This window comes from Noviherbaspirillum sp. UKPF54, from assembly GCF_007874125.1.
Taxonomy (GTDB): Bacteria; Pseudomonadota; Gammaproteobacteria; order Burkholderiales; family Burkholderiaceae_D; genus Noviherbaspirillum.
The window spans coordinates 3,588,727-3,644,510 of record NZ_CP040128.1 but is presented as its reverse complement, the minus strand read 5'-3'; the positions used below and the strand labels follow the sequence as shown (position 1 = coordinate 3,644,510).

Sequence of the window (55,784 nt, the reverse complement as noted above, 5' to 3'; positions counted from 1 at the left end):
CCAGCGCCGGAAACAGCTTCATCCACGCCGCCACCACCAGCAGCGTGCCGGCGCCGCCGATGATCACCGACGGCACGGTGCCGAACCAGGCGGCGGTCAGGCCGGATTCGAATTCGCCGAGCTGGTTGGAGGCGCCGATGAAGATCGAGTTGACCGCGCTGACGCGCCCGCGCATGTCGTTGGGCGTGTCGAGCTGCACCAGCGACTGGCGGATCACCACCGACACCATGTCGAAGGCGCCGCTGGCGGCCAGCGCGGCCAGCGACAGCAGGAACGAGCCGGACAAGGCGAATGCCAGCGTGGCCACGCCATACAGCGCGACCGAGCCGAACATGATTTTTCCCGCGCGGCGCTGGATCGGATGTCGCGCCAGGTAGAGCGACACGGCCAGCGCGCCGATGGCCGGCGCCGAGCGCAGTAGCCCCAGTCCCCACGGGCCTACGTGCAGGATGTCGCGCGCGAAAATCGGCAGCAGCGCGGTGGCGCCGCCCAGCAGCACCGCGAACAGGTCGAGCGAAATCGCCCCGAGCACTTCCTTGCGCCGCCAGATGAAGGCGATGCCGGCAAACAGGCTTTGCAGGCTGACCGCCTCGCGCTTGACCGGCGCATGATCGAGACGGATCGCCAGCGCCATGCCGACGGCGGCTGCAAACAGCGCGGCGCTGGTTCCGTATACCGCCTGCGGCCCGGCCACGTACAGGAAACCGCCCACGGCGGGACCGACGATGATCGCGAACTGCGAGCCGGCCGCGCTGACCGAAATCGCGCGCGGCAGCACCGGCGCCGGCACCAGCAGCGGGCCGAGCGATTGCTGCGTGGGCATCTGGAACGCCTTGGCCGCGCCCAGCGCGACGGCGGCGGCCAGGATTGCCTCCCTGTTCAGCCAGCCGCCCCAGGTGCCGGCGATCAGCAGCAGCGCGACCAGCAGCTGGCCGCACAGGCACCAGGCGAGTACGCGGCGCCGGTCGAAGCGGTCGGCTACCTGGCCGACCACCAGCGTCAATGCCAGCGACGGCAGGAACTGCGCCAGGCCGACCATGCCGAGATCGTAGGCACTGTGGGTGAGATCGTACATTTGCCAGCCGATGACGACCATCATCATCTGGTTGGCCATGGTGGTCGCGATGCGACTGAGGAAGAAGTGGCGGAAAGAGCGGTATTCGCGCAGCGGATTGATCATTGCTTCACAGGCAGGCGCACGCGCCGCCCATGCGGCGCGTGCCGGAATGCCCGAGATTAGCAGATCGCGGCGGAAACTTCAGGGGTGATCAATGCTCTTCCTGAGGCGCATGCTCCGGCTGCGCCGCATGGGTGGTCCGGGTGCGCTTGCGCAGGCGGATATTGAGCATTTCCACCACCACCGAAAATGCCATCGCGCTGTAGATGTATCCCTTCGGCACGTGGTTGCCGAAGCCTTCGGCGATCAGCACGACCGCGACCACCACCAGGAAGGACAGGGCCAGCATCTTGATGGTCGGGTGTTCCGACACGAAATGGCCGATCGGGCGCGCGAAGAACATCATCAGGCCGACCGACATGATCACGGCGGCGATCATCACCGGCAGCTGGTCGACCATGCCGACGGCGGTGATGATGGAGTCGAGCGAGAACACCAGGTCGATCAGCATGATCTGCATGATGGCCGAGGCGAAGCTGAGCTTCTTGGCGGCGGTCACCGCGCCTTCCGCGCCTTCGAAGGTGTCGTGGATTTCGCCCACGCTCTTCCATAGCAGGAACAGGCCGCCGCCCACCAGCACCAGGTCGCGCCCGGAGAATTCCCATTGGCCGATGGAAAACAGCGGCGCGGTCAGGCCGACGATCCACGACAGCACCAGCAGCAGGGCGATGCGCATGAACATCGCCAGGAACAGGCCGAGCCGGCGCGCCAGCTCCTGCTGCGCGCGCGGCAGCTTGGCGACCAGGATCGAAATGAAGATGATGTTGTCGATGCCCAGCACCAGTTCCAGCGCGGTCAGGGTGAGCAGGGCGATCCAGGCTTGCGGGTCGAGCAGCAGTTCGAGCATGGTAGTTTTTTCGTTGATAAAAAAAAGGGCGCCGATGAAGACGCCCTTAAAGTGAGACAAGCAGGGTTATTCGTTGTTCGCGAAACCCAGCAGTTGCAGCAGGCTGGTGAACAGGTTGAAGATCGTCACGTACAGGCTCACCGTTGCCATCACGTAGTTGGTTTCGCCGCCGCGCACGATATTGCTGGTTTCAAACAGGATCATGCCGGACATGAGCAGCACGAAGATCGCGGACACGGCCAGCGACAGCGCCGGGATCTGGAACAGGATGGCCGCGAGCCCCGCCAGGAAGGCGACCAGCACGCCGACGAACAAGAAGCCGCCCATGAACGTGAAATCGCGCTTGGACACCAGTGCATACGCCGACAGGCCGAGGAAGATCGCGGCGGTGCCGCCCATGGCGGTCATCACGATCTGCGCGCCGTTGGGCATGTGCAGGTAATGGCTGATGATCGGCCCCAGCGTGTAACCCATGAAGCCGGTCAGCGCGAACACGAAGGCCACGCCCAGTCCCTGGTCTCGGAACTTGTTGACCAAAAACAGCAGGCCGAAATAGCCGGCCAGCGTGATCAGCATGCCAGGGCGCGGCAGGCCGAGTGCGGCGGACGCGCCGGCGGTCACGGCGGAAAAGGCCAGCGTGAGCGACAGCAGCATGTAGGTATTGCGCAGCACACGGTGCGCGGAAGCATCGATCACCGTGGTGGCCGAGCGGCTGCGCAGCGAACCGGCGCGCAGCGAAGTGTAGCGGTCATTCATGATTCATCCCTTTCGGAAAAATACAAACAGTCAGGCAATAGGCTTGGCAGGCGATGCGCAACTACATCGGACGCTCCCATCAACATCGACAGGCGTCATGTTATAACGCTTGCATCGCATAAAAAAGCGAAGATAATAGAAGTTTTATTTCGTAAAAACCGAAGTATGAAGAATGCCGCGCTGAACTACCGCCATCTCTACTATTTCTGGGTCGTCGCCAAGGAAGGAAGCGTGACGCGCGCCGCCGAGCGGCTCGATGTCGCGGTCCAGACCATCAGCGCGCAACTTGCCCTTCTGGAACAGGCGATCGGCAAGGCGCTGCTGGCGCCGCAGGGGCGCCGCCTGGTGCTGACCGAGGCCGGGCGCGTGGCGCTCGGCTACGCGGACCAGATTTTCCTGCTCGGCGAGCAGATGCAGGAAGTGCTGGCCGAAACCGATGTCGGCCGCACGATGCGGCTGGCGGTGGGGATTTCCGATTCCCTGCCGAAACTGATCGCGTCGCGCCTGCTGGATGCGGCATTGAAACTGCCGCAAAAGATCAAGCTGGTCTGCTACGAAGACGATTTCGAATCGCTGCTCGGCAATTTGTCGGTCCACAAGCTCGACGTCGTGCTGACCGACCGGCCGGTGCCGTCCGGCACGACCTTGCGCGTGTTTAGTCATTTACTTGGGGAAAGTGAAATCTCGCTGTTCGCCCTGCCAGAACTCGCCAAGCGCTACCGCCCGAAGTTCCCGGCCAGCCTGAATGGCGCGCCGCTGCTGCTGCCCACGCGCGGTAACGCCATCCGCGGCCGCCTCGATCATTGGTTCGAGAATCATGACGTGCGCCCGGACGTGGTCGGCGAGTTCGATGACAATGCGCTGCTGAACACCTTCGGACGCAACGGCGCCGGCCTGTTCCCCGCGCCGTCGGCGCTGGCCAAGGATGTACGCGAGCAGTTCGGCGCGGTGCCGGTGGGCGAACTGGCCCAGGTGCGCGAACAGTTCTACGCGATTTCGAACGAGCGCAAGATCAAGCATCCGGCCGTTGAGGCGATCCTGTCGGCGATCCACGGCAAGGAATTCATGAGCTAGGCGTCGCAGTCAGAATGACTCCCTGACCATGCGCAGCCGGATTTTCTCGATGGCGCGCGACGGCCGCAACCCCTTCGGGCAGACCTCGGAGCAATTCATGATGGTGCGGCAGCGAAACAGCCGGTAGGCGTCGTTCAGGTCGTCGAGCCGCTCCTGCGTGGCCTGGTCGCGGCTGTCGGAAATGAAGCGGCACGCCTGCAGCAGCCCGGCCGGCCCCACGAACTTGTCCGGGTTCCACCAGAACGACGGGCACTGGCTGGAGCAGCAGGCGCACAGGATGCACTCGTACAGTCCATCGAGTTCGTCGCGCTGCTGCGGCGATTGCAATCTCTCCTTCTCGGGCGGCGTGTCGTGGTTGATCAGGAACGGCTTGACCGAATGGTACTGCCTGAAAAACTGCGTCATGTCGACCACCAAGTCGCGGATCACTGGAAAGCTCGGCAGCGGCCGCAATTCGACCGGTTCCTTCAGGCCCCTGACCGGCGTGATGCAGGCCAGGCCGTTGCGGCCGTTGATGTTGATCGCGTCGGAGCCGCACACGCCTTCGCGGCAGGAGCGCCGGATGCTGAGCGAATCGTCCAGCATCTTGATGTGCAGGATCGCATCGAGCAGCATGTGGTCGGTCGGCGCCAGCGCGATATCGTAATCCTGCATGTAGGGGCGCGCATCGGCGTCCGGATCGTAGCGGTAAATGGAAAATTTCATGCGCGCTCCGTCTCGTTCAAGCCGCCGTCAGGCCGACGCCAGCAGCAGGATGCGGGCCACCCACAGCGCCATGCCGCCGAGTGCGAACGCCAGCAGTGCCAGCAGCGCCACGCGCAGCGCGAGCGGCTGCACGTAGTCCATCATCACGTCGCGCAACCCCACCCAGGCATGCAGCAGCAACGCGGCGAAGAACAGCGCGGTCGCGATGCGCGTCAGCGGCGCGGCCAGCCAGCCGCGCCATTCATCGTAGGAGTGCGGCCGCCCCAGAGCCAGGCGCAGCAGCGCGGCGACGCAAAACAGCAGCATGTAGACGGCGGTGACGCGCTGCACTAGCCAGGCGCGCAGTCCGGACAGCGCCTTTTTCAAAACAGCGCTCCGATACCCAGGAGCGCGATGACGGCCGCGCCGCAGTTGACGGCCCAGGCGCTGGCGCGCGCCGGGCGCAGCTCGGAACCGATGTCGATGTCGGTGAGCAGGTGGCGCAGTCCCGCCAGCAGGTGGTGCGCCAGCGCCCAGATGAACAGGAGCAGCAGGATCTTGATCGCCGTGCGGTCGAGCAGCGCGCCCGCCCGCGCATAGCCCTGCGGCCCGCGCAGCGACAGGTCCAGCAGGTAGATGCCGAACGGCGTGCCAACCGCCAGCAGCATGCCGCTGATGCGGTGTGCGATCGAGGTGCAGGCGCCGACCGGCAGCTGGATCTGCGTCAGGTTGAAGAACGTCGGCCGCGAGGCTTTCATGTTGTCCGCCGTATAAGAAGGACTGCCGGAACCGGCGCCGATCGGCCTGTTCCGCAGGTGGATGACTTTTTTATATCGGAGAAGTTCAAAGGCACGCCGCATTGCCACGGGGCTTGCAAAATCCTTTTAATAGGACTAAATTGGTACTGTTTAAAAATTACCCGCAACGACGATGCTAAGACTGAGCAAGATGGCTGACTACGGCACGGTGGTGCTGACCGCGATGATCCGCGAGCCGGAGCGCAGCCGCAGCGCCGCGGAGATCGCCGCCACGATTCATGTGCCGGTGCCTACCGTCAGCAAGATCCTCAAGATCCTGGGGCGCGGCGGCCTGGTGGCCTCGCTGCGCGGCGCGCACGGCGGCTATCTGCTGGCGCGGCCGGCCGAACAGATCACGCTGGCCGACATCATCGATGCCATGGACGGGCCGATCGGCATGACCGAATGCAGTGTCACGCCCGGCTTGTGCAGCCAGGAGGCGGCGTGCGCGGTGCGCGCCAACTGGCAGCGCATCAACCGCGCCGTGCTCGGCGTGCTGCGCGAGATCACGCTCGACCAGATGATCGCGCCGGTGCCGCAGACGGTCGACGCCAGCGCGCTCAGCCGCAAGCGCGCCCCCGCAACGAACAGGACACAGGAAACGACATCATGAGCAACGCGACGACTGCAATCGACGATGTCATCGGTAGCGAATACCGGCACGGCTTCGTCACCGATCTGGAAACCGATACGGTGCCGCGCGGCCTGAGCGAGGACACCATCCGCCTGATCTCGGCGCGCAAGAACGAGCCCGCGTTCATGCTGGAATGGCGTCTGAAGGCGTTCCGCCACTGGCTGACAATGAAGGAGCCGGATTGGGCGGCGGTCCATTATCCGAAGATCGACTACCAGGACATCATCTATTATTCGGCGCCCAAATCGCTCAAGGACCGGCCCAAGAGCCTCGACGAAGTCGACCCGGAGCTGCTGCGCACCTACGAAAAACTCGGCGTGCCGCTGCACGAGCGCGAGCGGCTGGCCGGCGTCGCGGTCGATGCGGTGTTCGACAGCGTATCGGTCGGCACCACCTACAAGGACAAGCTGGCCGAGCTCGGCATCATCTTTTGCTCGTTCTCGGAAGCGGTGCGGGAACACCCGGATCTGGTGCAGCAATACCTCGGCTCGGTGGTGCCGTATTCCGACAACTTCTTCGCCACGCTCAACTCGGCGGTGTTCTCGGACGGCTCGTTCTGCTACATCCCGCCCGGCGTGCGCTGCCCGATGGAGCTGTCCACCTATTTCCGCATCAACGCCAAGGACACCGGCCAGTTCGAGCGCACCCTGATCATTGCCGACGAAGGCGCCTACGTCAGCTATCTCGAAGGCTGCACCGCGCCGATGCGCGACGAAAACCAGCTGCATGCGGCGGTAGTGGAACTGGTGGCACTGGACAACGCGAAGATCAAGTACTCCACCGTGCAGAACTGGTACCCCGGCGACAAGAACGGGCAGGGCGGTATCTACAACTTCGTCACCAAGCGCGGCGACTGCCGCGGCGCGAATTCGCATATTTCATGGACCCAGGTCGAGACCGGCTCGGCCATCACCTGGAAGTATCCGAGCTGCCTGCTACGCGGCGACAACTCGACCGGCGAGTTCTATTCGGTGGCGCTGACCAACAACTACCAGCAAGCCGACACCGGCACCAAGATGATTCACCTCGGGCGCAACACGCGCAGCACCATCATCTCCAAGGGCATCTCGGCCGGGCACGGGCAGAACGCCTATCGCGGGCTGGTGAAGGTGATGAAGAACGCCGACGGCGCGCGCAACTACACCCAGTGCGATTCGCTGCTGCTGGGCGAACTGTGCGGCGCGCATACCTTCCCGTACATCGAGGTCAGGAATCCGACCGCCAGCGTCGAGCACGAGGCGTCGACCTCGCGCATCGGCGAGGACCAGCTGTTCTACTGCCGCCAGCGCGGGCTGTCTGCGGAGGACGCGGTGTCGATGATCGTCAACGGCTTTTGCAAGGAAGTGTTCAAGGAACTGCCGATGGAATTCGCGGTGGAAGCGCAAAAACTGCTGAGCGTGAGCCTGGAAGGCAGCGTCGGCTAACAAGGGAAAACGGATATGTTGAAAATCACCAATCTTCACGCAACGGTCGACGGCAACGAGATCCTGCGCGGCCTGAATCTCACCGTGAACCCCGGCGAAGTGCACGCCATCATGGGGCCGAACGGCTCCGGCAAGAGCACGCTGGCGCAGGTGCTGGCCGGACGCGAGAACTACCAGGTCACCGCCGGTGAAGTGCTGTACCAGGGGCGCGACCTGCTGCCGCTGGCGCCCGAGGAGCGCGCGCGAGAAGGCGTGTTCCTCGCCTTCCAGTATCCGGTCGAAATTCCCGGCGTGAGCAACGTCTATTTGCTCAAGGCAGCGGTCAACAACGTGCGCACGCATCGCGGGCTGCCGGAGCTCGACGCGATGGAATTTTTGAAGCTCATCAAGCAAAAGATGAATCAAATGCAGATGCGCGACGAGCTGCTGTACCGCTCGGTCAACGAAGGCTTTTCCGGCGGCGAGAAAAAGCGCAACGAAGTGCTGCAGATGGCGCTCTTGGAACCGAAGCTGGCGATCCTGGACGAAACCGATTCCGGCCTCGACATCGACGCGCTGCAGCTGGTCGCTCAGGGCATCAACGCATTGCGCAGCCCGGAGCGCGCCATGATCATGGTGACGCATTACCAGCGGCTGCTCGATTACGTGGTGCCGGACTTCGTGCACGTGCTGTCAAAGGGCCGCATCGTCAAGAGCGGAGGCAAGGAACTGGCGCTGGAGCTGGAAGAGCGCGGCTACGGCTGGCTCGACGAGGCGCCGGCGCGGCAAGCCAAACCGGTGCGCGCCGCGCGCGCGGGGGCATGACGATGAATGACGCCCGCGATCACTACCTGTCCGATTACCTGCGCGTGGCCGGCGCGCTGCCCGGCAGCCATCTGCCGTGGCTGGTGCGCCAGCGCGCCGCTGCGCTCGACCTGTTTGCGCAGCGCGGCTTTCCGACCCGGCACGACGAGGACTGGAAATACACCAGCGTGGCTGCGTTGCAGCAGCAGCCGTTCACGGCGACCTGCGGGGACGCCTCGGCCGACGACACGCAGGCCGCCGCCGCGATCCTGTCCTGCCTGGCGCTGCCGCAGGACGGCAGCCACCTGCTGGTCTTTCACAACGGCCGCTACCTGCCGGCGCTGTCGGCGCCGGGGAAGCTGCCGGCCGGGGCGCAGTTGCACAGCGTCGCGCACATGCTCGACGCCGACCCGGAAGCGCTGCAGCCCTACCTCGCAGGCGACAACCATGGCGAGCCGCAGGCCGCGTTCGACGCCCTGAACGCCGCCTTCATGGCCGACGGCGCATGGCTGCGCCTGGCGCGCGGCACCGTGCTGGAAGCGCCGCTGCACCTGCTGTTCATCGCCACCGAGGAAGGCGCCGCGCACCACCTGCGCAACTTCATCGTGGCCGAAGAAGGCGCGCAGGCGACCGTGATCGAACATTTTGTCGGCGCCGACGGCGCGTGTTACTTCAATAACGTCGTCACGCGCATCTTCGCCGCGCCCGGCGCCGCCGTCGAGCACCACAAGCTGCAGCAGGACGGCGCCGAGGCGTTTCACATCGCCGGCATCCATGCGCGCCAGCAGCGCGACAGCCGCATCGCCTCGCACGCATTCACGCTGGGCGGCGCGCTGACGCGCAACGACATCAGCACCGTGTTCGATGCCGCCGGCTGCGAGGCCACGCTCAACGGACTGTACCTGGTGGGCGGCAGCCAGCATGTCGACACCCACACCCGCATCGACCACCGCCAGCCCAACGGCACCAGCAGCGAGCACTATCGCGGCGTGCTCGACGGGCACGCGCACGCGGTCTTCAACGGCAAGGTGATCGTGCACCCGGGCGCGCAAAAGACCAATGCCTACCAGGCCAACCACAACCTGCTGCTCTCGCGCGAGGCCGAGGTCGACACCAAGCCGCAGCTGGAAATCTTCGCCGACGACGTCAAGTGCAACCATGGCGCCACGGTCGGCCAGCTCGACGAGACGCAGCTGTTTTACCTGCGCTCGCGCGGCATCGCCGAGGCGGCGGCGAGAAGCCTGCTGGTGCATGCGTTCGCCCATGACGTCATCGAGCGCATCCGGGTCGCCTCGCTGCGCGCGCGGCTCGAACAATTGCTGCTGGCGCGGCTGCCTCAGCAAGAACGAATCGGAGGACTGTGATGAAAATGGAATCGGAAGTGCTGCGATTGTCCCAGGACGACGCCGTCGCGCGCTGGCGCGCCGACTTTCCGGTGTTGCGCGAGAGCGTGCACGGCAAGCCGCTGGTATATCTCGACAATGCGGCCACCACCCACAAGCCGCAGGCCGTGATCGAGGCCGAGGCGGCGTTCTACCGCCACGATAACGCCAATGTGCACCGGGGCGTGCACGCGTTGAGCCAGCGCGCCACCGACCGCTACGAGGCGGCGCGCGAGAAGGTGCGGCGCTTCATCAACGCCGCGTCGGCGCAGGAAATCGTGTTCGTGCGCGGCACCACTGAGGCCATCAACCTGGTCGCGCAAAGCCATGCACGGGTGCGCCTGGGGCCGGACGACAACGTGCTCATCAGCGCGATGGAACACCATTCCAACATCGTGCCGTGGCAGATGGCGTGTGCGCAGACAGGCGCGGAGCTGCGGGTGGCGCCGATCAACGACGCCGGCGAGCTCGACCTCGACATGTTCGAGCGGCTGATCGGGCCGGGAACCCGGCTTGTCGCCGTCACCCACCTGTCCAACGCGCTGGGCACCATCACGCCGGTCGAGCGCATTATCGAGATCGCGCATGCGCACAAGGTTCCTGTGCTGCTCGACGGCGCGCAGGCGATCGCGCACCTGGGCGTGGACGTGCGCGCGCTTGACGTCGATTTCTATGCGTTTTCCGGGCACAAGATCTACGGCCCGACCGGCATCGGCGTGCTGTACGGGAAGGCGGCGCTGCTCGAAGCGATGCCGCCCTACCAGGTCGGCGGCGACATGATACGCTCGGTCACCTTCGGCCAGACCGAGTACAACGAGCTGCCCTACAAGTTCGAGGCCGGCACGCCCAACATTGCCGGCGCCATCGCGCTGGGCGAGGCGCTCGACTACGTGGCGGCGCTGGGCCTCGACGCCATCGCCGCGCATGAGCGGGCCTTGCTGAAGTACGCCACTGCGCAAGTGCGCGCGATTGCCGGGCTGAAAATCGTCGGCACCGCGCGCGAAAAGGCCAGCATCCTTTCCTTCACGCTGGACGGCGTGCACCCGCACGACATCGGCACCATCCTCGACCATGACGGCGTGGCGATCCGCGCCGGCCATCACTGCGCCATGCCGGTGATGCAGCGCTTCGGCATCGCCGGCACCGCGCGCGCCTCGTTCGCGCTGTACAACACGCGCGCCGAAGTCGATGCGCTGGCGGCGGCGCTGGTTCGGGTACAGGAGATGTTTCAGCGATGAGCGACTTGCGCGATCTCTACCAGGAAGTGATCTTCGACCACTACAAAAAGCCGCGCAACTTCCATGCGCTGGCCGGTGCCAACCATGTCGCGCACGGCCACAACCGGTTGTGCGGCGACCAGCTCACCGTCTACCTGCAGGTGGCCGGCGGCGTGATCGAGGATGTGAGCTTCGAGGGCGCCGGATGCGCCATCTCGACGGCGTCGGCGTCGCTGATGACCGATGCCCTGAAGGGCAAAACGCTCGACGAGGCCGAGCGCCTGTTCCAGCAGTTCCACCAGATGGTCACGCAGGATGACGCCGAGCCGGACCCGGCGCTGGGCAAGCTGGAAGTGCTGGCCGGCGTGCGCGAGTTCCCGGCGCGGGTCAAGTGCGCCACGCTGGCCTGGCACACGCTGCAGGCCGCGCTGAAGGAGCGCGCCGCGCAGGACAGCGCCGTGTCGGTGTCGACCGAATGAAAATGGAGAATGAACATGCAAGCGCCCGCTGAATCGCACGACGCCGAGGAAGAGCTGCGGCAGGATATCGTCACCGTGCTGCGCACGATCTACGATCCTGAAATCCACGTCAACATCCTCGACCTTGGCCTGATCTACGTGCTCGACATCGACCCGCAGGGGAACGTCGAGATCGAGATGACGCTGACCGCGCCGGCCTGCCCGGTGGCAGGCACCTTCCCCTCGGTAGTCGAGGCGCGCGTGGCCGAAGTGCCGGGCGTGCAGTCGGTGCACGTCGAACTGGTGTGGGAGCCGCCGTGGAGCATCGACTCGATGTCGGAAGAGACCCGCCTCGAACTCGGTTTGCTATAGACGCGGGCTTATTCCGCTGCGACCGGAATCGGCCCGCCGCCCGCCTGCTTCTTCTTCAGCAAGAACACCAGCGGCAGCATCGCCACGAAGCTCCAGGTAATGAGCTGGAACACGTCGATCATCGCCAGCATCTCGGCTTGCCGCGCCATCTGTTCGGCCATCAGGGCGGCGGCCTTCGGGCTGTCCGGCGCCAGGTGCAACCCCTGCAGGTAGTGCCGCACGGCCGGATTGAAGCGGGTCAGGCGGCCGCCGAGTTCGTTCCATAAGACCTGCCCCTGGCGCGACAGCAGCGTGGTGACGATCGAGATGCCGATGGCCGAGCCCATGGTGCGCACCAGGCTGTACAGGCCGGCGGCTTCGGCCATGCGCGCGCGCGGCAGCGTGGCGTAGGCGATCGTCGACAGCGGCACGAAGATCAGGCCCATGCCCAGGCCCTGCAGCATGGCTGGCCAGATGATCCAGAAGGCGTCGACGTCGAGCGAGTAATGCGTCATGAAGTGCGAGCCGACCGCGCTGATCGCCATGCCGGCGCCGACCAGCAGGCGCGCGTCGGTGCGGCCGACCAGGCGCCCGACGATCAGCATGCTGATGGCGGTGGCGATGCCGCGCGGCGCCATGATCATGCCGGTGGTCAGGATCGGGTAGTTCAGCAGCCGCTCCAGCAGGATCGGCTGGACCACGATGGTGCCGAACATGCCCAGGCCCAGGAGCGCGATGACCAGGCAGGCGGTGGCGAAGTTGCGGTCGGTGAAGATGCGGATGTCGAACAGCGCGCGCTCCTTGGCGCGCAGGCTGTACCAGGCGAAGCCGGCCAGGCCGACCACCCCGAGCAGGGCCGATACGCGGATGTCGGTGGCCGCCAGCCAGTCCTGCAAGTTGCCGCGGTCGAGCGCGTACTGCGAGCCGGCCACGCCGGCGGCCAATAGCGCCAGCCCCGGCCAGTCCATCTTGCGCGCCTTCCTTTGCGTCTCCGGCACGAACTGCGAGGCCAGGAAAAACGACAGTGCGCCCACCGGCACGTTGATGTAAAACGTCCAGCGCCAGCTCGCCACTTCGGTCAGCCACCCGCCCAGGGTCGGCCCCAGCACCGGCCCGACCATCACGCCCAGGCCCCACAGCGCCATCGCCTTGCCGCGCTCTTCGGGCGGGTAGGCGTCGCTCATGATGGCTTGCGACAGCGGCACCAGCGCCGCGCCGAACATGCCCTGCAACATGCGGTACAGCACGATCTGCACCACGTTGCCGGCGATGCCGCACAGGGCCGAGGCGCCGACGAAGCCGGCGATGCACACCAGCAGGTAGCGCTTGCGCCCGAGGATGTCGGAAAAATAGCCGGTCAGCGGCATGAAGATGGCGGCCGTCACCAGGTAGCTGGTCAAGACCCAGCTGATCTGGTCGGTGGTCGCGCCCAGCTCGCCCTGCATGTGCGGCAGTGCGACATTGACGATGGTGGTGTCGAGCACCTGGATCAGCGTGGCGGACATCACCGCCAGCGTGATCATCAGGCGCGCGGCCTTGTCGGTCTCCTGCGTCATATTATCGGCGGCGCCACCGCCACCAGGATGCTGCACGGCGCGCGCTCCAGCAGCGTCGCATCCTCGGCGTCGCTCCACCAGCGCGCCAGCCGGCTGCGGTGGCGGTGCCCGAGCACGATCAGGTCGACGCCAAGCGCGCGCGCGGCCGCGTCGATCTGCGCGATCGGGTCGCCGAAGGCGATATAGCCGTGCGCGTCGAGCCCGCGCTCCTTGAGCCAGGCGACGCCTTCCTTCAGGATGCGGGAGGCTTCGTCGTTTTCCTGCTCGATCGAGGTTGCGCTGACTCCCTCGGGGATGGTGCGCCCGGCCAGGGTGCGGATGATGGCCAGCAGGTGCGCCTCGGCCTGCATGCACAGCGCCACGTCGGCACCGTCCTTCAACGCATTGCGGCCTTCGACCGAGCCGTCGTAGCAAAGCAGGATCTTGCGGTACATGCGTCGTCCTCAGCGGTTGTCGCGAACCGCCACCTCGACGGTGGCCGTGGTGCCGATGCGCAGCGGGTAGGCAGGATCGGGATCGGTGATACGCACCCGCACCGGCACGCGCTGCGTGACCTTGACCCAGTTGCCGGTCGCATTCTGCGGCGGCAGCAGCGAGAAGGCCGTGCCGGCGCCGCCGCTGACGCTTTCCACCACGCCGTGGAACGGGTGGTCGGGATACATGTCGACGGTGACCGTGGCAGCTTCGCCGGGCCGGATGCGCTCCAGCTCGGTTTCCTTGAAATTGGCGTCGGCCCAGTATTCCTGGCTGGCGATGAGTGCGAACAGGGGCGCGCCGGGCTGCACGGTGTTGCCCGGACGCAGAGACAGGTTGGCGATGCTGCCGTCGGTGGGCGCCGCGACATGGGTGTGTTCCAGGTCGAGCCGGGCCTGGTCGACGGCGGCCTGCGCCGCCTGCACGGTCGCATTGCGTTCGCCGGTGGCGCCCAGCGTGCTGCGCGCCTGTTCCAGGTTGGCTTGCGCCGCGCGCAGCGCCGCTTCGGCCGTGGCGACCTGGGTACGGGCGGTTTCGGCGCCCTGTTTCGACAGGAAGCCTTGCCGCACCAGCTGTTGCTCGCGCCGGTTGTTCGATTGCGCAATCTGCAGTTCCGCCTTGCGCTGGTTGACCTGCGCCTCGGCGGCGGCCACCGCCGCGCTTTGCTGGCCGACCGCCTGTCCGGCCAGCTGCAGCTGCGCCTGCGCCTTTTCCAGCGCCAGCCGGTAGGGCTCGGGATCGATCTCGAACAGCGCCCCGCCGGCCTTCACCTTCTGGTTGTCGCGTACAAAGACTTGCGTGACCTTGCCGCCGACCTGGGCGGCGATTTCGACCGTGTTGGCATTGATGTAGGCATTGTCGGTGTCGGCGTACAGCTGGCCGTGGCGCCAGTAGCGGTAGCCGAAGATGGCGGCGAGGATCAGCAGCGCGGCGATCGCCACCCATTTGATGAGCTTTTTCCCGGAAAGTCTTTCCTTGCGTATCAACGGTTTTTCAGCGTGCACAGGTGCATCCATGGCAGGCCTGATTGTTCGGCGTATTGGCGATCGGTTACCGATGCAAGAAGCATGCGCGGATCGAAAATGATACGGACGGCCATGCGTTACACTACAAGACTCCACCAAAAAACATTCGCATGGACAACAAAGAACCCTGGCGCCTCGTCCGTCTCCTGGCGGTCACGCAAATCGTGTCCTGGGGTTCGCTGTACTACGCGTTTGCCATCGTCGCGCACGATATCCAGCGCGAGTTCGGCTGGTCCACCGGCGTGGTGTTCGGCGCCTATTCCTGGAGCCTGCTGGCAGCCGGCCTGGCGGCCACGCCGGTCGGCATGCTGATCGACCGCTTCGGCGGGCGTGCCGTGATGAGCTGCGGCTCACTGCTGGCCGGCGGCGGCATGGTCATGCTGGCCATGGCGCATTCGGTCGCACTGTACTTCGTTGCGTGGAGCATGGTCGGCGTCGCGATGGCGATGGTGCTGTACGAAGCGGCGTTCGCCACTATCAACCGCGAATTCCTGCTGCATTCGCGCAAGGCGATCTCGGTGCTGACGCTGTTCGGCGGACTGGCCAGCACCGTGTTCTGGCCGCTGACGCTGCAGTTGAACGGCGCGCTCGGCTGGCGCCATACCTTCCTGGTCTATGGTATCGCGCACCTGGCGCTGTGCGCGCCGCTGCATGCGCTGCTGGGCGCGGGCGGAGATGGACGAGCGCGCCGCGCTGCCGGGGACGGGCAGGCGGCGCGCAACTATACCCTGCATGAAGCCTTGCGCGACCCGGCGTTCTGGAAACTGGCGTTCGCCTTCGCCACCAACATGTTCATCTTTTCGGCGCTGTCGGTGCACCTGATTCCGCTGCTGCAGCGCTTCGGCCATCCGGCCGCCACCGCCGTGCTGGTGGCGGCCCTGATCGGGCCGATGCAGGTGGCCGGGCGCCTCGGCGAAATGGCGCTGGCCCACCGCGTGCTGCCGCAAACGGTGGGCCGGCTGACGTTTTCCTGCCTGCCGGCGGCCCTGCTGGCCTTGCTGGCATTCGGGGAGAACCGCTTCGCGGTCGCCGGGTTCTGCATGCTGTACGGGCTGGGCAACGGCATCCTGACGATCGTGCGCGGCACCGTACCGCAAAGCCTGTTCGGCCGCGAAAACTATGGCGCCATTTCCGGCGCGCTGGCCGGGCCGTCCCTGTTGGCCAAGGCCGCCGGGCCGCTGGCGATGGCCGCGTTTGTCGAAGCCAATCCGGCGCCGCGCTGGATGCTTTTCATCCTGCTGGCCGTCTCGCTGGTTTCGCTCGCATGCTTTCTGGCGGCGGTGAAGGCTAGGCGCGGCGCGATGGGCCTGGCGCTGAATTAAAATCCTCCTTTTATCAGCGGAGGCGCGGCATGGATCAGAACAACAAGGACCAGCAGTATCAGGACGGCTTGCAGATGCGCAAGAAGGTGATGGGCGAAGATTTCGTCGACAAGGCGTTCGCCAACGCAACCGACTTCACGATGCCGCTGCAGGACTTCGTCACGCGCAATGCCTGGGGCACGGTCTGGTGCCGCGACGGGCTCGACCTGAAAACCCGCAGCCTGATCACGGTATCGATGCTCACCGCGCCGCGCAGGAAGTGATACCCGGTGCCGCATAGTTGGGGGTAGCGCATGACCGGCGCGTGCGATTTGGCGTAGCATGAAGCAAGGTTCGAGGAGGACTTGTCATGCATTCTTTCGCTGTGCGCTTGCTCGCGCCGCTGGCGCTGACGTTGCCGCTGCTGGCGTCCTGCGGCGGCGGCCATGACGATGTGCCGTTCGCCTTCAGCACCACGCTGACCAGCGCGGAAGAGGTACCGCCGGTGTCCAGCGCCGGTACCGGCGCGGGCGTGGTGACGGTCGATTCGAGCGGCCGCACCTTGCGCGCCAGTATCGTGGTGACCGGCATCGGCGATACGCAGGCGTGGATCCAGGACGGTTTCGGCGGTGTGAACGGACCGGTCGTCTTTGCGCTCAACAAGGAAGCCGCCAGCGGCGCCTGGACCGTGCGCGCCGACATCAGCGATGCCCAGCTGCGCGCCCTGCGCGATGGCCGCTATTACTTCAACGTGGGCACCGTCGTGCATCCGGCCGGGGAGCTGCGCGGGCAATTGTTCGAACAGCTGCCGTCGTCCCAGCAATTCCAGCTGCTGGAGCAGGCGCGCGCGCAGTCGGTGCTCATCGAGCAGCAACTGCGGCAAATCCAGGAAATCGAGGATGCACAGGATTTCCCGCACTCCGGAGTGGGCATCGGGCTGACCGTCGGCTTCTGACCAGAGGGTGTTATGAACTAGGGAAGGGGGTGCGCAGCCCCGGAAGCCGGCAGAATGCAAGGCGCGGCGACGCGTCGTAGCGGTGCTACGGCAAGGAGCCGCAACACCGCAGGCGGCCGGCTCCCGGGGATGCCCGAAGGGTTCGAGCGAGAAGGGGCGCATTGCAGCGTTGCGCCGCTTGCGCAGGGGGCCACCCTGAGCGGCGCGTCGCGCCTTGCCCTGCGTCCCTTCTCGCTCGAACGCGCCCCCTTCCCTAGTTCATAACACCCTCTAGGCCGGCGTCGAGCGAGGCCGGTCGGGCTTTTTCCGGTCGTCGACCGATGGCGGCTCGCGCCTGATGCGCAAGGCAATGCCGGCGGTGACAACCAGCACGCCGAACAGCAGGAACCACAGCACGTCCCACCACGCAAAATCCGCCGCGTCCATCCGTACATGGTGCAGGCCCAGCAGCCAATTCGACAGAATGCCGTCCGCCACGTGCCAGACGCCAAAGCCGATCAGCACGTCGGCCGCCAGCACGCGGTCGAAGGCCCGGTCGATCAAGACATAGCGCGCCTGCAGCAGCTTGCGCATGCCGAGCGCCGCAATGACGCACATGCCGGCTTGAAACACGCCGTCGGCGAGGATCTGGACCTCGGCCTGGTCGAACGGGGCGCGCGTGATTCCGCTCAGTAAATGATGCCACTGGAGAATCTGGTGCAGCAGGATGCCGTCGAAAAAGCCGCCCAGCGCAAAGCCGAGCAGGTAGCCGGCCCAGTTGAAGCGCCGCTTCTGCGGCGGCAGGAAGGCGATGCGATTTCCCATGTTGCGCACGGGTGGAACTGGTCGGACAGGTTAAGCGGATCGAACAGGGAGTCGAAAAGAAGCAAACCGCGCAGTCGGGGAACGCCTGCGCGGTTTGCGTGATGCAGCATGCATGCCAGCGTCTGGCCCGGCAAAGGCCGCCGGCACGTCCTCCGTTGGCCGGTAAGCCTTACCGCGCCGCTGTAAAACTGCGCTACGGCGAGGGAAAAAGCTGGTACACCGCGCCGGCGAAATCGTCGGAAATCAGCAGGTTGCCGCGGCCATCGGCAATCACATCGACCGGGCGGCCCCACAGCGCGCGCGCGTCGGGATCGGTGACAAAGCCGGTGACCAGGTCGATTTCGGCGCCCGCATTGCCGGCGTCGTCGAACGGGAAAAACACGACCTTGTAGCCGGCGCGCAGGCTGGTGCAGTTCCAGCAGCCGTGCAGCGCGACCGCCGCACCCTTGCGGTACGCCGCCGGCACATTGCTGTCGTGCAGGAAGCTGAAGCCGAGCGGCGCGGCATGCGGACGGATGCCCTTGGAGGCGCGGGTGATGCCGCCACAGTCGAGGTTCGCGCCGTTGCGATTGAATTCGAAGTCGGCGGTCGCATCGAGGTTGGACATGCTGGCGTTCTGCTCCTGGTCGCAGAAGGGCCAGCCATAGTTGCCGCCATCGCGCACGACAGAGAAAATTTCCGCCGGATGCTCGTCGACATAGCTGGCGATGAGCTTGCCCAGGTCGCTGCTGCCGTCTCCATCGACATCGATGTCTTGCGGAACGCGGATCTCGTCGCGGCCGTTGACGGTCATCCACAACGCATTGGTGCCCGGAATGAAATCGAGGCCTTCCGCATTGCGTATGCCGCGCGCGAACAGCCGGCCTTGCTTGCCGTCGGCGGTATATTGGTAGATCGCGCCGCGCACCGGATCGCTGGTTGTGTCTTCGGTGCAGGCATTGCAGGTCGAGGCGATCGAGACATAGAGCTTGTCGTCCGGTCCGAGCGCAATGTTTTTCAGCTCATGCCCATATCTGCCGCGCAACTCCGGCGTGGAATCGTCGGGCAAGCCGTCGACCACCACTTCGCTGTCGGCGCGTTGCGTGTCGCCGCTGCGGTAGACGGAGCGGCTGATACGGTTCGATTCCGCGACATAGAGATAGGTTTGTCCCGCGATGGCATGGAACACCATGTCGTGCGGATTGTGCAGGCCGGTGGCGAAGTCCGACACTTGCGGCGTGTCGCCGGCGCGCTCGCGCAGCAGCACGATCTTGCCCTCGGACGGCACCGACACCAGCACGTCGCCATTGGGCGCGAGCGCCATGAAGCGCGCGCCGCCCACGCGCGCCCATACCCGGATCCCGAACCCCGGCGGCACCTGCAGGCTGCGTTTCGTGTCGAAGGGGGGCGACGCCAGCGCGTCGGGAACTTGCAGCGTGGCGCTGGCGGAAGCGCCGGCCGCAGGAGTCGCGGTCGCGCCGCTGGCGGGAGGAGTGGGCGCGCTCGCGGCCTCACCACCACTATTGCCGCTGCTGCTGCTGCCGTCCCCGCCGCCGCCACTGCAGGCCAGCACCAGGCAGGTCACACTGAGCGCCGCCAGAACCGACAGGGGATGTTTGGTCAGCCGGCGCGCTGCCATCGCGAACATGTTCATCGTTGTTGTCTTGCAGTATCCCTGCACATGCAGTCACGATGTGATGTCGGGATGTCATTTTGGTTCAAACTTGACGTTGCCCAAGGTTTGCGGCGCACCATACAGGAAAACATCAATGTTGCCGCTCAAAGTTCATGCCGCTTCGCAGATTTCGACGGGATCGGCAGGCAAGCGCCGCTTGTTGTCACAGCCAGTACGAGAACAATTGCACAGCCCATTCCTTGATGCGTTCCACCGGCCCGCGCCTGCTCCACTGCTCACGGGTAATTTCCGACGATTCCCGCAAGTCGCGCTGGAACAGGGCTTCCATGCGCCCGGCAAACTCCGCGTCGAGCACGACGGCATTGATTTCGTCGTTGTGCAGGAAGCTGCGCATATCCAGATTGGTGGAGCCGATGGTCGACCAGACGCCGTCGATCACCGCCGTCTTCGCATGCAGCATGGCATCCTTGCGTTCGTAGATCTTGATGCCCGCTTCCAGCAGTTCGTCGTAATAGGCGCGGCCGGCGTACAGGATCATGCCGACGTCGGTAAAGCTGGGAAAGACGATGCTCACGTCGACGCCGCGCCGCGCCGCGTCCTGCATGGCCCGCAGTATCTGCCGGTCCGGCACGAAGTAGGCCGTGGTCAGGTGCGCGGTCTTGTCGGCGTTGGCCAGCGCCGAGACATACGTCTTGTAGATCGTGTAGTCGGCGTGCTCGGGCGTGCTGCCGATGGCGCGCACCAGCGCCGTGCCTTGCGCCGTCAGCGGCGGGAAGTAGTGGGCATCGCCGGGCGGGCGGCCAGTCTTGCGGCGCCAGGTTTCGAGGAACAGCTTCTGGAACTCGGCGACGGCCGGACCCTCGATCTGCATGTGGGTGTCGCGCCAGGCAGCCTCCTTCGCATCCTTGGGCGGCGCCTGCCGCCGGCTCTTGAGGAAGGAACTCTTGCCGTACACCTTGCTGATGTTGACGCCGCCGGTGAAGGCGATGCGTCCGTCCACCACCAGCAGCTTGCGATGGTCGCGCTGGTTCAGTTCCCAGTCGCCGCCCGTGTGCAGCGGATTGACCGGATTGAATTCGAGCGTGCTGACGCCGGCCGCGCGCAGCCGCCCGAAAAATTCGCGCGCGGTGTCGATGGTGCCCGCGCTGTCGTAGATCAGGTTGACCCGCACGCCCGCCGCCTGCTTTTCGATCAGCAGGTCGGCCAGCGCGCGTCCGACTTCGTCGTCCTCGAAGATGTAGGTTTCGAGGTTGATATGGTCGCGCGCGGCGCGGATGGCGTTCATCATGGCGCGCATCGTGATCGGCCCGTCGTCGAGCAGCACGACCTTGTTGCCCGCCACCAGCGGCGCGCCGCTGATCGCTTCTTCGACCGCGACATGCTTGGTCAGGATGTCGGAGGCGCCGGTCTTGTCCTCCAGGTTGTTCAGCAATGCCTGCTTCTTGCCTTGCGCCAGTTCGCCGTGGGCATTGACAATGGTCGGGGCGGACGCCGGCGCCGCTTCGCGCGCTTGCAGATAGCCGACGTCGGGCAGGGTGGCGCAGGCGACGACAATGCCTACAATAAATACGATGATGCACCAGGTCAGGCGGTGAGAAAAACGAGGCGCGTGCGCCGCTATGTTCATCTGGCATCCTTTATGTCGGGAAGCTCCTGCCTGTTTGAATCTTTTTCCGTCTTTTAATTCCGTTAATTTGATTTCATGCACGTAGTCGGCGTCGATTTCACTTCCGTCCCGCGGCGAGCCAAGCCGATCACGGTCGCGCACGGCATGGCCGACGGCGCGCTGTTGCGCATTGAGCGCGTGGACGAGCATGGCGACTGGGCATCGTTTGAAGCATGGCTCGATCAACCCGGGTCATGGGTGGGCGCCTTCGATTTTCCGTTCGGGCTGCCGCGCGAATTGGTCGAGCACCTCGGCTGGCCGCAGAACTGGGCGGCGCTGGTGATGCATTGCGCAGCTTTGCCGCGCGCGCAATTGCGTGAGACGTTCAAGGCCTTCTGCGATGCCCGTCCCGTGGGCAACAAGTTCGCCCATCGCGCCACCGACCGCCCCGCCGGTTCCAGCCCGTCGATGAAATGGGTGAATCCGCCGGTCGCCTACATGTTCCATGAAGGCACGCAGCGTCTGCTGCGCGCCGGCGTGACGGTGTTCGGTCTGCACGACGGCGACCCGCGGCGCATTGCGCTGGAGGGATATCCGGGGCTGGTGGCGCGGGCAGTGACGCGCGCCTCCTACAAGAGCGACGAGCGCGCCAAGCAGACGCCGGCGCGGCGCGCCGCCCGCGTGCAAATCGTGCAGGTGCTGGAAAACGGCAACCACCCGCTCGGCATCCGGCTGCGACTGGCGCCTGCGTTGCGCCGCAAGCTGGTCGACGACGGCAGCGCCGACTGGCTCGACGCGGTGCTATGCGCGGTAGCGGCGGCATGGGCGGCGCAGCGCCCGCATTTCGGGTTGCCGCGCACGCTCGATCCGGTCGAAGGGTGGACCGCCGCGGCGCCGCATGGCGAACTGGAAATTCGAGAATGAACGGGTGCAACTGACCTCGCTCGCGAGGCCAGGTCATGGGAGGAGGGAGAATTAAATGCCCGGTCCGATCCGGATCTTGTTGTGCACGCTGGAGATCGCGTATCCCTTGTCGCTGATCTGCCGCAGCGCGTCGTCCGCCGTCAGGCCGAGCACCGGCTCGTTGTCCTGGTCCAGATCGACATTGTGTTCCGCCGTTTCCCAGTCGATGTTGGTCGCTTCCTCGGGAATCGGCCGGCCTTCCGGAACCGCCAGGTAGGAATACATACCGGCCTGTTCAGGGCGCTTGTACACGTCAACTTTCATGTTTCCATCCTCATCAAGTGCAGTGTCTGCTATTGACCGTTCATCATCTTAAAGGTTGCGGGCGATAGCGAAACCGCCACGCCGCCTGTCCGATTTTCATCCTCTCCATTTCTCCTGTCCTTGCGCGCGGACAGTATCCGTTCGTCCATCTTCCTCCCGCCTTCCTGTCTGCATAGCAACACCTCTTGCCGTGCTTTCAAGCATTTCCTTCGTATTCTTGTTGAATGTACAAGTTCCCTGAAACAAATCTTTACGAATTGCATGATTGAGTATTGAACCGCGGAAAATCGGTATTTAGAATGGGCAACGTTGAGCTGCGTCAAGATGAGTTTCTGCTCTGAAATTGCACGCAGTCACAGCTCCGCGTTACGGCATTTCTGCGGATCGCGCCCCGGGCGCATTCCGAAAAGTAATGAGTAGGCGAAGCCACGCGGCGGCTTGCGATGCGGGCCGGTTTGTTTTTTCCCTCGACGTGGATCAGATCAATGGCAGAAGCACTTGTACAGAATCGGAGCACCAACAACAAACGCTGGACTTTCTCGACCTTCATTGGCCTGGCCGCATTGGCCTTGGGCCTGATGAGCCATCCCTCGCCGGCGCCGGCCGTCACGCTCGACGCCGCCCTCAATGAACAGGTCGTGATGATCCCGGTGCAGTCCGGCGGCGCGCAGGTGCAGCTGGAAACCACCGTCTTCAAGCCGCCCGGCACCGGCCCGTTCCCGCTGGTGATCATGAATCACGGCAAGGCGCTCGGCAATCCGCATTCGCAAGGGCGCGACCGCTTCGTGGTGCTGAGCCGCGAATTCGTCCGACGCGGCTACGCGGTCGTGATCCCGATGCGCAAGGGTTTTTCCAAGTCCACCGGCGATTATGTCGACCAGGGCTGCAACATGACCGCGCACGGCCAGTCGCAGGCGGACGACCTGCAGGGCACGCTGGAATACCTCGACAAGCAGGAATGGGTCGACCGCGACCGCATCATCGTCGCCGGCCAGTCGTACGGCGGCCTGGCCACGCTCGCGTTCGGCACGCGCCATTTTCCCGGCGTGCGCGGCCTGATCAATTTCGCGGGCGGCCTCAAGATGCATGGCGGCGACTGCCACTGGCAGGATTCGCTGGTGCAGGCGGTTTCCAGCTATGGCGGCAAGACCGCGCTGCCGAGCATCTGGTTCTACGGTGCCAACGACCAGCACTTCGGCCCGGACCTGGCCAGCCGCATGCATGACGCCTACGTGCAGGCCGGCGGCCACGCCAAGCTGGTGGCCTACGGCGCGTTCAAGAAGGATGCGCACGGCATGAGCGGCAGCCGCGACGGCGTGAAGATCTGGTGGCCGGAGACCGAGAAGTTCTTGAAAGAGCTCGGCATGCCCACCGAGCCGGTGGTCGCGCTGTCCGATGAAATCAAGATTCCGAAGACTGAGTATGCCACCCTCGACAACATCGATGCCGTGCCTTACCTGAAGGGGGATGCGCGCGAGCACTACCGCGAATTCCTGACCAAGTCGACTCCGCGCGCCTTCGCGGTTTCCGCGTCGGGCGCCTGGAGCTGGGCCGAGGACGGCGACGATCCGGCCGAACAGGTATTGGCCGACTGCCAGAAGCACAGTTCCCAGCCATGCAAGCTGTACGCAGTCGACAACAACGTGGTGTGGGTCGACGACCAGCCGGTCAACGGCACCGCTACCGCGGCCGCGCCCAGCAAGGCCACGCAGGCGCTGACCGGTCCCTGAACGACACATGGAATGGATGCATCGGCATGAATAAGCAACCCGACGACAAGAAGCCCGGCCTGCTGGCCACTATGGGCAAGGCATACTCCGGCCCGCTCACCCACGTCGCCCTGTCGGCCGTGAGCGCCTGGATGATCGTCACCGGCATCAAGGGATTGCTCGGATTCACCGTCAACCAGCAGACCGCGGCGGCCGACCTGGCCGGCGTCGCGATCGTGATCGGCCTGCTGCGCTGGTCGAAGACCAGGCAAGGCTCGAAATAAACCCGCTGCGGTAGAATCGACGCCTGTCCTCCCGACGCGATCGATTCATGACCCCGACCCGCTGCGCCTGGGCCAATCCGGCCAACCCGCTGTACCTCGCCTATCACGATGAAGAGTGGGGCGTGCCCTGCCATGACGAGACGCGCCTGTTCGAAATGCTCAACCTGGAGGGTGCGCAGGCCGGCCTGAGCTGGGAAACCGTGCTCAACAAGCGGGAAAACTACCGCGCCGCGTTCGATAACTGGGACGCGGAAAAGATCGCGCGCTACGACGACGCCAAGGTGGCGCAGCTGCTGGCCAATACCGGCATCATCCGCAACCGCCTCAAGATCGCCGCCGCCATCACCAATGCCCGCGCCTATCTGCGGCTGCGCGACGAAGCCGGCGGCCTGGCTCCCTTCCTGTGGGCCTACGTGGACGGCAAGCCGCTGCGCAACGCCTGGACGGCGCAGCAGCCCGCGCCGGCCACCACGCCGCTGTCGGACCGCCTCTCGAAGGATCTGGCGAAACGCGGCTTCAAGTTCGTCGGCTCGACCATCGTCTACGCCTACATGCAAGCCATCGGCATGGTCAACGACCACCGGGTCGACTGCTTTTGCCATGGCCGGCTGCGCTAATCGGACGGGCGGATACGCCATCCATGCGCGGCCGCCAGCCGAGGTATGATGCAAGGCATGCCATACATCTTCAAGGGAGCCATATCATGAAAAAAATGCTGGTCGTCGCCGCTATCTCCATTCTCTGCAACGCCGCGTTCGCCGGCGACGGCCTGGACGATTTCCTGCGCAATACGAACGTCCAGGCCAGGGCCGACATGTCCGGGTTCTCGGTGCGCCTGAGCAGCCAGTTCGGCGTCGACAACGTGCAGGTGCGCGCAGTGCTCGGCTCGGTCGGGCAGCCGGCGGACGCCTTCATGATCTTCCAGCTCGGCGCCATGTCGCACCAGCCGGTCGAGCGCGTATTGCAGGTGTACCGTTCCGGGCATGGCAAGGGCTGGGGCGCGATCGCCAAGGACCTCGGCATCAAGCCGGGCTCGCCCGAGTTCCATGCGCTCAAGCGCGGCGACTTCCAGCTGGCGTCGGCCGGCGGCGAGGAGTCCCATGCCAGCCACGGCAAGGGGCACGGCAACGGCCACGGCAAGAACAACCGCTGACATGACGGAAACGCCCGTCAGCATCCACGCGTTCTGGTTCGGCGCCGAGGTCGACGACGCGCTGCTGGCGCAGGAACGCGCCCGCTTGTGGTGGGCCAAGGATGCGGCGACCGACCGCGAGATCGAACGGCGCTTCGCCGCCTGCGTGGACCAGGCCGCCGCCGGCGCGCTCGACGGCTGGGCCGCGACGCCACGCGGACGCCTGGCGCTGATCCTGCTGACCGATCAATTCCCGCGCAATATCTATCGCGGCACGCCGCGCTCCTTCGCCTACGACCGATACGCGCTGGCATGGTGCAAGCAGGGGCTGGCCGCAGGCGTCCACCACGCGCTGCGGCCGATTGAGCGCGTGTTTTTCTATCTGCCGCTGGAACACTCGGAAGCGGCCGACGACCAGGCGCAGGCGGTGGCCCTGTTCGAGGAGTTGGTGGCGCAGGCCGGTGCCACCCGCCAGGCGGCGTTCGACGGTTTTCTGGATTATGCGCGCCGGCACCGCGACGTGATTGTCCGCTTCGGCCGCTTCCCGCACCGCAACCAGATCCTGGGGCGGCAGTCGAGTCCCGACGAGCTGGCCTTCCTGCGGCAGCCGGGATCGTCGTTCTGACCGGCCCGTTTCGCCACGTCCTGCCCGAAAGTCGCATGGCTTCTGGCGCAAATTGATCTGCGTCAATGTTTTCCCTATTGCAATTCGGTATAACGTGCTGGCTGCCTACGCTTGCGGGAAGATTGTCCTGTTCGTCTTGTAAATCCCGATATCGGCTAAACGCCATCCATTGTCAAACCGGCCAGCCCAGCGCATCACTGCAGTGTCGTTGAATACCCCCCGAAGGGAGGGGCTTGAAGGAATACCCGTGCACATCCTGAAGTTGCTGTTCCCATTCATGGCCGAGCCGATTTTCGGCGCGCTGCCGCGCGGACTGCTGCGCGACCTGGTGCTGCCGTTCGGCCATGCATCGCTGCTGGAGCGCCGCCGCGCCGAACTGATCATCTCGCGCATGCGCATGGTGGCTGCCCTGTTCGCCCTGCTCACGCCGCTGTGGATCATCGTCGACGTGCTGGTGTTCAGCTGGCCGCTCACCATCATGCTGGTCGTCGGCCGCCTCGTCACCAGCATCGCTTTCGGCATGCTCGCGCGCGCCTATCGCAAGTCGGCCAGGATGGCCGACGCCTACCGCGCGCTGGCGTTCATGTTCGCGATCCCGACCCTGTTTTTCATCTACTCGCATCCGCTGCTGTCGCACTTCCACATGGCCGGGCCGGCAGCGGCCATTTCGGCTGGCTATGCCTTCCTGCCGTTCGTGATGGTGGCGGGGCTGGCCGTGTTTCCGCTGACGGCGGCCGAGGGCGTGCTGTTCGCGCTGCCGGTGCTGGGTGCCGAGGCGCTGGTGGCGCTCATGCAGCTCAACCTGTTGAGCTGGAGCTCGCACCTGGGGGCGTTCTGGCTGCTGCTGCTGATCGCCGCGGTCGCTTCGCTGGCGGGCATGAGCCAGCTCAGCTTCATGATTTCGCTGGTGCGGCAGGCCAGCCACGACACGCTGACCGGCTGTTTTTCGCGCGCCTCCGGCGAGGAGCTGCTCGATATCCAGTTCCATATTTCCGTTCGCAGCGGCGCGCCGCTGGCCGTGGTGTTTGTCGACCTCGACGACTTCAAGCGGATCAACGACCGGTTCGGGCACGACAGCGGGGACCGCGCGCTGCGCGCGGCGGCCGAAACGCTGCGCGCCAATTTGCGCGGCGGCGACATCCTGGCGCGCTGGGGCGGGGAGGAATTCGTCATCATCCTGCCGGGGGCGTCCGGCGCCACAGCGGCCACCACGGTGGCGCGCCTGCGCGAGCGCGGGCTGGGCACGCGGCCGGACGGCGCGCCCATGACGGCCAGCTTCGGCTTGGCCGAGCGCTGCGCGGATAGCGCCGACAGCTGGAGCAAGCTGCTTGAAATCGCCGACCAGCGCATGTACCAGGCCAAGGTCGCCGGCAAGAATTGTTGTGTGGGGTGTGCGGAACAGAAGTAAGCGGATTTTTCGCCGTGCAGGGGCGCGCCCATTTCATGACGGGAGTACGACAATGCTCAGAAATCTCTCCATCAAGACCCGCCTGATCTTCGTGATCGGATTCCTGTCCCTGCTGCTCGTCCTGAGCGCCCTCGTCGGCATCGTCAGTCTCGGCTTGGCCAACGATGCCACCAGGACGATCTACGACGACCGCCTGGTCGCCACCGGGCAGCTGGACCGGGTGGTGCGCATGCTCGACGCTAACCAGCTGCTCATCGCCAAGGCGTTGACGGCCGATCCGGCCGCCACCGGGCCGCGGCTGGACGAGGTGGAAAGCAACATCCAGCGCATCACCGAGGTGTGGAGCCGGTTCATGGCGACCGCCATGACGCCGCGGGAAAAGCAACTGGCCGAGCAGTTTGCGGAAAGCCGCAGGAAGTTCGTGGAGACGGGCCTCAAGCCGGCGGTCGCGGCGCTGCGCGCGCAGGACGCCAAGACCGCCACCGAGATCGTGCACGGGCCGATGGCGGCCTCCTTCGTGCCGGTGCGCGAAGCCATCAACGCCCTCATCCAGCTGCAGCTCGACGTCGCCAAGAGCGAATATGAAAAGTCGCAGCGCACCTATCGGATGGTGCGCGGCGCCGGTATCGCCAGCGTGATATGCGGCCTGCTACTGGCGGCGGTCGTCGGCGCCTGGCTGCTTCGCGCCATTTCCCGGCCGCTCGAGGCGGCCGTCCGGCTCGCCGATGACGTGGCCGCCGGCGACCTGACGCGGCGTATTGAGGTGACCTCGGGCGACGAATTCGGCCGCCTCATGCTGGCATTGAAGAACATGAGCGAGAGCCTGGTACGCATCGTCGGCCAGGTCCGTTCCGGCACGGATGCTATCGTCACCGCGTCCCACCAGATCGCTTCCGGAAACATGGACTTGTCCGCCCGCACCGAACAGCAGGCCAGCTCGCTGGAGGAGACCGCGTCCTCGCTGGAGGAGCTGACCTCCACCGTCAAGCAGAACGCCGACAACGCGCGCCAGGCCAACAGCTTGGCCAGGTCAGCGTCCGACGTGGCCGGGCATGGCGGCGTGGTCGTATCGCAGGTGGTCGGCACGATGGGTTCGATCAACGAATCGTCGCGCAAGATCGTCGACATCATCGGCGTGATCGACGGCATCGCGTTCCAGACCAACATCCTTGCCCTGAACGCGGCGGTGGAAGCGGCCCGCGCCGGCGAGCAGGGGCGCGGCTTCGCCGTCGTTGCGACGGAAGTCCGCAACCTCGCGCAGCGCTCGGCCGCCGCCGCCAGGGAAATCAAGGCGCTGATCGGCGACTCGGTGGAGAAGGTCGACGCCGGCAGCAGGCTGGTCGACCAGGCCGGCGCCACGATGCAGCAAGTCGTCGACAGCATCCGGCGCGTCACCGATATCATGGGCGAGATCGCCGCCGCCAGCGAGGAACAGACGTCCGGCATCGAGCAGATCAACCAGGCGGTGACGCAGATGGACCAGGTCACGCAGCAGAACGCGGCGCTGGTCGAGGAAGCGGCGGCCGCTTCGCAGGCAATGCAGGAGCAGGCGGCCGGCCTGGCGCAAGCCGTCAGCGCATTCCGGCTCGAAAAAGGCGATGCCCGCGCCGCGCTTTCCTGCAGCGGGTGAAGCTTGGCCGTATCATTGAGCCGACATAGTCATCCGCGGATTCCAAGGCTTTCTTCCATGCCCATCAGCTATCTTGCTTCGCTTACCTCCGCCGAACGCACCGCACGCGCCAACATGCACCTGGGCGCGTCGCTCGCGTTCAATGCCGGCGCGTTGAACGCCGGCGGCTTTCTCGCCATCGGCCAGTACACCTCCCACATGACCGGCATGGTGTCGTCGGCCGCCGACAACCTGATCCTCGGCGACTTTCCGCTCGTCGCCACCGCATTCCTGTCGCTGGTGTCGTTCGCGTGCGGCGCGGCGTCGAGCGCGGTCATGATCAATTATTCGAAACGCAATACCGACCGCAATCCGTACACGCCGCCGCTGCTGCTGGAAGCCTTCCTGCTGCTGATTTTCGGGCTGATGGGCGCCAACCTGCGCAAGCACGAGCTGATCGACATGTCGCTCACCGCCGTGCTTCTATGCTACGTGATGGGGTTGCAGAATGCGCTGGTGACGAAGATCTCGAACGCCGAAATCCGCACCACCCACGTGACCGGACTGGTCACCGACATCGGCATCGAACTGGGCAAGCTGTTCTACTGGAACCGCCACTCCGCCGACCGCAGGGATTTGTTCGTGGCGGCCAATCGCAGGAAACTGAAGGTGCACCTGCTGCTGGTCGCTTCCTTCTTCTGCGGCGGCGTGCTCGGCGCGTTCGGCTTCAAGTACGTCGGCTTTTCCGCCACCATTCCGCTGGCGATCGGGATGGTCATCCTGTCATCGGCGCCGATGTTCAAGCCCGATCGGTAATTTCGACCGGCGTCCCGGCCGGCGTCAGCTCGAACAGCTCGATGATGTCGGCATTGCGCATGCGTACGCAGCCGTGCGACAGCGGCACGCCCATCGGCGCGCTGTCGGCGCAACCATGCATATAGATGTAGCGCCGCATCGTGTCCACCTCGCCCAGCCGGTTGACGCCGGGTTCGCAGCCGGACAGCCACAGGATGCGCGACAGGATCCAGTCGCGCCCCGGATGAGCCGCGGCCAGTTCCGGCGTATGGATTTCTCCGGTCGGCCGGCGCGCCACGAATACCGCGCCCGATGGCATGCCGGCGCCGATCTTGGCGCGCACGATATGCCGTCCGCGCGGCGTGCAGTTGCTGCCGCGTTGTTCGCCGGGACCGTTGCTGGCGGTCGACACCGGGTACCGCCGCAGCAGATGACCGTCGTCGTCGAACAGTTCCAGTGATTGCTGCGGGATGCTGATGAGAATGCGCGGCATGACGTGGATAAATGATGCGGTACGAAAGCCGCTACGATAGCAGGGCGGGGCGCTTCATGCGCGGTTTTGCGCCCGCAGGCTCTTCCATTTTTCGACCAGCCCCAGCGCCATCGCCGTCGCGCACAGCACGACCGAAATGCCCGCCACCGTGCCCGGGGTGATCGGCTCGCCCAGCAGCAGCCAGGCCCAGATCGAGGCGGTGGCCGGCACCAGGAAGGTGACAGTGATCGCCTTGCTTGCGCCCTCGGCGGCAATCAGGTGGAAGAAAATCGCGTAGGCCACGCCGGTGCAGACCAGGCCGAGTACCGTGACGGCGAGCACCGAGGTCGGTGTCCACGCCGCCAGCGCATGCGGCACGTCGGTCAGCGCCAGCGGCAGCAATGCCGCCGAGGCCGCCAGCTGGCTGCCGGCGGCGGCCGCCAGCGAGGGAATGCCGCCGGCCTTCATGCGGGTATAGGTGGCGGCATAGCCGTAGCAGACCGCCGCGCCGATGGCCGCCAGCACGCCTAGCGCCACATGCAGCGTCACCGCCGTTGGGCCCACGCCCACCAGCACCCCCACGCCGGCCAGCCCGAGCACGAAGGCGCCCAGGCGCATGAGCGTCATGCGCTCGCCCAGCAGCAAAAAGCCGAACACGGCGGTGAATACCGGCGCCAGCGAATTCATGGTCGCCATGTAGGCCGACGGGATGTACAGCGCCGACCACGCGAACAGGGAAAACGGGATCGCGGTATTGAACAGGCCGATCACCAGGTATGCCTTGGCGTTGCGGCGCCAGGCGAAATCGACGCGGCGCATGCGCGCCACGGCCAAGAGCGCGGCGCCGCCCAGCAGCGCGCGCAGGAAGCTGGTCAGCAGCGGCCCGAGCGCCGGGGCGGCGATGCGCATGAGCAGGAAGCTCGTGCCCCAGATGGCGCCGAGCAAGAACAGTCTGGCAAGATTGGAGTTGGACATGAATGGCCGGGGAATGCGGAAAATGAAGACAAGATTGTAAGCGGCACGCGCACATTCTGCCGGCCATGCACGCCGCGCAAGAATATCCAAGCGTCCCCGGCGTCGCCGCATTACCATTTCACCCCCAATACAAGGATTCGTTCATGCCGCATTCCACCCGTTTTTCCAGCCTGGCCGCCGGCGCGCGCGACACGCTGCCGATGATGGTCGGTGCCGCCCCGTTCGGCGTGATCTTCGGCGCCCTGGTTGCCTCCGGACCGCTGGCAGCATGGCAGGGGCAGCTGATGTCGATGGGCGTCTTCGCCGGCTCCAGCCAATTCATCGCGGTCGGCCTGGCGGCCGGCCACGCCGGGCTGCTGGTGATCTGGCTCACCACCTTCATCGTCAACCTGCGCCACATGCTGTATGCGGCAACCCTGCTGCCGCGCGTGGCGCACCTGCCGGCGCGCTGGCGCTGGGCCCTCGGCTTTCTGATGACCGACGAAACCTTCGCGGTGATGAACGGCTATTACGGCACGCACGCCGACACCAGGCTCGGGCACTGGTATTTCCTCGGTTCCGGGCTGGCCATGTACCTCAATTGGCAATTGTGGACGCTGGCCGGCCTGCTGTTCGGCGAAGCGTTTCCGCAATTGCAGTCGCTCGGCCTCGACTTCGCGATGGTGGCCACCTTCATCGCGATCGTGGTGCCGCAGCTGAACCGCATTCCGCATTTCGGTGCCGCACTCGCGGCCGGCCTGTTCGCCTTTATGCTGCGCGAGCTGCCTTACAAGCTGGGGCTGATGTCCGCCGTGCTGATCGGCGTGACCGTCGGCATGGCATTGCTGCGCATGCGGCCGCAGCCGCAATTGAAAAGGAGGGACGCGGCATGAACTACACGGTAATGATTCTCGGCATGGCCGCCGTCACGGTCTTCATCAAGGCGGCGATCTTCGTGCTCGGCAGCCGCGCCGTGTTCCCGCCGCTGCTGCAGCAGGCGCTCGGTTTCGTGCCGGTGACGGTGCTGACGGCGATTATCGTGCCGATGGTGCTGGCGCCGCACGGCGGCGGCATGGAATTGTCCTTGCACAATCCGCAACTGGTCGCCTCCCTAGCCGCGATCGCGGTCTGCGCCGCCACGCGCCGCCAGCTGGTCACCATCGTGGTGGCGCTGGCCGTCTTCCTTGCCTGGCAGCTCGGCGGATTTGCCTGAGTATTTGCGCGTTGCCGCAATGACTGGCAGAATTTCCGGAAATCAAGCCGATTTGCCGGCTTGGCGATGCGAGGGCGGGAATTCGCGCCCAGTTCGACTAGACCGGAGGACGGCCAGGGCGCTTGGCATTCCGTCCACAATCATGCGGAGAAAAAATGCGGGCGGCACTGGGACTACGCGGGAAATCGGTTCTTGCGCTGCTGATCACCTGCATCCTGGTGCTGCTGCTGGCGGCGCTGATCGGATGGCAAGCCGTCAATTCGATCCGCTCCCATCTCGGCACCGCCTACACCCGCAACTTCACTCTGCTCAAGCGTGAGCGTATCCTGGCGCCGGTCACGCGCGAGCTGGCATTGTCATCGCGCCTGGCCGCGTCGCAGGCGATCCGGCAATGGATGCAGGACGACACCGACGCCACTAAGAAGGCGCGCGCCTTCGAGGAAGCGGAAAGCTTTCGCCGCGACTTCCAGGACCACTCCTATTTTTTGGTTTCCGCGCTGTCGAACAATTATTACTTCAACGATGCCCGGTCGGCATTCAGCATCGAGCCGCGCTACCGCTTGAAGCCGGACGATAGCCACGACGCATGGTTTTTCAACACCATCAAGAGCGACCGTCCGTTCAACATCAATGTCGATCCGGACGTCAAGCTGGGCGTGACCAAGGTCTGGTTCAACATGATGATCCGGGATGGCGAGCGCAACATCGGCCTGGCCGGTTCCGGGCTGGACTTGTCGGCCTTCCTGCGCGACTTCATCGGCACCAGCGAGCCGGGCGTGACGCCCATGATCGTCGATGCCACCGGTGCGATTCAGGCACATCCGGACCACCGGCACATCGCGTTCAATTCCGGCACCGGCGCGGCCGCCAGCGACAAGTCGCTGTTCGGTTTGCTGCAGCGCCCCGCCGACGTCGCCGCGGCGCAGGCGGCGCTGAACGCTGCCATGCGTACCCCCGGCAGCGCCGAAATGTTTTCGGCCCGCCTCGATGGCAAGAACCAGGTGTTCGCCGTGTCCTACATTCCCGAGCTGAAATGGCATGTGCTGACCGCGGTCGACCTCGACGTGGCCAACGTGATCGATACCGGCGTGCTCAGATGGATCGCGCTGGCGGCCATGGCGCTGCTCGCGGTGGTGGTAGTCGGCTTTTCGTTCGCGGTCGACCGGCTAGTGCTGCGGCCGCTGCTGCGGCTCAAGCAGTCGGCGCAGCAGATGGCCGCCGGCAATTACTCGGTGGCGCTGCCGGCGCCGCGCAACGACGAAATCGGCGAGCTGACGGCTGCCTTCGGCGCCATGGCGCACAAGGTGCGCAGCCATACCGAGGAACTGGAAGACAAGGTGCGCGAGCGCACCGGCGAGCTGCTGGCGGCGAACAAGGAAATGGCCGCCGCGCACAAGAAGATCAGCGATTCGATCTCGTACGCCAGCCTGATCCAGCGCGCGATCTTGCCGGACCGTCAGCTCGTCAGCGCGCTGGGCGACAATCATTTCGTGCTGTGGCGCCCGCGCGACGTGGTCGGCGGCGACTTCTATGTATACAGGGAAGTCGAGGGCGGCTGCCTCTTGGGCGTGGTCGATTGCGCCGGGCACGGCGTTCCCGGCGCATTCATGACGATGCTGGCACGCGCGGCGCTCGACCAGGCAATCGACGAAGCCGGCGCGGCCGATCCGGCGGGCATACTGGCGCGCACGGACCAGGCGGTGCGCGCCATGCTGCAGGCCGACGGCGAGGCGCGCCACGTCGCGACCATGATGGATGCGGGCCTGGCCTACGTCGATCTGGCGTCGCGCCAGGTGACCTTCGCCGGCGCCCGGATCGCGCTCTACTGGTGCGACGGCATGGAAGTCGACGCCGTCAAGGGCGCGCGCCGCTCGCTGGGCGAGCGCCAGCCCGGCCGGTATCATAACGAGCGCGTCGCGCTGCTGCCGTCCCGCACTTTTTACCTGACCACCGACGGCTTCCTCGACCAGGCCGGCGGCGAAAAAGGCTTCGGTTTCGGCAATGCGCGTTTCGTGGAAATGCTGCAGCGGCATGCCAACCGGCCGCTGGCCGAACAGAGCGGCGCGTTTGCTTCCACCTTGGCGGCCTACCAGGGCAGCCATCCGCAGCGCGACGACATTACGATAGTGTGCTTTCGCTTTGCATAACTCGCTCCGGGAGACTTCATGGGCTTGATCGACCTGTTTTCACTGCAGCAGACCTATGACCAGCAGCGCATCATGCTGTGCTTTAACGGTCCGCTGACCAAGAGCCTGATCGAGGAGATCGGCAACGCGCTGCGCAACTACATGCAGCGCGAAAACGCGACGCCGTCGTCCGCGATGGACGTGTTCGGCGCGTATATCGAGCTGACGCAGAATATCCGCCACTATGCGGCGGCCAAGGGCTGGAACGATGCCGAAGTGTCGGCCACGGTGGTGATTTCGCGCGACGCGCTCGGGCGCTACGTGGTCTCGGCCGGCAACATCGTCGATGCGGCCGACGGGCAGGCGCTCGCCGCGCGCGTCGCCGCGCTGGCCGCCATGGACAAGGCGCGGCTGAAGGCGGAATACAAGGAGCAGCTGCGCAAGCCGCGCGACGACGGCGCCGTCACCGGCGCCGGCCTTGGCCTGATCGACATGGCGCGCAAGGCGGCCGAGCCGCTGGTCTGCTCGGTCCAGGCAGTCGGCGACGAGCGCGCGTTTTTCAGCATGCGCGTGGTGATGTAAGCGGATACGCAATAGAAGGAAATGCAATGAACGACTTGAAAATCGAAAGCACGCAATCGACGCCCGCCATCTGTACCAGCCATGCGGCCGGAACGCTGGAAATGCGCGGCGACTCCTACCCGGAAAATTCTTTCGAGCTGTTCTCTCCGGTGCTGGACTGGATCGAACGCTATCTCGGCGCCGGCGATCGGCCGCTGACGCTCAACCTGTACCTGCTGTACCTGAACACCAGCAGCGTGAAGGCGATGATGGACATCTTCGACATGCTGGAGGAAGCGCACGGCAAGGGGCGCCAGGTCGCGGTCAACTGGTTCTACGATGAACAGAACGAGCGGGTGGCCGAGCTGGCTGAGGAGTTCAAGGAGGATTGCACGTTTCCGTTCTCGATTTCCTGCCGGGTGGAGTGAAGATGCGCGACGACCGCCAGCTGGAGAGAACCGTCGAGAGCCTGCTGGAAGACCCGCTGTATGCCGATCATCCGCTGCGGCAGGCACTGTCGCGCCTGTATGTGGAATTTCGCGACGCGGTGTACCAGATGGAGCGCATCACCCGCATCTCGGACCGCTTTCAGACCGCCAGCCGGGAAAATCAGCTGTCGCTGTCGGAGCGCTACAGCAAGCAGTTGCGCCAGCTGGAGCGGCTGGCCCGGATTTCAGACCGTTACCAATTGATGATGCGCGACCTCAATGAGGCCCTGAAAGAGGCCTCGACCAAGGATGCGCTGACCGGAATCGGCAACCGGCGCATGCTGATGGAGCGCCTGAAGGCGGAAACGGCGCGCGCCGAACGCCTGGGCCGCCCGCTCGTGCTGGCGATCCTGGACGTCGACCACTTCAAGTCGATCAACGACGAGCACGGCCACGAGGCGGGCGACAAGGCGCTGGTCGAGCTGGCGCGCGTGATCGAATCCAGCGTGCGCGAATATGACTCCTGCGGCCGCTGGGGCGGCGAGGAGTTCCTGATCATCATGCCGGAAATCGGCGCGGACGAGGCGGTGAACATGATCGAGCGCGTCCATGCCGCCGTCGGCGCCTTGCGCGTGCGCGCCGGCCAGGCGCAGATCTGCGTGACGGCCAGCTTCGGCATCGCCGAGCGCCGGCAGGGCGAAAGCATTTCCGAAACCATCAACCGCGCCGACGCGGCGCTATACGCGGCCAAGCACGCCGGACGCGACCGCTACGAGGTCGCGCCGTAACGGCGCCGGCTCGCTATCGTAAGCGCCGGCGCACTCACGCCGCCGCCTTCCTTTTCCGTTTCGGCGCCAAGAGCGTATGGCGGCAGCCCGGCGCGCCGCACAGGCAGGCATACGCGCGCTTCAGGGCCGGCGTGTGGCGCTGTTCCAGGATCAGTCCGTAGTCGTAATTCAATTCCTCGCCGCGCCGGATATCGCGCAGCGCGTAGATGAAGACGCGGCCGTCCTCTTCGCGCGCCTCGCAGTTCGGCTCGCAGGAATGGTTGATCCAGCGCGCGTCGTTGCCCTGGCTGCCGCCGTCGATGATCTTGCCGCTTTCCAGGCTGAAGAAAAACGTGTGGAAGTCGCCGGGCGCCTTCTTGTTTTCGCGCCGCACCGCCTCTTTCCAGCTGATGCGCTCGCCCTCGTATTCGACGATCAGGCTGCCGGCGGCGATCTTGCGCGTGGCAAACACGCCCTTGCCGTGGACGGTGGAATTGCGCACGGCGAAAGCGGGCGCGGCGCGCCGTGCGGAATCGGGTTTGTCGGATGGAGTCATTGCGGTCGGGGAGCCGGCTCTGGCGAGAGCCTTATACAAAACGTAAAACCGCCATTATCGCAATATGTAGTCTTATACAATGGGTTTTTTGCATCAGCTTGAAGATCGAACAAGGGCCGCGCCGGCCGCGCATTTCATCGCTTGCTATTTCCCCGGACTGAACCATGCCCAAGCTCGTCAAATATCTGCTCATCGCGTTGGCTGCCCTGATCGGCCTGCTGCTGGCCGCTGCCGGCTTCATCGCCGCCACCTTCGACCCGAACGACTACAAGCCGCTGCTTATCCGGCTGGTGCAGGAAAAGAAGCAGCGCACCCTGTCCATCCCCGGCGAGATCAAGCTCAGTTTCTTTCCCAGGCTGGGCGCCGATCTCGGCAAGCTCAGCATCTCCGAGCACAACAGCCGGGACGAGTTCGCGTCGGTGGATAGCGCCAAGGTCTCGCTCGCGCTGGTTCCTCTGTTGCGCAAGCAACTGGTGGTCGACCGGGTGAAGATCGACGGCTTGCGCGCGCAGATCCGTCGGCGCGAGGACGGCAGCGCCAACTACGACGACCTGCTGTCGAAGAACGAGGAATCCGGCCAGCAGGTCGCGTTCGACATCGACGGCGTCGACATCCGCCATGCGCACCTTCTGTATGACGACCAGAAGGAGGGACGCACGCTGGAGCTGTCGGACCTGAACCTGGAAACCGGCAAGATCGCCAGCGGCGTGCCAAGCAAGCTGAAATTGACCAGCAGCATCAAAAGCGGCAAGCCGGCGCTCGATGCCAGGCTGGCGCTCGACACCGGCTTCACCATGGACCTGGAACAGGGACGCTACGTATTCAAGGGCCTGGACGGCAAGCTGACCGGCGCGGTGCTCGACTTCCGCGATCTCGTGCTTACGCTGGCCGGCAACGCCGACCTGAAGCCGACCGGCAAGCGCTTCGCGCTGGACGACATCAAGTTCAGCGCAGCCGGCAAGCGCGCCGGCGAGCCGCTGGAAGTGAAGCTCGATCTGCCGCAGCTGGCGATCACCGACACCCGGGTGTCCGGCGGCAAACTTAGCGGCACGGCCAGCCTCACGCAGGCCGGCAGCGCCATCAGCGCCAGTTTCGGCGCGCCGTCGTTCGAGGGCTCGCCGCAGGCATTCAAGCTGCCCGCGCTGACGGTGGACGCCGCCTTGAAGGACGCCAGGCGCGACGTGAAGGCGAAGATCAGCGGCGCCATTGCCGGCGACATCGACAAGCTGCTGTTCACCTCGCCGCAACTGGCGCTCGCGCTGTCGGGCAGGCAGGAAGGAAGCGCCATCGACGGCACGCTCACCACGCCGCTGTCCGCCAATCTCGGCGCCGGCATGATCGATCTGTCCAGCCTGCTTGCCGATTTCACCTTGCCCAACCCGGGCGGCGGCACGTTCAAGCTGAAAGCCGGCGGCAGCGCGCACGTCAATCTCGGCAAGGAGACGGTGTCGGCGGCACTGAAGGGCCATCTCGACGAAAGCGCATTCGATGCGAAACTCGGCCTGACGAAATTCTCCCCGGCCGCCTATACCTTCGATATCGGCGTCGACCGCATCGATCTTGACCGCTACCAGGCCAAGCCGGCCGCAACCGCTGCGGCCGCGCCCAAGCCGAATGCACCGGAAAAGCCGATCGACTTGACCGCGCTGCGCGACTTGCGCGCCGACGGCAGCGTGCGGGTCGGCGCCTTGAAAGTCAAAAACATCCGGACTTCGAACGTGCGCTTCGATCTGCACGCCGCCGGCGGCAAGCTCGACATCAGCCCGCTCGCCGCCAACCTCTATGGAGGCAGCGTGGCCGGCGCATTGTCGGCCACGGCGAGCACGCCCGCGCGTTTTGCGGTGCGGCAAAGCCTTACCGGCGTCAACGTCGGCCCGCTGCTGAAGGACGCGATCAACAAGGACACGCTGGAGGGCAAGGGCAATGTGCAGCTCGACGTCACGACGGCCGGCGGCACCTTCTCGCAAATGATGAAAGGATTGAACGGGACCGCGCGGATGGAACTGCGCGACGGCGCGGTGCGCGGCGTGAATATCGCGCAGGCGGTGCGCAGCGCGAAGGCGAAGATCGGGGAAATCCGCGGCGACACGGGGAGCGGCCAACCATCGGCGCAGAGCGGGCAGGGTTCGGCCGCCGAGAAGACCGACTTCAGCGAACTGTCCGGCAGCTTCCGCATCGCCAACGGCGTGGCGCACAACGACGACCTCAGCATCAAGTCGCCCCTGATGCGCATCGGCGGCGCCGGCGATATCGACCTTGGCGCGGAACGGCTCGACTATCTGGTGCGCGCGACGGTGGTGCAAAGTCTGCAAGGGCAGGGCGGGCCGGAACTGCAGGCGTTGCGAGGCGTGACGGTGCCGGTGCGGCTGAGCGGGCCGTTCGCGGCGCTCGGCTGGCGCATCGATTTCGCGGGCATGGCGAGCGAACTGGCCAAGCAGCGCATCGACGAGAAAAAGGAAGAAGTGAAATCGAAAGCGCAAAAAGCGCTGGAAGAAGAAAAAGCAAAAGTGCAGGATCAGCTCAAGGACCAGCTGAAGGGCTTGTTCGGTAGATAGTGTCCTGAGTTGGAAGTCCGTCGAATAAAACCGATGAAATAAACGTCATCCTTCGTTACAAATCCTCGCAAGGCACCCGGGCCTTGCTCCGGTTTGTGCCTCGTCTGACGCTCATTGCATCAGTTTTATTTTTCAACGAACTTCTAACTCAGGACACTAGCTTATCTTTTTAATATAGGCGCAACTTCCATTTAATCAATCTCTGTTTTTAATGACGATATCGCCGGAGCGCGATCCACGCCGTGCGCGCGGCATCGCGGTGATAGCGTGGTGATATCGTCTGTCGCATTTCCGCACACTCTCCTCTCTGAAAAACCCGTTGCACGACAACTTTTACGCTAAAAAGTTTTACGCAATCGAGCTGTAAATACAAATAAAGACGCGATAAATAGCGCTTTGAAAATACGAAGTGAAAAGCGTATTTCGCAATAATTTATGCGCGCAAAAAAAGAGCGAAATTTTCCTACCGACTAGAAAAAAGAGCGCGTATTATTAAATTGCGGAGTGGAAATTCGTAACTGATTCCGACACCCCAGAGCGCCTAACAAAGTGCCGATCGCACAGCGCGCTGACATGACACACAAGTCATACAACAAGAAGATCAACAACAAGAAGAGACACAACAACAAGACAGAAAACAGAACGTGCATGCGGCGAACGGGATTTTGTTAGGCGCTCGAAATGACCGGTAGATCTAACTCAAAGGAAGCCCATGAAAATCTTTGACAACTACGCAGCACGGTATGAGCGGACTCGGGAAGAGGAATACTCCCTGCAAGAATATCTGGAATTGTGCAAGCGCGATCGACTCGCCTACGCCACCGCCGCCGAGCGCATGCTGGAAGCGATCGGTGAGCCGGAGCTGATCGACACGCGCCACGATCCGCGTCTGTCGCGTATCTTCGCCAACAAGGTTATCAAAATTTATCCTGCGTTCCGTGATTTCTACGGCACGGAGGAAGTGATCGAGCAGGTCGTATCCTACTTCCGTCATGCCGCCCAAGGCCTGGAAGAACGCAAACAAGTGCTGTACCTGCTGGGACCTGTCGGCGGCGGCAAATCGTCGATCGCCGAAAAGCTCAAGTCCCTGATGGAGCAAGTCCCGTTTTATGCGATCAAAGGCTCGCCCGTCAATGAATCGCCGCTCGGCCTGTTCAGTGAAGAGGAAGACGGCGCGATCCTCGAAGAAGATTTCGGCATCCCGCGCCGCTATCTGAAAACCATCCCCAGCCCGTGGGCCGTCAAGCGCCTGCACGAGTTCAACGGCGACATCAACCAGTTCCGCGTGGTCAAGCGCTATCCGTCGATCCTGAAGCAGATCGCGATCTCCAAGACCGAGCCGGGCGACGAAAACAACCAGGACATTTCGTCGCTGGTCGGTAAAGTCGATATCCGCAAGCTGGAAGACTATTCGCAGGACGATCCGGACGCCTACAGCTACTCCGGGGGGCTGTGCCTGTCGAACCAGGGCTTGATGGAATTCGTCGAGATGTTCAAGGCCCCGATCAAGGTGCTGCACCCGCTGTTGACCGCAACGCAGGAAGGCAACTACAAAGGCACCGAAGGCTTCGGCGCGATCCCGTTCGACGGCGTGGTGCTGGCGCACTCGAATGAATCCGAGTGGAAGGCCTTCCGCAACAACAAGAACAACGAAGCGTTCCTCGACCGTATCTACATCGTGAAGGTGCCGTACTGCCTGCGCGTGTCGGAAGAGATCAAGATCTACGACAAGCTGATCAAGGGCTCGTCGCTGGCACAGGCGCCGTGTGCGCCGGGAACGCTGAAGATGATGGCGCAGTTCGCGGTGCTATCGCGTATCAAGGATCCGGAAAACTCCAGTATCTTCTCGAAGATGCAGGTGTACGACGGCGAGAACCTGAAGGATACCGATCCGAAGGCCAAGTCGCGCCAGGAATACGCCGACTACGCCGGCGTCGATGAAGGCATGAACGGTTTGTCGACCCGCTTCGCGTACAAGATCCTGTCCAAGGTGTTCAACTTCGACAATACCGAAGTGGCGGCCAACCCGGTGCACTTGCTGTACGTGCTGGAGCAGCAGGTCGAGCGCGAGCAGTTCCCGCCCGAGACCGAGCAGCGTTACATGTCGTACATCAAGGAGTATCTGGCGCAGCGTTACGTCGAGTTCATCGGCAAGGAAATCCAGACCGCCTACCTGGAGAGTTATTCCGAGTATGGCCAGAACATCTTCGATCGTTACGTGACGTTCGCCGACTTCTGGATCCAGGACCAGGAATTCCGTGATCCGGACACCGGCGAGAGCTTCGACCGCGAATCGCTGAACAGCGAACTCGAGAAGATCGAGAAGCCGGCGGGGATTTCGAATCCGAAGGATTTCCGCAACGAGATCGTCAACTTCGTGCTGCGCGCGCGGGCCCACAACCATGGCAAGAACCCGGTGTGGACCAGCTACGAAAAGCTGCGCACGGTGATCGAGAAGAAGATGTTCTCGAATACCGAAGACCTGCTGCCGGTGATTTCCTTCAATGCCAAGGCCAGCGCCGACGACGCCAACAAGCACCAGGAGTTCGTGTCGCGCATGGTGGCGAAGGGCTACACCGCCAAGCAAGTGCGCCTGCTGTGCGAGTGGTATCTGCGCGTGCGCAAGTCGTCGTAATCGCGGCTCGTACGTAGTGGCCCTTCTCCCGCTCGCGGGAGAAGGGAACCAAAAAGTTTCAGGAGGCATTTTGGCTCACCTCATCGACCGGCGTCTGCAGGGCAAGAACAAGTCTGCTGGCAACCGCGAACGCTTTTTGCGGCGTTACAAGGGCCAGATCAAGGAAGCCGTGGCGCGCGCCATCAAGGGCCGCTCGATCACGGATATCGAAAAAGGCGAAAAAGTATCGATTCCGGTCAAGGACATCGGCGAACCCACGTTCGGCCATGCGCATGGCGGCGTGTGGGAGACTGTCCGGCCAGGCAACAAGGAGTATCAAAAGGGCGACCAGCTGCAGCGCCCGAAAGGCGGCCAGGGACAGGGCAAGGGCAAGGCCAGCAACAGCGAGGAAACCTCCGAGGACGACTTCGCGTTCGAGCTGACGCGCGAAGAGTTCATGAATTACTTCTTCGAAGACCTCGAGCTGCCCAACCTGATCAAGACCCAGCTCACCTCCCTGGTGGAGTTCAAGCAGCAGCGCGCCGGCTACACCATCTCCGGCACGCCCACCAATATCCACGTGCTGCGCTCGATGCGCGGCGCGATCGGCCGCCGCATCGCGGTCGGCGGCAAGTCGCGCAAGCGGCTGAGGGAAGCGGAAGCCGAACTCGAAGAACTGCAGAAGACCGCGTTCGAGGACGATCACCGCATCCTGGCGCTGAAGAAGGAAATCCATCACCTGCGCACCAAGCTGCACGCGATTCCCTTCCTCGACCCGATCGACCTGCGCTATGCCAACCGCATCAAGGTGCCCAAGCCCACCTCCCAGGCAGTGATGTTCTGCGTGATGGACGTGTCGGGTTCGATGGACCAGGCCAAGAAGGATGCGGCCAAGCGCTTCTTCATCCTGCTCTACCTGTTCCTGGAGCGCGCCTACGAAAAGATCGAAGTGGTGTTCATCCGCCACCATACGCAGGCGACCGAAGTCGACGAGCACGAGTTCTTCAACTCGCGCGAGTCGGGCGGCACCGTGGTGTCGTCGGCGCTACACCTGTTGAACAAGGTCATCACCGAGCGCTATTCGAACAGCGACTGGAACGTGTACGTGGCGCAGGCATCCGACGGCGACAACTGGGACAACGACTCGATCACCTGCCGCGAGCTCCTGATCAACAAGATCATGCCGCTGGTGCAGTACTACGCCTATGTCGAGATCACCGAGGGAGAGCCGCAGAACTTGTGGTACGAGTACCTGCAGATCGCGGATCACCATCCGCACTTCGCGATGCAGAAAATCGAGTCGCCGGCCGATATCTATCCGGTGTTCCGTGAACTGTTCAAGAAGCAAACGAAATGACGATAACAGCGATCAAGAAACCCGCGAGGAAGACGGCCGGCAAGACGTCGCGCAAGAAGGCCAAGCCGTTTCGCCTGCCGGACCAGTCCGAATGGACCTTCGAGCTGATCGAGCAGGTCCATGACGAGATCAGGCGCGTCGCCGAGGGCTTCGGCCTGGACACCTATCCGAACCAGCTCGAGGTGATCACCGCCGAGCAGATGATGGATGCGTACGCGTCGGTCGGCATGCCGGTGTCGTATTCGCACTGGTCGTTCGGCAAGCACTTCCTGGCCACCGAGAAGAGCTACAAGCGCGGCCACATGGGGCTGGCGTACGAGATCGTGATCAACTCCAGCCCGTGCATCGCCTACCTGATGGAAGAGAACAGCCTGACCATGCAGGCGCTGGTGATCGCGCACGCCTCATACGGCCATAACTCCTTCTTCAAGGGCAACTACCTGTTCCGCACCTGGACCGACGCCGAAGCCATCGTCGACTACATGGTGTTCGCCAAGAAGTACATCGCTGAATGCGAGCAGCGTTACGGCATCGATGCGGTGGAAGAATTGCTGGACTCCTGCCACGCGCTGCAAAACCATGGCGTGGACCGCTACAAGCGTCCGGCCAAGCTGTCGCTGGCAAAGGAACGCGAACGCCAGGAAGAGCGCGAGCGCTACCTGCAGTCGCAGGTCAACGATCTGTGGCGCACGCTGCCGAGGAAGGAAGTGGTAGTGGCCGAGGCTGCGCCGAACCGCTTCCCGGCCGAGCCGCAGGAAAACCTGCTGTACTTCATCGAGAAGTATGCGCCGCTGCTGGAACCGTGGCAGCGCGAGGTGGTGCGCATCGTGCGCAAGATTTCGCAGTACTTCTATCCGCAGCGCCAGACCCAGGTGATGAACGAGGGCTGGGCCACGTTCTGGCATTACACCATCCTGAACCAGCTGTACGACGAAGGCATCGTCGGCGACGGCTTCATGATGGAGTTCTTGCAGAGCCATACCAACGTGGTGTACCAGCCGCCGGTGACCAGCAAGTATTACAACGGCATCAATCCGTATGCGCTGGGCTTTGCGATGTTCCGCGACATCCGCCGCATCTGCGAAGACCCGACCGAGGAAGACCGCCGCTGGTTCCCGGACATCGCCGGAACCGACTGGAAGCAGACGCTCGACTTCGCGATGCGCAACTTCAAGGATGAGAGCTTCATTGCGCAATACCTGTCGCCCAAGCTGATCCGCGATTTCCACTTTTTCTCCATCCTGGACGACGACAAGAAGGACAGGCTGCAGGTCTCCGCGATCCACGACGAGGAAGGCTACCGCTACATCCGCGAGCAGCTCGCCGCGCAGTACAACCTGCACAACCGCGAGCCGAACATCCAGGTCTGGTCGGTCGACACGCGCGGCCACCGGTCGCTGACGCTGCGCCACAATCAGTTCCTGCGCCGGCCGCTGAACAACCAGGTCGACGAAGTGCTGAAGCACGTGGCACGGCTGTGGGGCTTCGACGTACTGCTGGAGACGGTCGACCCGGACGGCAACGTGCTCGATACCGTCGAGGTCAAGAGCGAGAAGCGGCGGCGGTAGACGTTAGACATCAGGGCTTGCGCGGCAGCGCAACGAAAGGGGCACGCGTCGCTGCGTGGCGCATCCTTCGCAAGCCGGCGCCCGAGGTGGCACGCAATTCGCATGGATGCGATAGGTAGCCACTCTTTCATGGGCGCCTGTCGGAGCGACCCGACGGGCATTTGCCAAAGCAAATTCCTTTTGCTTTGGCATTTTTTTTGCAGCGCTGGCAATGTCTGCACGTCGCATTACGCCGGCAACAATATTTTCATTACAAGCGGTGCTGGATGGACAGGGTCTGCCCGGTTGTAATTGCTGTAATTTTTTCCACTTCTCTGTAGTCTCTTCCACCGGCCCGGCCTTTCGCCACGTTTCGCTCGTCCCGCCTTGTCCGCGCTTGTCCTCTCCCATCGCCGCCGCGACCACCGGTATCTGGCATATACATTGCCTCATGCTCCCCGCGTCCAGCCCGCTCGGTGCGATTGGTTGGCGATAGCTATTACCTTTTCCCTAGGAGACCCAAAATGGCACAGCATAAACATCTGACTCAAGTGATCGGCGTCGCCATGCTGGCGATCATGTTCGGCGCAGGCTCCGTGTACGCACAGTCCGCCAAGGACGCCAGCGGTCAGACGCCGGCCAACAAGGAAGGCCGCATGAGCCCGACCGGGCAAAATGAAACCAGCAGCACCCAGCCGATGACCAGCGGCGCGTCCGATTCCGCTTCCGGCAAGACCGGCAGCAGCGCCGACAAGCTGGGCAAGTCCGACATGGCAATGATGAACCAGCTCGCGATCGCCAACATGGCCGAAATCGAGGCGGGCAAGATCGCGCTCAACAAGAGCAAGGATGAGCAGGTGCGCAGCTTCGCGCAGAAGATGGTCGACGACCACACCGCGGCGCAGTCGCAGCTGAAAGACCTGGCGCAGGCCAAGGGCGCGACGCTGCCGGATAACCTGGATGCCAAGCACAAGGCGGAAATCAAGAAGCTGAGCGCGCTGTCCGGCGACAAGTTCGACAAGGCCTACCTCACGAAAGGCGGCGTGGCCGACCATCGCCAGGCGCATGCGCTGCTGGGCCGCATTGAAAAGCAGGCCAAGGATTCCGACCTGAAGACGCTCGCATCGAACATGATGCCGAAGATTAACGAGCACTCGGACATGGCCAAGCAGGCGATGAGCCACAATCCCGCCGCGACCACCGGCGCCTCCGGCACCAAGGGAACGTCGGCTTCCGGAGCGTCGAAATCCTGGTCAGGCAAGAAGAGCGGCGAATCGCAGACCGGCTCCGAGAGCGGCAAATAAGACGGACTTCATGCACAACCTGAGGGGGCGCGCATGGATAACGATGAAGTGATCTCCACCCTGAACGACCTGATCGAAACCTGCAAGGATGGCGAGGAAGGCTTTCTGACTTGCGCCCGGGACGTGGGCGATACCGCGCTCAAGTCCTTCTTTTCCAACCGGGCGCAAACCTGCGCGGCTTCCGCGCTGGAATTGCAGGACCTGGTGCGCGCCTATGGCGGCGAACCGGAACACGGCAGCAGCCTGGGCGGTGCGCTGCACCGGCGCTGGGTCGACGTCAAGTCCGTCATCGCCGGCAACGACGTCAAGGCCGTGCTGAAGGAGTGCGAGCGCGGCGAGGATGTGGCGGTGTCGCGCTATCGCAATGCGCTGGAAAAGGGCTTGCCGGCGGCGGTGCGCGCCGTGGTGGAGCGGCAGTACCAGGGCGTGCTGAAAAACCATGACCAGGTGAGAAGCCTGCGCGACCAGTACCGCAGCGCGTAGGCGCGTCCGCCCGGGGAAAAGATGCCGGCGCAGCGGCCTTCCGTTGCGCCGGCCGCCGCATGGCGTGCGGTAAAATAGCGCCCTTCCACCGCACACCCCAAGACGCGCATGCTGCGATTGACTGACGTACAACTCCCGCTCGACCACCCCGATTCCGACCTGCCCGCCGCCATCCTCGCGCGCCTGAACATCGACGCCGGCGAGCTGACAGGCTATACCGTTTTCCGGCGCGGCTACGATGCGCGCAGGCGCAGTGCGATCATGCTGGTCTACACGCTCGACGTCGAGGTGAAAAACGAAGCGGCCGTGCTGGCGCGGATGCAAGGCGTGCCGCATGTGGGCATCACGCCCGACATGGAATACAAGTTCGTCGCGCAGGCGCCGGCCCGCGTCGAACAGCGACCGGTGATCATCGGCTTCGGCCCGTGCGGCATTTTCGCCGCGCTGATCCTGGCGCAGATGGGCTTCAGGCCGATCATCCTCGAACGCGGCAAGGTGGTGCGCGAGCGCACCAAGGATACTTGGGGCCTGTGGCGCAAGCGCGACCTCAATCCGGAATCGAACGTGCAGTTCGGCGAAGGCGGGGCCGGCACTTTTTCCGACGGCAAGCTGCACAGCGGGATCAAGGACCCGAAGCATTACAGCCGCAAGGTGCTCGCCGAATTCGTGAAGCACTACGCGCCGGAAGAAATCCTGTACGTGAGCAAGCCGCACATCGGCACCTTCCGCCTGGTGAAGATGGTGGAAGCCATGCGCGAGACGATCGAATCGCTCGGCGGCGAATTCCGCTTCCAGGCCAAGGTCACCGATCTCGACATCGACAACGGCCAAGAAGGGAAGCAAATTCGCGGCGTGGTGCTGGAAAACGGCGAACATATCGCCACGGACAACGTCGTGCTGGCCGTCGGCCACAGCGCGCGCGACACCTTCCAGATGCTGTACGAGCGTGGCGTGTACGTGGAAGCCAAGCCGTTCTCGATCGGTTTCCGCATCGAGCATCCGCAATCGCTGATCGACCGCGCGCGCTTCGGCAAGTTCGCCGGCCATCCTCTATTGGGCGCGGCCGACTACAAGCTGGTGCATCACTGCAAGAATGGCCGCGCGGTCTACAGTTTCTGCATGTGCCCGGGCGGCACCGTGGTGGCGGCCACATCGGAGCCGCAGCGCGTGGTCACCAACGGCATGAGCCAGTATTCGCGCAACGAGCGCAACGCCAACAGCGGTTTCGTGGTCGGCATCACGCCCGACGATTACCCAGGCCACCCGCTGGCGGGTATCGATTTCCAGCGTGAGCTGGAGTCGCGCGCCTACGTGATGGGCGGGAGTAATTACGACGCGCCGGGGCAGCTGGTGGGCGATTTCCTCGCCGGACGGCCGTCGAAGGAATTCGGCTCGGTGCTCCCGTCCTACAAGCCGGGCGTGCATCTCACCGATCTGGCGCCAGCGTTGCCCGACTATGCGATCGAGGCCATGCGTGAAGCGCTGCCCGTGTTTGACCGGCAGATTCGCGGCTATGCGATGAGCGATGCGGTGCTGACCGGCGTCGAAACCCGCACTTCGTCGCCAGTACGCATCAAGCGGCTGGACAACTTCCAGAGCCTCAATGTCAAAGGGCTATTCCCTGCGGGCGAAGGCGCGGGCTATGCAGGCGGCATTCTTTCCGCGGCCGTGGACGGCATCAAGGTGGCCGAAGCGGTGGCCTTGAGCATGGTCGGCAGCACCGACATCCACGGCGGCACGGCGGGCGGCGCTCAGATCTACTGACCGGACCTTTACTGTAGCGCGTCTTCCATCCCGGCCCGGTAGCGGCTGGGCGGCGCGGCCTCGAACTTGTTCCATACGCGCCGCAGCTGGCGCGACGAATTGAAACCCGCCTTTTCCGCCACGCGCTCCATGTCCAACGGCGACTGCGCCAGCAGCTCGCGCGCCAGCGCCACGCGGATGCGCTGGATGTAGTCCACGATGCCGGTGCCGGTGTGCTCGCGGAACAGGCGCGTGATGTGGCGCTCGCTGGCGCAGGCGATCTGCGCCAGCTGCGCGATGTTCCAGTCGTTGGCCGGGTCGCCGATGATCGCGTCCTGCACCCGGTGCACCGCCGGGTGCAGGTGGTTGCGAAACGCCAGCCACGGCGACAATTGCGGATCGCTGCCGGCGCGCCGCAGGTAGATGACCATGTTGCGCGCAACCGCCGCGGCGAATGGATGGCCGGCGATCTGCGCCACCAGGTATAGCGTCAGGTCGATGCAGGCGGTGACGCCGGCGCTGGTATAGATACGGCCGTCTTCCACGAAAATCCGGTCTTCCAGTACGTTCGCGCGCGGCGCTATGTTGCGCAGGTCGTCGCAATGGCTGTGGTGCGTGGTGCACTGGCGGCCGTCGAGCAGGCCGGAAAAACCGGCCAGCAGCGCGCCGGTACAGATGCACAGCAGCCGGTGCCGGGGCGTGACGTGGCGGCGCAGCCATGCGACCGTCGCCTGCGCAACGGGGCCGCTGAAATCGTTGTCGCTGCCGGCGCACGCCACCAGGATCACGATGGCATCGTTGGGCAGGCGCTCGGGCAGGGCGGTAAAGCCGGTCACGTCGAGCCCGACCGAGGTGTCGATGCGCGACTCGGCGCTGACGTAGTGCAGCGCGAACAGCGCCGGCCGTCCTTCCTTTTCCGCCTGACGGTTGGCGTAGCGCAGCACTTCCGCCGGGCCGATCAGGTCCAGCGCCAGCGTGCGCTCACGCAGCACGAAATAGACGGGAAGCGGCTGGCTGTGCGGGATGATCTGTTCCATGTGCATTCCACCTGTATTCCATTTGCCTGGCCGTGGCTTGCGCCAGCTGCCCGCCGGCGAGCCGCTCGACCAGATGCAGGCTCATGTCGATGCCGGCCGAGATGCCGCCGGAGGTCACTACTTTACCGCAGTCCACCCACGGCACGTCCTGCCGCACCGACAGCGCCGGAAAGCGCGCCTGCAGTTCGGCCTGGTCCTCCCAGTGCGTGGTGGCGGCGAGGCCGTCGAGCAGACCCGCCTCTGCCAGCAGGAAGGCGCCGGTGCACACCGATGCCGTGATGGATGTGCTCTGGGCCCGCACCCAGTCGATGACGGCGGCGCGCTGCATCACCTGCGTGACGTCGCCGCCGGGCACGATCAGCACGTCGATATCGCCTGCCGGCGGCAGCACGCAATCGGGCAGCACCTTCATGCCGCCGCGTGCGCGCACCGGGCGCATCTGCTCTGCCACCAGGTAGCAGAGCAACGGCGTCTGCGCCTGCGCCAGTCGCGCCTGCACGCGCGCCGCCGTCGAAAACACTTCGTACGGGCCGGAAAAATCCAGGATTTCGACATCGTCGAACACCAGTATGCCTACGCTGACCATCATTTGCCCCTTTGCATGTGTTTGGTGGGAGGGAACCCAGGCTGCAGGTGCAAACCATGTTACGCAGCGCGGGCGGCCGCCGAAATGCATGGGAAAGACAAGATGCGGACAAAATCGGCCATGGGGCGCGATGGCGCGAAACGCAGTAATGCCGGAAAAATCGCCGCTAATCGACTTCCAGCGTCTGCAGGCGCGCCTTGATCTGCGTGCCGTCGATTTCCAGGAAGCCGAGCGAGATCGGCAGCCGAAAGCGGCGCGGGCCGGCGCTGCCCGGATTAACGTACAGTACCCCGTTCTCCATCTTCGACAGCGGGCGGTGCGAATGGCCGGAAATCACCGCCTTCACGCCAGTGGCTCTCGGATCGATATCCAGCTCGTGCAAGTCATGCAGCACGTACAGTTTCACGCCTTCGACATCGATCAGCGCGCGTTCCGGCACCGACTCGGCCCACGCGCCGCGGTCATTGTTGCCGCGTACCGCCGTCACCGGAGCGATTTCCGCCAGCGCAGCCAGGACTTCCGCATTGCAGATGTCGCCGGCGTGGAGGATGCGGTCCACGCCGCGCAGCGCCAAGCGCGCTTCCGGGCGCAGCAAGCCGTGGGTGTCGGAAATGAGGCCGATGGTCGTCATGAAGGATCGCGGGACATGCCCGCCCGGCTGAAATGTGCTTAAATAGGATGCTTATATCGATATGTAGGATGTTGGACCAATGAAACGGCCCGGTGTTTCCCACCTGATTATTGTGGCATGTTGTCGCGTGCAGCCGGAGGGGCTGGCCGATTAGCATGCATTTTCGACAGATTCCGATGGCTGCAGCGTTGCAAGACCTGCAGCCATTTTTGTTTTTTGCGCCGCGCCGATGGGGGCACGGCCATGGAGAGCAGTCATGAACAGGATAGAGCAAGGCATCGCGGCGCGCCATGAAGCGCCGCCCGCGGAAGAGTCCGGACTGCGGGAATGGCGCCTGCGCATCGCGCCGGTGCCGCCGGCGGAGCGGCACGGCGCGGCGGCGCTGCTGTGGCCGGGCATACGCGCGGCGGCCGAGGAAATCTGCTCGCGCGAGCCCTTGCTGCAATTGCGCATGCAGCAACAGGTGCTGCGGCACGATGGGCTGGCGCCGGCGCTGGCGGCCGTGCTGGCGCAGCGCCTGGCATGCGGCGACTTGCCGGAGCCGCAGCTGTTCGCGCTGCTGCGGCAACTATTCGAACAGGAAGAAACGGCGCTGCAACAGGCGGCGGCCGACCTCGCCGCCGTCAAGGAGCGCGACCCGGCCTGCCCCGACCATCTGCACGTGCTGCTGAATCTGAAGGGGTTTCATGCGCTGCAGACCTACCGCGCGACCCACGCCCTGTGGCGGGAAGGGCGCAGCGAGCTGGCCTTTGCGCTGGCCAACCGGGCGTCGCTGGTGTTTGCGGTCGACATTCATCCGGCCGCGCGCATCGGCGCCGGCGTCATGCTCGATCACGGCACCGGCATCGTGATCGGCGAAACCACGGTTATCGAAGACAACGTGTCGCTGCTGCAGAACGTCACCCTGGGCGGCACCGGCAAGGAGCACGGCGACCGCCATCCGAAAATCCGCAGCGGCGTGATGATCGGCGCCGGCGCCAAGATCCTGGGCAATATCGAGATCGGCACGATGAGCAAGGTGGCCGCCGGCAGCGTCGTGTTGAAGCCGGTGCCGCCGCATTGCACGGTGGCCGGCGTGCCGGCGCGGGTGGTGCGCCAGCATCTCGACAGCTGCCCGTCGACCGAGATGGATCAGACGATTTGATGTGCGGGGCTGACGGGGCGCTGATGCCGGCTGAAATCCAGTCTTTGCCGGTGGAAAATCCACTCACCGAGATTTATCGCGATCCGTGGCTGCTGGTCGTCCACAAGCCGGCCGGTTTGCTGGTGCACCGCAGCCCCATTGATGCGCATGAAACCGAGTTTGCCCTGCAATACGCGCGGGCGATGAACGGCGGCGAGCATGTGTACCCGGTGCACCGGCTGGATCGTCCCACCTCGGGATTGCTGGTTTTTGCCAAAGATCCACGCACCGCGAGCGCGCTGGGCAAGGCGATGATGGCAGGCGAGGTGAGTAAAACCTACCTGGCGATGGTGCGGGGATGGACGCCGGAGCAGGGCTGCATCGATCACCCGCTGCGGGAGGAGCCGGAAGACCGGCGGCGCAAGGACGAGCCGCAACCGGTGCGCGAGGCCCGCACCCGCTACCGCCGCCTGGCGACCGCGGAAATCCCGGTGCAGATCGAAGGCCACGCCACCAGCCGCTACAGCTTGGTCGCGCTGTACCCCGAAACGGGACGCAAGCACCAGTTGCGGCGGCATATGAAGCATGTCAGCCACCCGATCATCGGCGATGCCTACCATGGGCGAGGGCGCCACAACCGCTATTTCGCACAACGGTTCGGACAGGGGCGCTTGATGCTGGCGGCCATCGGCATGACTTTCCTGCACCCGCACACCGGCGAGCGGATGTGCTTGAACGCGGAGCCGGAAGCGAGTTTTCTGCAAGTGCTGTCCCTGTTCGGCGACGGCTTGCCGGCTTCGGGCTTTTGCCAGCACCTTTGAGCTGCCCGTTGCCGTATGGCGCGCGGCGCGACGCGCGCCCCATCCCCGGCTCATCACACCTTCTGGGCAGGACGCCTCATTTCAAGCCGAACAGCGCGGCAAAGAATCCTCGGTGCGCCTTGGGCGCCTGGGCGGCGACTGGCGCCGGCATCGCGGCCGGGGCATGCACGGCGTGCTCCGCGTACCATCGGCCGAAGCGCAGGTCGTGGGTCATGATGTGGCCGACCAGCCATTTGTTCAGGAAGCGGCGCAACTCCTGCACCCGCTCCTCCGACCACGCTTCTCCATTGCCGAGGAAATCCGCGACATGGGTGGCGAAATCCTCGTGCAGCTTCAGGTGCTGCTCGAAACCCGGATAGCCGCTCTTTTCCATGAGGTCCTGCTCGTTTGAAAAGTGCACGACCACGTAATCGAGCAATTCCTCGACCGTCTTTTCGACCGAATCCAGGTTCAGCGCCTTGACCAGGGCGAACAGGTGCTGATGCTCCGTGTCGACTTGTTCAATATTGACCTGGAATCCTTTTCGCCACTCGATGACGAATGGGGCATGCTTGCCGCTTTCTTCTTGGGACATGATTTTCTCTTTGCCAGTCAGTGAGCATCAGGCACCCATGGGAGAGGCTGGCCGGCGATCGGATCGCGCGCCGGCGATATTGCCAAAAAGCATGGATTGCTTGAAATCAGTGTAAATGCAAGTGCATTTTGGCAACTTTGATCTGGGTCAATTCAAGCGGGCGGGCGGACTGCCGCCGCGCCTCACGCATCCACGGTCCGCTGCTGCTGCCGCAACAGCTTCGTGAATGCCTCGGCCGATACCGCTTCGCTGTAGAAGTAGCCTTGCGCCGACAGGCAGCCGTGCGAGCGCAGGAAGGTGATCTGTTCCGGCGTTTCGACGCCCTCGGCCAGCACTTTCAGGCGCAGGCTGTGGGCCATGGAAATGATCGCGGTGACGAGCGCGGTGTCGTTGGAATCCTGCCCGATGCCGCTGATGAAGGAGCGGTCGATCTTGAGCGCGTCGACCGGGAAGCGCTGCAGGTAGGCCAGGCTCGAATAGCCGGTGCCGAAATCGTCGATCGACAGCTTTATCCCCATGCCGGACAGGCGCTGCAGGGTGGCGACATTGTCTTCGCTGCGCTGCATGAGCATGCTTTCGGTGATTTCGAGGTCGAGGCAGGATGCGGGAATGCCGCTGTCGTCGAGGATATTCCGGATCGTGCCCAGGAAATTCGGCTGGAAGAACTGGCGCGCCGACAGGTTCACCGCGATGACCAGGTTTGTGTAGCCGAGCTCGTGCCAGCGCTTCAGCTGCAGGCAGGCTTCGCGCAGCACCCATTCGCCGATCGGCAGGATCAGGCCGGTTTCCTCGGCCAAGGTCACGAACTCGCTGCAGGTGATCGGCGTCTGGCCCGGCTGGCGCCAGCGCAGCAGAGCCTCGGCCGAAAAAATCGTGCCGCTTTCGAGCTCCACCTGCGGCTGATAAAACAGCGTGAATTCGTTGCGTGCCAGCGCGTGCCGCAGCGAATTGCTCATCGCCAGGCGCCGCTGCGCCGCCCGGTTCAGCGCCGAGGTGAAGAACTGGTAATTGCCGCGCCCGTTTTCCTTGGCATGGTACATGGCGGTGTCGGCGGTGCGCATCAGGGTTTCGACGTCGTGCCCGTCGTCCGGATACATGCTGATGCCGATGCTGGCGCTGACGTGCAGTTCATGGCCATCGCAATGGAACGGCGCGTCGAGCGCATTGAGCGCCTTTTGCGCCACCAGTGCTACGTCGGCGCTGTCGGTGATCAGCGGTAGCGTCAGCACGAATTCGTCGCCGCCCAGGCGCGCCACGCTGTCGCCCTCGCGCACGCATTGCTGCAGCCGCGTGGCGACGCTGCGCAGCAGGCTGTCACCGACCTGATGGCCGAGCGAATCATTGATGTGCTTGAAGTAATCGAGGTCGATGAACAGCACTGCGACATCGGTGCGGGAGCGGTGTGCATGCGCCAGTGCCTGCTGCAGCCGATCCTGCAGCAGCGCGCGATTGGGCAACCCGGTGAGGGCGTCGTGGTCGGCCATGTAGCGGATGCGTTCCTCGGCTTCCTTGTGCTGGCTCAGGTCGAGCACGAAGGCCACGCCCTCGTCCTGGCCGCCGTTGAGGAAAACCGCGCCGACCAGCACCGGCACGCGGCGCCCATCCTTGTGCAGGTATTCCTTCTCGAACGGCTGCAGGCTGCCGGTGCGCCTGATCTCCTCTTCTTCACGCTTGAACAGCGTGGCATATTCGGGCGGCGAAATCTGCTCGATGCGCACCTTGCCGTCGCGCAGCTCCTGTTGCGTATAGCCGAGCAGGTTCAGAAAGGCGTCGTTCGCCTCGGTCAGCGCGCCGTCGGGTGTCCAGAAATAGATCCCGATGATATTGGCGTCGACCAGGCGGCGGATGCGCGCCTCGCTCTTGCGCAGGGAGTTCTCCGCGCGCATGCGCTCATTGATTTCCGCCGTTAGCTGCGCGTTGGCACGCGCCAGCTCGTCGGTGCGCTGCGCCACCCGTTCTTCGAGCTGGTCGTAGGCGGTCTGCAGGTGGGTTTCGATCTGGCGGCGCAGCGCGACTTCCTTTTGCAGCTTCTCGTTCTGCTCGGTCAGGCGCCGCTGCACTTGGCATAGCGTCAGGTGGGTATTGATGCGCGCCAGCACTTCCTCGATCTGGAACGGCTTGGTCACGTAATCGACGCCGCCCACTTCGAAGCCGCGCACCTTGTCGCTGTTTTCCGCCAGCGCGGTCATGAAGATCACCGGGATGTCACGCAATTGCGCATGCGCCTTCAGGCGGCGGCAGGTCGCGAAGCCGTCGATGCCGGGCATCATTACGTCCAGCAGGATCAGGTTCGGCCGCACCCGCTCGGCGCGCGCGAGCGCTTCCTCGCCGTCCTGTGCCACCACCACCGTCAGGCCGTGCTCTTCCAGCACGTGGGCCAATACACCCAGGTTGGCCGGGGTGTCGTCCACCATCATGATGGTCTGGCCTTGCAGGGCCGAAGCCGGGCGATGAATCATGTCTGGCGCCTCGCGCCGGTGCCTGTGGACAGCGGCGGCATTGATAAAGGGGAGCTGAATGTATAGTCGAACATGGCCATTCGTACACGCGCTGCCGATCGGCATCGGCCATGCGGAATGCGCTTCATGCAGTTAATCCAGGCAACACGATGCGTCGAGTCCAG

The 55,784-nt window shown here is 64.4% G+C and carries 55 protein-coding genes and 1 pseudogene (1 of these 56 running past the window's edge); 35 read left to right on the top strand and 21 right to left on the bottom strand.

The annotated features are described in order from the left end of the window. The 3 genes from FAY22_RS16930 to FAY22_RS16920 all read right to left on the bottom strand — a co-directional run. On the bottom strand, window positions 1–1,180 hold the 5' portion of the coding sequence (locus FAY22_RS16930) for an MFS transporter (protein WP_146331332.1). The gene continues 26 nt to the left of window position 1, outside the view; 1,180 of the gene's 1,206 nt are visible here — the first part of the coding sequence; the start codon lies at window positions 1,178–1,180; its stop codon lies off the left edge, out of view. Between the two features lie 88 nt (window positions 1,181–1,268). Continuing rightward, entirely contained in the window at window positions 1,269–2,024 is a 756-nt protein-coding gene (locus FAY22_RS16925; RefSeq protein ID WP_146331330.1) for a TerC family protein, read from the bottom strand. Between the two features lie 66 nt (window positions 2,025–2,090). Then, the gene (locus FAY22_RS16920; RefSeq protein ID WP_146331328.1) at window positions 2,091–2,780 is read right to left on the bottom strand and encodes a Bax inhibitor-1/YccA family protein; all 690 of its coding nucleotides are present in this window, start codon (window positions 2,778–2,780) and stop codon (window positions 2,091–2,093) included. A 165-nt stretch (window positions 2,781–2,945) separates the two neighbouring features. On the opposite strand from FAY22_RS16920, the gene nhaR reads away from it, so the two are divergent. Continuing rightward, window positions 2,946–3,854, top strand: coding sequence for a transcriptional activator NhaR (gene nhaR, locus FAY22_RS16915; RefSeq protein ID WP_146331326.1), 909 nt, complete (start codon window positions 2,946–2,948; stop codon window positions 3,852–3,854). A 9-nt stretch (window positions 3,855–3,863) separates the two neighbouring features. Here the strand turns inward: nhaR and FAY22_RS16910 are convergent, their stop codons facing one another. From FAY22_RS16910 to sdhC, 3 genes are read right to left on the bottom strand one after another with little or no spacing between them, the layout of a single operon-like run. Next, the gene (locus FAY22_RS16910) at window positions 3,864–4,559 is read right to left on the bottom strand and encodes a succinate dehydrogenase iron-sulfur subunit (RefSeq protein WP_146331324.1); all 696 of its coding nucleotides are present in this window, start codon (window positions 4,557–4,559) and stop codon (window positions 3,864–3,866) included. A gap of 27 nt (window positions 4,560–4,586) precedes the next feature. Then, window positions 4,587–4,925 (bottom strand): succinate dehydrogenase, hydrophobic membrane anchor protein, encoded by a 339-nt coding sequence (sdhD, locus tag FAY22_RS16905; protein WP_210411842.1) that lies wholly within the window; start codon window positions 4,923–4,925, stop codon window positions 4,587–4,589. Further along, complete coding sequence (gene sdhC / locus FAY22_RS16900) at window positions 4,922–5,296, bottom strand: succinate dehydrogenase, cytochrome b556 subunit (protein WP_146331322.1); 375 nt, start codon at window positions 5,294–5,296, stop codon at window positions 4,922–4,924. Before sdhC ends, sdhD begins: the two co-directional genes overlap by 4 nt. A gap of 172 nt (window positions 5,297–5,468) precedes the next feature. On the opposite strand from sdhC, the gene FAY22_RS16895 reads away from it, so the two are divergent. Genes FAY22_RS16895 through FAY22_RS16865 form a run of 7 tightly spaced genes read left to right on the top strand, consistent with a single transcriptional unit; the run spans window position 5,469 to window position 11,605 of the window. Beyond that, window positions 5,469–5,948, top strand: coding sequence for an SUF system Fe-S cluster assembly regulator (locus FAY22_RS16895; RefSeq protein WP_146331320.1), 480 nt, complete (start codon window positions 5,469–5,471; stop codon window positions 5,946–5,948). Beyond that, window positions 5,945–7,393 carry a Fe-S cluster assembly protein SufB gene (gene sufB / locus FAY22_RS16890; RefSeq protein ID WP_146331318.1) on the top strand — a complete coding sequence of 483 codons (1,449 nt, stop codon included), beginning with the start codon at window positions 5,945–5,947 and terminating at the stop codon, window positions 7,391–7,393. Before FAY22_RS16895 ends, sufB begins: the two co-directional genes overlap by 4 nt. Window positions 7,394–7,408: 15 nt before the next feature. After that, complete coding sequence (gene sufC, locus FAY22_RS16885; RefSeq protein WP_146331316.1) at window positions 7,409–8,197, top strand: Fe-S cluster assembly ATPase SufC; 789 nt, start codon at window positions 7,409–7,411, stop codon at window positions 8,195–8,197. A 2-nt stretch (window positions 8,198–8,199) separates the two neighbouring features. Continuing rightward, window positions 8,200–9,540: a Fe-S cluster assembly protein SufD gene (gene sufD / locus FAY22_RS16880; protein WP_146331314.1), complete on the top strand. Its 1,341-nt coding sequence runs from the start codon at window positions 8,200–8,202 to the stop codon at window positions 9,538–9,540. A 5-nt stretch (window positions 9,541–9,545) separates the two neighbouring features. After that, the gene (locus FAY22_RS16875) at window positions 9,546–10,796 is read left to right on the top strand and encodes a cysteine desulfurase (protein WP_246860771.1); all 1,251 of its coding nucleotides are present in this window, start codon (window positions 9,546–9,548) and stop codon (window positions 10,794–10,796) included. Beyond that, window positions 10,793–11,254, top strand: coding sequence for a Fe-S cluster assembly sulfur transfer protein SufU (gene sufU / locus FAY22_RS16870; RefSeq protein WP_146331310.1), 462 nt, complete (start codon window positions 10,793–10,795; stop codon window positions 11,252–11,254). Before FAY22_RS16875 ends, sufU begins: the two co-directional genes overlap by 4 nt. A 15-nt stretch (window positions 11,255–11,269) precedes the next feature. Continuing rightward, window positions 11,270–11,605: an iron-sulfur cluster assembly protein gene (locus tag FAY22_RS16865; RefSeq protein ID WP_146331308.1), complete on the top strand. Its 336-nt coding sequence runs from the start codon at window positions 11,270–11,272 to the stop codon at window positions 11,603–11,605. Between the two features lie 8 nt (window positions 11,606–11,613). Here the strand turns inward: FAY22_RS16865 and FAY22_RS16860 are convergent, their stop codons facing one another. From FAY22_RS16860 to FAY22_RS16850, 3 genes are read right to left on the bottom strand one after another with little or no spacing between them, the layout of a single operon-like run. After that, window positions 11,614–13,140 (bottom strand): DHA2 family efflux MFS transporter permease subunit, encoded by a 1,527-nt coding sequence (locus FAY22_RS16860; protein WP_146331306.1) that lies wholly within the window; start codon window positions 13,138–13,140, stop codon window positions 11,614–11,616. Beyond that, entirely contained in the window at window positions 13,137–13,574 is a 438-nt protein-coding gene (locus FAY22_RS16855) for a universal stress protein (RefSeq protein ID WP_146331304.1), read from the bottom strand. The genes FAY22_RS16860 and FAY22_RS16855 overlap by 4 nt, the downstream gene beginning before the upstream one ends. A 9-nt stretch (window positions 13,575–13,583) precedes the next feature. After that, a complete protein-coding gene (locus FAY22_RS16850) occupies window positions 13,584–14,630 on the bottom strand; it encodes an HlyD family secretion protein (RefSeq protein ID WP_146331302.1) in 1,047 nt (348 codons plus the stop codon). A gap of 119 nt (window positions 14,631–14,749) precedes the next feature. Between FAY22_RS16850 and FAY22_RS16845 the strand changes: the two genes are divergently transcribed. From FAY22_RS16845 to FAY22_RS16835, 3 genes and pseudogenes are all read left to right on the top strand, one after another. Further along, entirely contained in the window at window positions 14,750–15,961 is a 1,212-nt protein-coding gene (locus FAY22_RS16845) for an MFS transporter (RefSeq protein WP_146331301.1), read from the top strand. 29 nt (window positions 15,962–15,990) lie between these two features. Further along, window positions 15,991–16,209 (top strand): annotated as a pseudogene (locus FAY22_RS16840) (carboxymuconolactone decarboxylase family protein); the annotation flags it as partial. A gap of 101 nt (window positions 16,210–16,310) precedes the next feature. Next, window positions 16,311–16,895, top strand: a complete 585-nt coding sequence (locus FAY22_RS16835; protein WP_146331297.1) for a CHRD domain-containing protein — start codon at window positions 16,311–16,313, stop codon at window positions 16,893–16,895. A 270-nt stretch (window positions 16,896–17,165) separates the two neighbouring features. Here FAY22_RS16835 and FAY22_RS16830 read toward each other — a convergent pair whose 3' ends face one another. From FAY22_RS16830 to cls, 3 genes are all read right to left on the bottom strand, one after another. Then, window positions 17,166–17,699: a DUF2243 domain-containing protein gene (locus tag FAY22_RS16830; protein ID WP_146331296.1), complete on the bottom strand. Its 534-nt coding sequence runs from the start codon at window positions 17,697–17,699 to the stop codon at window positions 17,166–17,168. A 193-nt stretch (window positions 17,700–17,892) separates the two neighbouring features. After that, window positions 17,893–19,332: a sorbosone dehydrogenase family protein gene (locus FAY22_RS16825; RefSeq protein WP_146331294.1), complete on the bottom strand. Its 1,440-nt coding sequence runs from the start codon at window positions 19,330–19,332 to the stop codon at window positions 17,893–17,895. Window positions 19,333–19,516: 184 nt separating this feature from the next. After that, entirely contained in the window at window positions 19,517–20,941 is a 1,425-nt protein-coding gene (gene cls, locus FAY22_RS16820; RefSeq protein ID WP_146331292.1) for a cardiolipin synthase, read from the bottom strand. Window positions 20,942–21,016: 75 nt separating this feature from the next. Between cls and FAY22_RS16815 the strand changes: the two genes are divergently transcribed. Next, window positions 21,017–21,844 (top strand): DUF429 domain-containing protein, encoded by an 828-nt coding sequence (locus FAY22_RS16815; RefSeq protein WP_146331290.1) that lies wholly within the window; start codon window positions 21,017–21,019, stop codon window positions 21,842–21,844. Between the two features lie 51 nt (window positions 21,845–21,895). Here the strand turns inward: FAY22_RS16815 and FAY22_RS16810 are convergent, their stop codons facing one another. Further along, window positions 21,896–22,147 (bottom strand): DUF6139 family protein, encoded by a 252-nt coding sequence (locus tag FAY22_RS16810; protein WP_146331288.1) that lies wholly within the window; start codon window positions 22,145–22,147, stop codon window positions 21,896–21,898. A gap of 485 nt (window positions 22,148–22,632) precedes the next feature. Here FAY22_RS16810 and FAY22_RS16805 point away from each other — a divergent pair, with 485 nt between their 5' ends. The 8 genes from FAY22_RS16805 to FAY22_RS16770 all read left to right on the top strand — a co-directional run bounded on the left by FAY22_RS16805 (window position 22,633) and on the right by FAY22_RS16770 (window position 29,730). Beyond that, entirely contained in the window at window positions 22,633–23,877 is a 1,245-nt protein-coding gene (locus FAY22_RS16805) for a dienelactone hydrolase family protein (protein ID WP_246860543.1), read from the top strand. 26 nt (window positions 23,878–23,903) lie between these two features. Continuing rightward, window positions 23,904–24,140, top strand: a complete 237-nt coding sequence (locus tag FAY22_RS16800) for a hypothetical protein (RefSeq protein ID WP_146331286.1) — start codon at window positions 23,904–23,906, stop codon at window positions 24,138–24,140. A gap of 47 nt (window positions 24,141–24,187) precedes the next feature. Continuing rightward, entirely contained in the window at window positions 24,188–24,757 is a 570-nt protein-coding gene (locus tag FAY22_RS16795) for a DNA-3-methyladenine glycosylase I (RefSeq protein WP_146331284.1), read from the top strand. Window positions 24,758–24,843: 86 nt separating this feature from the next. After that, complete coding sequence (locus FAY22_RS16790) at window positions 24,844–25,293, top strand: hypothetical protein (RefSeq protein ID WP_146331282.1); 450 nt, start codon at window positions 24,844–24,846, stop codon at window positions 25,291–25,293. Between the two features lies 1 nt (window position 25,294). Then, window positions 25,295–25,897: a DUF924 family protein gene (locus FAY22_RS16785; protein ID WP_146331280.1), complete on the top strand. Its 603-nt coding sequence runs from the start codon at window positions 25,295–25,297 to the stop codon at window positions 25,895–25,897. Window positions 25,898–26,144: 247 nt separating this feature from the next. Next, window positions 26,145–27,305, top strand: a complete 1,161-nt coding sequence (locus FAY22_RS16780; RefSeq protein WP_210411840.1) for a diguanylate cyclase — start codon at window positions 26,145–26,147, stop codon at window positions 27,303–27,305. A 52-nt stretch (window positions 27,306–27,357) separates the two neighbouring features. Continuing rightward, on the top strand, window positions 27,358–28,935 hold the full coding sequence (locus FAY22_RS22605) for a methyl-accepting chemotaxis protein (protein ID WP_146331278.1): 1,578 nt from the start codon (window positions 27,358–27,360) through the stop codon (window positions 28,933–28,935). A 57-nt stretch (window positions 28,936–28,992) separates the two neighbouring features. Then, window positions 28,993–29,730, top strand: coding sequence for a YoaK family protein (locus FAY22_RS16770; protein WP_146331276.1), 738 nt, complete (start codon window positions 28,993–28,995; stop codon window positions 29,728–29,730). Here the strand turns inward: FAY22_RS16770 and FAY22_RS16765 are convergent. Beyond that, the gene (locus FAY22_RS16765) at window positions 29,714–30,202 is read right to left on the bottom strand and encodes a L,D-transpeptidase (RefSeq protein WP_146331274.1); all 489 of its coding nucleotides are present in this window, start codon (window positions 30,200–30,202) and stop codon (window positions 29,714–29,716) included. The two genes, FAY22_RS16770 and FAY22_RS16765, sit on opposite strands and share 17 nt — an antisense overlap. 54 nt (window positions 30,203–30,256) lie before the next feature. Further along, the gene (locus FAY22_RS16760; protein WP_146331272.1) at window positions 30,257–31,156 is read right to left on the bottom strand and encodes a DMT family transporter; all 900 of its coding nucleotides are present in this window, start codon (window positions 31,154–31,156) and stop codon (window positions 30,257–30,259) included. Between the two features lie 143 nt (window positions 31,157–31,299). On the opposite strand from FAY22_RS16760, the gene FAY22_RS16755 reads away from it, so the two are divergent. The 6 genes from FAY22_RS16755 to siaD all read left to right on the top strand — a co-directional run bounded on the left by FAY22_RS16755 (window position 31,300) and on the right by siaD (window position 36,251). After that, window positions 31,300–32,028 carry an AzlC family ABC transporter permease gene (locus tag FAY22_RS16755; protein ID WP_146331270.1) on the top strand — a complete coding sequence of 243 codons (729 nt, stop codon included), beginning with the start codon at window positions 31,300–31,302 and terminating at the stop codon, window positions 32,026–32,028. Continuing rightward, on the top strand, window positions 32,025–32,348 hold the full coding sequence (locus FAY22_RS16750; RefSeq protein ID WP_146331268.1) for an AzlD domain-containing protein: 324 nt from the start codon (window positions 32,025–32,027) through the stop codon (window positions 32,346–32,348). Before FAY22_RS16755 ends, FAY22_RS16750 begins: the two co-directional genes overlap by 4 nt. A gap of 155 nt (window positions 32,349–32,503) precedes the next feature. Next, window positions 32,504–34,495, top strand: coding sequence for a biofilm regulation protein phosphatase SiaA (gene siaA, locus FAY22_RS16745; RefSeq protein WP_146331266.1), 1,992 nt, complete (start codon window positions 32,504–32,506; stop codon window positions 34,493–34,495). A gap of 18 nt (window positions 34,496–34,513) precedes the next feature. After that, the gene (siaB, locus tag FAY22_RS16740) at window positions 34,514–35,056 is read left to right on the top strand and encodes a biofilm regulation protein kinase SiaB (RefSeq protein ID WP_146331265.1); all 543 of its coding nucleotides are present in this window, start codon (window positions 34,514–34,516) and stop codon (window positions 35,054–35,056) included. Window positions 35,057–35,082: 26 nt separating this feature from the next. Continuing rightward, window positions 35,083–35,463: a biofilm regulation phosphoprotein SiaC gene (gene siaC, locus FAY22_RS16735; protein WP_146331263.1), complete on the top strand. Its 381-nt coding sequence runs from the start codon at window positions 35,083–35,085 to the stop codon at window positions 35,461–35,463. 2 nt (window positions 35,464–35,465) lie between these two features. Then, window positions 35,466–36,251 carry a biofilm regulation diguanylate cyclase SiaD gene (gene siaD / locus FAY22_RS16730; protein ID WP_146331261.1) on the top strand — a complete coding sequence of 262 codons (786 nt, stop codon included), beginning with the start codon at window positions 35,466–35,468 and terminating at the stop codon, window positions 36,249–36,251. Window positions 36,252–36,285: 34 nt separating this feature from the next. Here the strand turns inward: siaD and FAY22_RS16725 are convergent, their stop codons facing one another. Continuing rightward, on the bottom strand, window positions 36,286–36,786 hold the full coding sequence (locus FAY22_RS16725) for an SET domain-containing protein (protein WP_146331260.1): 501 nt from the start codon (window positions 36,784–36,786) through the stop codon (window positions 36,286–36,288). 164 nt (window positions 36,787–36,950) lie between these two features. Here FAY22_RS16725 and FAY22_RS16720 point away from each other — a divergent pair, with 164 nt between their 5' ends. The 7 genes from FAY22_RS16720 to FAY22_RS16690 all read left to right on the top strand — a co-directional run bounded on the left by FAY22_RS16720 (window position 36,951) and on the right by FAY22_RS16690 (window position 48,410). Further along, complete coding sequence (locus FAY22_RS16720) at window positions 36,951–39,341, top strand: AsmA family protein (protein WP_146331259.1); 2,391 nt, start codon at window positions 36,951–36,953, stop codon at window positions 39,339–39,341. A gap of 712 nt (window positions 39,342–40,053) precedes the next feature. Beyond that, complete coding sequence (locus FAY22_RS16715) at window positions 40,054–41,976, top strand: PrkA family serine protein kinase (protein ID WP_146331258.1); 1,923 nt, start codon at window positions 40,054–40,056, stop codon at window positions 41,974–41,976. A 70-nt stretch (window positions 41,977–42,046) separates the two neighbouring features. Next, window positions 42,047–43,312: a YeaH/YhbH family protein gene (locus tag FAY22_RS16710; RefSeq protein ID WP_146331257.1), complete on the top strand. Its 1,266-nt coding sequence runs from the start codon at window positions 42,047–42,049 to the stop codon at window positions 43,310–43,312. Beyond that, window positions 43,309–44,880, top strand: a complete 1,572-nt coding sequence (locus FAY22_RS16705; RefSeq protein WP_146331256.1) for a SpoVR family protein — start codon at window positions 43,309–43,311, stop codon at window positions 44,878–44,880. The genes FAY22_RS16710 and FAY22_RS16705 overlap by 4 nt, the downstream gene beginning before the upstream one ends. A gap of 503 nt (window positions 44,881–45,383) precedes the next feature. Then, a complete protein-coding gene (locus FAY22_RS16700) occupies window positions 45,384–46,163 on the top strand; it encodes a DUF4142 domain-containing protein (RefSeq protein WP_246860542.1) in 780 nt (259 codons plus the stop codon). A gap of 33 nt (window positions 46,164–46,196) precedes the next feature. Continuing rightward, window positions 46,197–46,646, top strand: a complete 450-nt coding sequence (locus FAY22_RS16695) for a PA2169 family four-helix-bundle protein (RefSeq protein WP_146331255.1) — start codon at window positions 46,197–46,199, stop codon at window positions 46,644–46,646. Between the two features lie 108 nt (window positions 46,647–46,754). Further along, window positions 46,755–48,410, top strand: a complete 1,656-nt coding sequence (locus FAY22_RS16690) for an NAD(P)/FAD-dependent oxidoreductase (RefSeq protein WP_146331254.1) — start codon at window positions 46,755–46,757, stop codon at window positions 48,408–48,410. Window positions 48,411–48,418: 8 nt separating this feature from the next. Here the strand turns inward: FAY22_RS16690 and FAY22_RS16685 are convergent, their stop codons facing one another. The 3 genes from FAY22_RS16685 to FAY22_RS16675 all read right to left on the bottom strand — a co-directional run bounded on the left by FAY22_RS16685 (window position 48,419) and on the right by FAY22_RS16675 (window position 50,643). Then, window positions 48,419–49,426 carry a GlxA family transcriptional regulator gene (locus FAY22_RS16685; RefSeq protein ID WP_146331253.1) on the bottom strand — a complete coding sequence of 336 codons (1,008 nt, stop codon included), beginning with the start codon at window positions 49,424–49,426 and terminating at the stop codon, window positions 48,419–48,421. Further along, complete coding sequence (locus tag FAY22_RS16680; RefSeq protein ID WP_168204865.1) at window positions 49,371–50,015, bottom strand: DJ-1/PfpI family protein; 645 nt, start codon at window positions 50,013–50,015, stop codon at window positions 49,371–49,373. Before FAY22_RS16680 ends, FAY22_RS16685 begins: the two co-directional genes overlap by 56 nt. Window positions 50,016–50,178: 163 nt before the next feature. Next, window positions 50,179–50,643, bottom strand: a complete 465-nt coding sequence (locus FAY22_RS16675; RefSeq protein WP_146331252.1) for a metallophosphoesterase family protein — start codon at window positions 50,641–50,643, stop codon at window positions 50,179–50,181. A 256-nt stretch (window positions 50,644–50,899) separates the two neighbouring features. Between FAY22_RS16675 and cysE the strand changes: the two genes are divergently transcribed. Both cysE and FAY22_RS16665 read left to right on the top strand, forming a co-directional pair. Further along, a complete protein-coding gene (gene cysE / locus FAY22_RS16670; RefSeq protein ID WP_146331251.1) occupies window positions 50,900–51,787 on the top strand; it encodes a serine O-acetyltransferase in 888 nt (295 codons plus the stop codon). A 50-nt stretch (window positions 51,788–51,837) separates the two neighbouring features. Then, the gene (locus FAY22_RS16665) at window positions 51,838–52,587 is read left to right on the top strand and encodes a pseudouridine synthase (RefSeq protein ID WP_146331250.1); all 750 of its coding nucleotides are present in this window, start codon (window positions 51,838–51,840) and stop codon (window positions 52,585–52,587) included. A 76-nt stretch (window positions 52,588–52,663) separates the two neighbouring features. Here the strand turns inward: FAY22_RS16665 and FAY22_RS16660 are convergent, their stop codons facing one another. Together FAY22_RS16660 and FAY22_RS16655 are read right to left on the bottom strand one after the other, a co-directional pair. Continuing rightward, a complete protein-coding gene (locus FAY22_RS16660; protein WP_146331249.1) occupies window positions 52,664–53,161 on the bottom strand; it encodes a bacteriohemerythrin in 498 nt (165 codons plus the stop codon). A gap of 182 nt (window positions 53,162–53,343) precedes the next feature. Continuing rightward, window positions 53,344–55,620, bottom strand: a complete 2,277-nt coding sequence (locus FAY22_RS16655) for an EAL domain-containing protein (RefSeq protein WP_168204864.1) — start codon at window positions 55,618–55,620, stop codon at window positions 53,344–53,346. Window positions 55,621–55,784 lie beyond the last annotated feature (164 nt).

Bases quoted from the DNA above. Each gene is read 5' to 3' on its own strand.
- FAY22_RS16785 (WP_146331280.1), top strand. From the start codon at position 25,295: ATGACGGAAACGCCCGTCAGCATCCACGCGTTCTGGTTCGGCGCCGAG.
- sufB (WP_146331318.1), top strand. From the start codon at position 5,945: ATGAGCAACGCGACGACTGCAATCGACGATGTCATCGGTAGCGAATAC.
- FAY22_RS16675 (WP_146331252.1), bottom strand. From the start codon at position 50,643: ATGACGACCATCGGCCTCATTTCCGACACCCACGGCTTGCTGCGCCCG.
- FAY22_RS16825 (WP_146331294.1), bottom strand. From the start codon at position 19,332: ATGAACATGTTCGCGATGGCAGCGCGCCGGCTGACCAAACATCCCCTG.
- FAY22_RS16685 (WP_146331253.1), bottom strand. From the start codon at position 49,426: ATGGAACAGATCATCCCGCACAGCCAGCCGCTTCCCGTCTATTTCGTG.
- FAY22_RS16855 (WP_146331304.1), bottom strand. From the start codon at position 13,574: ATGTACCGCAAGATCCTGCTTTGCTACGACGGCTCGGTCGAAGGCCGC.
- FAY22_RS16715 (WP_146331258.1), top strand. From the start codon at position 40,054: ATGAAAATCTTTGACAACTACGCAGCACGGTATGAGCGGACTCGGGAA.
- FAY22_RS16705 (WP_146331256.1), top strand. From the start codon at position 43,309: ATGACGATAACAGCGATCAAGAAACCCGCGAGGAAGACGGCCGGCAAG.
- FAY22_RS16925 (WP_146331330.1), bottom strand. From the start codon at position 2,024: ATGCTCGAACTGCTGCTCGACCCGCAAGCCTGGATCGCCCTGCTCACC.
- FAY22_RS16770 (WP_146331276.1), top strand. From the start codon at position 28,993: ATGCCCATCAGCTATCTTGCTTCGCTTACCTCCGCCGAACGCACCGCA.
- FAY22_RS16860 (WP_146331306.1), bottom strand. From the start codon at position 13,140: ATGACGCAGGAGACCGACAAGGCCGCGCGCCTGATGATCACGCTGGCG.
- FAY22_RS16815 (WP_146331290.1), top strand. From the start codon at position 21,017: ATGCACGTAGTCGGCGTCGATTTCACTTCCGTCCCGCGGCGAGCCAAG.
- siaD (WP_146331261.1), top strand. From the start codon at position 35,466: ATGCGCGACGACCGCCAGCTGGAGAGAACCGTCGAGAGCCTGCTGGAA.
- FAY22_RS16690 (WP_146331254.1), top strand. From the start codon at position 46,755: ATGCTGCGATTGACTGACGTACAACTCCCGCTCGACCACCCCGATTCC.
- FAY22_RS16835 (WP_146331297.1), top strand. From the start codon at position 16,311: ATGCATTCTTTCGCTGTGCGCTTGCTCGCGCCGCTGGCGCTGACGTTG.
- FAY22_RS16655 (WP_168204864.1), bottom strand. From the start codon at position 55,620: ATGATTCATCGCCCGGCTTCGGCCCTGCAAGGCCAGACCATCATGATG.
- FAY22_RS16700 (WP_246860542.1), top strand. From the start codon at position 45,384: ATGGCACAGCATAAACATCTGACTCAAGTGATCGGCGTCGCCATGCTG.
- FAY22_RS22605 (WP_146331278.1), top strand. From the start codon at position 27,358: ATGCTCAGAAATCTCTCCATCAAGACCCGCCTGATCTTCGTGATCGGA.
- FAY22_RS16765 (WP_146331274.1), bottom strand. From the start codon at position 30,202: ATGCCGCGCATTCTCATCAGCATCCCGCAGCAATCACTGGAACTGTTC.
- FAY22_RS16720 (WP_146331259.1), top strand. From the start codon at position 36,951: ATGCCCAAGCTCGTCAAATATCTGCTCATCGCGTTGGCTGCCCTGATC.
- FAY22_RS16805 (WP_246860543.1), top strand. From the start codon at position 22,633: ATGGCAGAAGCACTTGTACAGAATCGGAGCACCAACAACAAACGCTGG.
- FAY22_RS16910 (WP_146331324.1), bottom strand. From the start codon at position 4,559: ATGAAATTTTCCATTTACCGCTACGATCCGGACGCCGATGCGCGCCCC.
- FAY22_RS16790 (WP_146331282.1), top strand. From the start codon at position 24,844: ATGAAAAAAATGCTGGTCGTCGCCGCTATCTCCATTCTCTGCAACGCC.
- FAY22_RS16810 (WP_146331288.1), bottom strand. From the start codon at position 22,147: ATGAAAGTTGACGTGTACAAGCGCCCTGAACAGGCCGGTATGTATTCC.
- FAY22_RS16795 (WP_146331284.1), top strand. From the start codon at position 24,188: ATGACCCCGACCCGCTGCGCCTGGGCCAATCCGGCCAACCCGCTGTAC.
- FAY22_RS16750 (WP_146331268.1), top strand. From the start codon at position 32,025: ATGAACTACACGGTAATGATTCTCGGCATGGCCGCCGTCACGGTCTTC.
- FAY22_RS16755 (WP_146331270.1), top strand. From the start codon at position 31,300: ATGCCGCATTCCACCCGTTTTTCCAGCCTGGCCGCCGGCGCGCGCGAC.
- siaA (WP_146331266.1), top strand. From the start codon at position 32,504: ATGCGGGCGGCACTGGGACTACGCGGGAAATCGGTTCTTGCGCTGCTG.
- sufD (WP_146331314.1), top strand. From the start codon at position 8,200: ATGAATGACGCCCGCGATCACTACCTGTCCGATTACCTGCGCGTGGCC.
- FAY22_RS16845 (WP_146331301.1), top strand. From the start codon at position 14,750: ATGGACAACAAAGAACCCTGGCGCCTCGTCCGTCTCCTGGCGGTCACG.
- sufC (WP_146331316.1), top strand. From the start codon at position 7,409: ATGTTGAAAATCACCAATCTTCACGCAACGGTCGACGGCAACGAGATC.
- FAY22_RS16725 (WP_146331260.1), bottom strand. From the start codon at position 36,786: ATGACTCCATCCGACAAACCCGATTCCGCACGGCGCGCCGCGCCCGCT.
- cysE (WP_146331251.1), top strand. From the start codon at position 50,900: ATGAACAGGATAGAGCAAGGCATCGCGGCGCGCCATGAAGCGCCGCCC.
- FAY22_RS16695 (WP_146331255.1), top strand. From the start codon at position 46,197: ATGGATAACGATGAAGTGATCTCCACCCTGAACGACCTGATCGAAACC.
- FAY22_RS16865 (WP_146331308.1), top strand. From the start codon at position 11,270: ATGCAAGCGCCCGCTGAATCGCACGACGCCGAGGAAGAGCTGCGGCAG.
- FAY22_RS16920 (WP_146331328.1), bottom strand. From the start codon at position 2,780: ATGAATGACCGCTACACTTCGCTGCGCGCCGGTTCGCTGCGCAGCCGC.
- FAY22_RS16850 (WP_146331302.1), bottom strand. From the start codon at position 14,630: ATGGATGCACCTGTGCACGCTGAAAAACCGTTGATACGCAAGGAAAGA.
- FAY22_RS16760 (WP_146331272.1), bottom strand. From the start codon at position 31,156: ATGTCCAACTCCAATCTTGCCAGACTGTTCTTGCTCGGCGCCATCTGG.
- cls (WP_146331292.1), bottom strand. From the start codon at position 20,941: ATGAACATAGCGGCGCACGCGCCTCGTTTTTCTCACCGCCTGACCTGG.
- FAY22_RS16875 (WP_246860771.1), top strand. From the start codon at position 9,546: ATGGAATCGGAAGTGCTGCGATTGTCCCAGGACGACGCCGTCGCGCGC.
- FAY22_RS16830 (WP_146331296.1), bottom strand. From the start codon at position 17,699: ATGGGAAATCGCATCGCCTTCCTGCCGCCGCAGAAGCGGCGCTTCAAC.
- siaB (WP_146331265.1), top strand. From the start codon at position 34,514: ATGGGCTTGATCGACCTGTTTTCACTGCAGCAGACCTATGACCAGCAG.
- siaC (WP_146331263.1), top strand. From the start codon at position 35,083: ATGAACGACTTGAAAATCGAAAGCACGCAATCGACGCCCGCCATCTGT.
- FAY22_RS16895 (WP_146331320.1), top strand. From the start codon at position 5,469: ATGCTAAGACTGAGCAAGATGGCTGACTACGGCACGGTGGTGCTGACC.
- FAY22_RS16660 (WP_146331249.1), bottom strand. From the start codon at position 53,161: ATGTCCCAAGAAGAAAGCGGCAAGCATGCCCCATTCGTCATCGAGTGG.
- FAY22_RS16800 (WP_146331286.1), top strand. From the start codon at position 23,904: ATGAATAAGCAACCCGACGACAAGAAGCCCGGCCTGCTGGCCACTATG.
- sufU (WP_146331310.1), top strand. From the start codon at position 10,793: ATGAGCGACTTGCGCGATCTCTACCAGGAAGTGATCTTCGACCACTAC.
- sdhC (WP_146331322.1), bottom strand. From the start codon at position 5,296: ATGAAAGCCTCGCGGCCGACGTTCTTCAACCTGACGCAGATCCAGCTG.
- FAY22_RS16680 (WP_168204865.1), bottom strand. From the start codon at position 50,015: ATGATGGTCAGCGTAGGCATACTGGTGTTCGACGATGTCGAAATCCTG.
- nhaR (WP_146331326.1), top strand. From the start codon at position 2,946: ATGAAGAATGCCGCGCTGAACTACCGCCATCTCTACTATTTCTGGGTC.